The organism is Bartonella sp. MR100HLJHH, assembly GCF_042194215.1.
In the GTDB taxonomy this organism is placed as follows: domain Bacteria; phylum Pseudomonadota; class Alphaproteobacteria; order Rhizobiales; family Rhizobiaceae; genus Bartonella; species Bartonella grahamii.
Window position 1 is genome coordinate 63,760 of record NZ_JBHIMR010000002.1, and the last position, 57,532, is coordinate 121,291.

The 57,532-nt window shown below is 39.6% G+C and carries 48 protein-coding genes and 4 pseudogenes; 32 read left to right on the top strand and 20 right to left on the bottom strand.

Annotated elements, in window-relative coordinates; translation table 11 throughout:
- Nucleotides 1-1,928 precede the first annotated feature (1,928 nt).
- The 3 genes from ACFIJ7_RS01465 to ACFIJ7_RS01475 all read right to left on the bottom strand — a co-directional run bounded on the left by ACFIJ7_RS01465 (nucleotide 1,929) and on the right by ACFIJ7_RS01475 (nucleotide 4,762).
- Nucleotides 1,929-2,513, bottom strand: coding sequence for a CarD family transcriptional regulator (locus tag ACFIJ7_RS01465; RefSeq protein ID WP_375635507.1), 585 nt, complete (start codon nucleotides 2,511-2,513; stop codon nucleotides 1,929-1,931).
- A gap of 305 nt (nucleotides 2,514-2,818) precedes the next feature.
- Nucleotides 2,819-3,160 (bottom strand): ferredoxin FdxA, encoded by a 342-nt coding sequence (gene fdxA / locus ACFIJ7_RS01470; protein WP_375635508.1) that lies wholly within the window; start codon nucleotides 3,158-3,160, stop codon nucleotides 2,819-2,821.
- 21 nt (nucleotides 3,161-3,181) lie between these two features.
- Complete coding sequence (locus ACFIJ7_RS01475) at nucleotides 3,182-4,762, bottom strand: hypothetical protein (protein WP_375644445.1); 1,581 nt, start codon at nucleotides 4,760-4,762, stop codon at nucleotides 3,182-3,184.
- Nucleotides 4,763-5,342: 580 nt separating this feature from the next.
- Here ACFIJ7_RS01475 and ACFIJ7_RS01480 point away from each other — a divergent pair.
- A complete protein-coding gene (locus tag ACFIJ7_RS01480; RefSeq protein ID WP_015856975.1) occupies nucleotides 5,343-6,254 on the top strand; it encodes an RNA polymerase factor sigma-32 in 912 nt (303 codons plus the stop codon).
- Between the two features lie 61 nt (nucleotides 6,255-6,315).
- On the top strand, nucleotides 6,316-6,456 hold the full coding sequence (locus tag ACFIJ7_RS01485; RefSeq protein ID WP_375644446.1) for a hypothetical protein: 141 nt from the start codon (nucleotides 6,316-6,318) through the stop codon (nucleotides 6,454-6,456).
- A 115-nt stretch (nucleotides 6,457-6,571) separates the two neighbouring features.
- On the opposite strand, the gene ACFIJ7_RS01490 is transcribed toward ACFIJ7_RS01485, so the two are convergent.
- Nucleotides 6,572-8,149, bottom strand: a complete 1,578-nt coding sequence (locus ACFIJ7_RS01490; RefSeq protein ID WP_375635510.1) for a M48 family metalloprotease — start codon at nucleotides 8,147-8,149, stop codon at nucleotides 6,572-6,574.
- 147 nt (nucleotides 8,150-8,296) lie between these two features.
- Here ACFIJ7_RS01490 and ACFIJ7_RS01495 point away from each other — a divergent pair, with 147 nt between their 5' ends.
- The 4 genes and pseudogenes from ACFIJ7_RS01495 to rimJ all read left to right on the top strand — a co-directional run bounded on the left by ACFIJ7_RS01495 (nucleotide 8,297) and on the right by rimJ (nucleotide 12,406).
- Nucleotides 8,297-8,932 carry a thiamine diphosphokinase gene (locus tag ACFIJ7_RS01495; protein ID WP_375635511.1) on the top strand — a complete coding sequence of 212 codons (636 nt, stop codon included), beginning with the start codon at nucleotides 8,297-8,299 and terminating at the stop codon, nucleotides 8,930-8,932.
- 103 nt (nucleotides 8,933-9,035) lie between these two features.
- On the top strand, nucleotides 9,036-9,422 hold the full coding sequence (locus ACFIJ7_RS01500; RefSeq protein ID WP_015856972.1) for a hypothetical protein: 387 nt from the start codon (nucleotides 9,036-9,038) through the stop codon (nucleotides 9,420-9,422).
- Nucleotides 9,422-11,284 (top strand): ABC-F family ATP-binding cassette domain-containing protein, encoded by a 1,863-nt coding sequence (locus tag ACFIJ7_RS01505; RefSeq protein ID WP_375644537.1) that lies wholly within the window; start codon nucleotides 9,422-9,424, stop codon nucleotides 11,282-11,284. The genes ACFIJ7_RS01500 and ACFIJ7_RS01505 overlap by 1 nt, the downstream gene beginning before the upstream one ends.
- 558 nt (nucleotides 11,285-11,842) lie before the next feature.
- Nucleotides 11,843-12,406 (top strand): annotated as a pseudogene (gene rimJ, locus ACFIJ7_RS01510) (ribosomal protein S5-alanine N-acetyltransferase).
- Nucleotides 12,407-12,947: 541 nt separating this feature from the next.
- Here rimJ and ACFIJ7_RS01515 read toward each other — a convergent pair.
- Nucleotides 12,948-13,208, bottom strand: coding sequence for a DUF2312 domain-containing protein (locus ACFIJ7_RS01515; RefSeq protein ID WP_005774567.1), 261 nt, complete (start codon nucleotides 13,206-13,208; stop codon nucleotides 12,948-12,950).
- A gap of 263 nt (nucleotides 13,209-13,471) precedes the next feature.
- On the opposite strand from ACFIJ7_RS01515, the gene ACFIJ7_RS01520 reads away from it, so the two are divergent.
- The gene (locus ACFIJ7_RS01520; RefSeq protein WP_375644447.1) at nucleotides 13,472-13,960 is read left to right on the top strand and encodes a DUF1036 domain-containing protein; all 489 of its coding nucleotides are present in this window, start codon (nucleotides 13,472-13,474) and stop codon (nucleotides 13,958-13,960) included.
- Nucleotides 13,957-15,393, top strand: a complete 1,437-nt coding sequence (gene pyk / locus ACFIJ7_RS01525) for a pyruvate kinase (protein ID WP_375635513.1) — start codon at nucleotides 13,957-13,959, stop codon at nucleotides 15,391-15,393. Before ACFIJ7_RS01520 ends, pyk begins: the two co-directional genes overlap by 4 nt.
- A 1,327-nt stretch (nucleotides 15,394-16,720) precedes the next feature.
- Here pyk and ACFIJ7_RS01530 read toward each other — a convergent pair.
- Together ACFIJ7_RS01530 and ACFIJ7_RS01535 are read right to left on the bottom strand one after the other, a co-directional pair.
- A complete protein-coding gene (locus tag ACFIJ7_RS01530; RefSeq protein ID WP_273787673.1) occupies nucleotides 16,721-17,104 on the bottom strand; it encodes a cell division protein ZapA in 384 nt (127 codons plus the stop codon).
- Nucleotides 17,105-17,116: 12 nt separating this feature from the next.
- Entirely contained in the window at nucleotides 17,117-17,392 is a 276-nt protein-coding gene (locus ACFIJ7_RS01535; protein WP_005774573.1) for a DUF4164 domain-containing protein, read from the bottom strand.
- Between the two features lie 332 nt (nucleotides 17,393-17,724).
- Here ACFIJ7_RS01535 and tkt point away from each other — a divergent pair, with 332 nt between their 5' ends.
- From tkt to ACFIJ7_RS01560, 5 genes are all read left to right on the top strand, one after another.
- Nucleotides 17,725-19,731: a transketolase gene (gene tkt, locus ACFIJ7_RS01540; protein ID WP_273787674.1), complete on the top strand. Its 2,007-nt coding sequence runs from the start codon at nucleotides 17,725-17,727 to the stop codon at nucleotides 19,729-19,731.
- A gap of 202 nt (nucleotides 19,732-19,933) precedes the next feature.
- On the top strand, nucleotides 19,934-20,941 hold the full coding sequence (gene gap / locus ACFIJ7_RS01545; RefSeq protein WP_375635516.1) for a type I glyceraldehyde-3-phosphate dehydrogenase: 1,008 nt from the start codon (nucleotides 19,934-19,936) through the stop codon (nucleotides 20,939-20,941).
- 515 nt (nucleotides 20,942-21,456) lie between these two features.
- The gene (locus ACFIJ7_RS01550; protein ID WP_375644538.1) at nucleotides 21,457-22,650 is read left to right on the top strand and encodes a phosphoglycerate kinase; all 1,194 of its coding nucleotides are present in this window, start codon (nucleotides 21,457-21,459) and stop codon (nucleotides 22,648-22,650) included.
- Nucleotides 22,651-22,777: 127 nt separating this feature from the next.
- Nucleotides 22,778-23,809, top strand: coding sequence for a class I fructose-bisphosphate aldolase (locus ACFIJ7_RS01555; RefSeq protein WP_375629372.1), 1,032 nt, complete (start codon nucleotides 22,778-22,780; stop codon nucleotides 23,807-23,809).
- Nucleotides 23,810-24,572: 763 nt separating this feature from the next.
- Complete coding sequence (locus tag ACFIJ7_RS01560; RefSeq protein ID WP_375635518.1) at nucleotides 24,573-24,911, top strand: hypothetical protein; 339 nt, start codon at nucleotides 24,573-24,575, stop codon at nucleotides 24,909-24,911.
- 1,975 nt (nucleotides 24,912-26,886) lie between these two features.
- On the opposite strand, the pseudogene ACFIJ7_RS01565 reads toward ACFIJ7_RS01560, so the two are convergent.
- The 3 genes and pseudogenes from ACFIJ7_RS01565 to rpmE all read right to left on the bottom strand — a co-directional run.
- Nucleotides 26,887-27,138: pseudogene (locus tag ACFIJ7_RS01565) on the bottom strand (ABC transporter); the annotation flags it as partial.
- A 338-nt stretch (nucleotides 27,139-27,476) separates the two neighbouring features.
- Nucleotides 27,477-27,602 carry a hypothetical protein gene (locus ACFIJ7_RS01570; protein ID WP_375635519.1) on the bottom strand — a complete coding sequence of 42 codons (126 nt, stop codon included), beginning with the start codon at nucleotides 27,600-27,602 and terminating at the stop codon, nucleotides 27,477-27,479.
- 243 nt (nucleotides 27,603-27,845) lie between these two features.
- A complete protein-coding gene (gene rpmE / locus ACFIJ7_RS01575; protein WP_015856961.1) occupies nucleotides 27,846-28,067 on the bottom strand; it encodes a 50S ribosomal protein L31 in 222 nt (73 codons plus the stop codon).
- A 187-nt stretch (nucleotides 28,068-28,254) separates the two neighbouring features.
- On the opposite strand from rpmE, the gene ACFIJ7_RS01580 reads away from it, so the two are divergent.
- The 4 genes from ACFIJ7_RS01580 to ACFIJ7_RS01595 all read left to right on the top strand — a co-directional run bounded on the left by ACFIJ7_RS01580 (nucleotide 28,255) and on the right by ACFIJ7_RS01595 (nucleotide 32,211).
- Nucleotides 28,255-30,045: an ABC transporter transmembrane domain-containing protein gene (locus ACFIJ7_RS01580; RefSeq protein ID WP_375644448.1), complete on the top strand. Its 1,791-nt coding sequence runs from the start codon at nucleotides 28,255-28,257 to the stop codon at nucleotides 30,043-30,045.
- Nucleotides 30,046-30,981: 936 nt separating this feature from the next.
- Nucleotides 30,982-31,170, top strand: a complete 189-nt coding sequence (locus tag ACFIJ7_RS01585; protein ID WP_375644449.1) for a hypothetical protein — start codon at nucleotides 30,982-30,984, stop codon at nucleotides 31,168-31,170.
- On the top strand, nucleotides 31,171-31,686 hold the full coding sequence (locus ACFIJ7_RS01590; RefSeq protein ID WP_375635522.1) for a hypothetical protein: 516 nt from the start codon (nucleotides 31,171-31,173) through the stop codon (nucleotides 31,684-31,686).
- Nucleotides 31,687-31,809: 123 nt separating this feature from the next.
- Nucleotides 31,810-32,211 (top strand): hypothetical protein, encoded by a 402-nt coding sequence (locus tag ACFIJ7_RS01595; protein ID WP_375635523.1) that lies wholly within the window; start codon nucleotides 31,810-31,812, stop codon nucleotides 32,209-32,211.
- A gap of 480 nt (nucleotides 32,212-32,691) precedes the next feature.
- Here the strand turns inward: ACFIJ7_RS01595 and ACFIJ7_RS01600 are convergent.
- The 7 genes and pseudogenes from ACFIJ7_RS01600 to ACFIJ7_RS01630 form a co-directional block, all read right to left on the bottom strand.
- A pseudogene (locus ACFIJ7_RS01600) lies at nucleotides 32,692-32,968 on the bottom strand (inositol monophosphatase family protein); the annotation flags it as partial.
- Between the two features lie 92 nt (nucleotides 32,969-33,060).
- A complete protein-coding gene (locus tag ACFIJ7_RS01605; RefSeq protein ID WP_015856959.1) occupies nucleotides 33,061-33,852 on the bottom strand; it encodes an inositol monophosphatase family protein in 792 nt (263 codons plus the stop codon).
- Between the two features lie 11 nt (nucleotides 33,853-33,863).
- Nucleotides 33,864-34,439 (bottom strand): elongation factor P, encoded by a 576-nt coding sequence (gene efp / locus ACFIJ7_RS01610; protein ID WP_273787683.1) that lies wholly within the window; start codon nucleotides 34,437-34,439, stop codon nucleotides 33,864-33,866.
- A 486-nt stretch (nucleotides 34,440-34,925) separates the two neighbouring features.
- The gene (locus ACFIJ7_RS01615) at nucleotides 34,926-35,291 is read right to left on the bottom strand and encodes a helix-turn-helix domain-containing protein (protein WP_375644450.1); all 366 of its coding nucleotides are present in this window, start codon (nucleotides 35,289-35,291) and stop codon (nucleotides 34,926-34,928) included.
- Between the two features lie 603 nt (nucleotides 35,292-35,894).
- Complete coding sequence (locus ACFIJ7_RS01620) at nucleotides 35,895-36,938, bottom strand: tetratricopeptide repeat protein (protein ID WP_375635525.1); 1,044 nt, start codon at nucleotides 36,936-36,938, stop codon at nucleotides 35,895-35,897.
- A gap of 342 nt (nucleotides 36,939-37,280) precedes the next feature.
- Nucleotides 37,281-37,646, bottom strand: a complete 366-nt coding sequence (locus ACFIJ7_RS01625) for a helix-turn-helix domain-containing protein (RefSeq protein WP_273787687.1) — start codon at nucleotides 37,644-37,646, stop codon at nucleotides 37,281-37,283.
- Between the two features lie 367 nt (nucleotides 37,647-38,013).
- Nucleotides 38,014-38,379, bottom strand: a complete 366-nt coding sequence (locus ACFIJ7_RS01630) for a helix-turn-helix domain-containing protein (RefSeq protein ID WP_375644451.1) — start codon at nucleotides 38,377-38,379, stop codon at nucleotides 38,014-38,016.
- A 495-nt stretch (nucleotides 38,380-38,874) separates the two neighbouring features.
- Between ACFIJ7_RS01630 and ACFIJ7_RS01635 the strand changes: the two genes are divergently transcribed.
- Together ACFIJ7_RS01635 and ACFIJ7_RS01640 are read left to right on the top strand one after the other, a co-directional pair.
- Complete coding sequence (locus ACFIJ7_RS01635) at nucleotides 38,875-39,063, top strand: antitoxin (protein ID WP_375619989.1); 189 nt, start codon at nucleotides 38,875-38,877, stop codon at nucleotides 39,061-39,063.
- Nucleotides 39,063-39,326: a type II toxin-antitoxin system RelE/ParE family toxin gene (locus ACFIJ7_RS01640; RefSeq protein ID WP_375644452.1), complete on the top strand. Its 264-nt coding sequence runs from the start codon at nucleotides 39,063-39,065 to the stop codon at nucleotides 39,324-39,326. The genes ACFIJ7_RS01635 and ACFIJ7_RS01640 overlap by 1 nt, the downstream gene beginning before the upstream one ends.
- A gap of 305 nt (nucleotides 39,327-39,631) precedes the next feature.
- Here the strand turns inward: ACFIJ7_RS01640 and ACFIJ7_RS01645 are convergent, their stop codons facing one another.
- Nucleotides 39,632-40,387, bottom strand: coding sequence for a TIR domain-containing protein (locus ACFIJ7_RS01645; protein WP_375644453.1), 756 nt, complete (start codon nucleotides 40,385-40,387; stop codon nucleotides 39,632-39,634).
- A gap of 311 nt (nucleotides 40,388-40,698) precedes the next feature.
- Entirely contained in the window at nucleotides 40,699-41,361 is a 663-nt protein-coding gene (locus ACFIJ7_RS01650) for a thiamine phosphate synthase (protein ID WP_375644454.1), read from the bottom strand.
- Between the two features lie 365 nt (nucleotides 41,362-41,726).
- On the opposite strand from ACFIJ7_RS01650, the gene ACFIJ7_RS01655 reads away from it, so the two are divergent.
- The 10 genes from ACFIJ7_RS01655 (at nucleotide 41,727) to tolB (ending at nucleotide 53,515) form a co-directional block, all read left to right on the top strand.
- Nucleotides 41,727-42,869, top strand: a complete 1,143-nt coding sequence (locus tag ACFIJ7_RS01655) for an OpgC family protein (protein ID WP_375644455.1) — start codon at nucleotides 41,727-41,729, stop codon at nucleotides 42,867-42,869.
- A gap of 181 nt (nucleotides 42,870-43,050) precedes the next feature.
- Nucleotides 43,051-43,569: a DUF1465 family protein gene (locus ACFIJ7_RS01660; protein WP_015856950.1), complete on the top strand. Its 519-nt coding sequence runs from the start codon at nucleotides 43,051-43,053 to the stop codon at nucleotides 43,567-43,569.
- 1,240 nt (nucleotides 43,570-44,809) lie between these two features.
- Nucleotides 44,810-45,325, top strand: coding sequence for a crossover junction endodeoxyribonuclease RuvC (gene ruvC / locus ACFIJ7_RS01665; protein WP_273787693.1), 516 nt, complete (start codon nucleotides 44,810-44,812; stop codon nucleotides 45,323-45,325).
- 13 nt (nucleotides 45,326-45,338) lie between these two features.
- Entirely contained in the window at nucleotides 45,339-45,953 is a 615-nt protein-coding gene (ruvA, locus tag ACFIJ7_RS01670) for a Holliday junction branch migration protein RuvA (RefSeq protein ID WP_375635532.1), read from the top strand.
- Nucleotides 45,954-45,966: 13 nt separating this feature from the next.
- Nucleotides 45,967-47,061, top strand: coding sequence for a Holliday junction branch migration DNA helicase RuvB (gene ruvB, locus ACFIJ7_RS01675; RefSeq protein WP_375635533.1), 1,095 nt, complete (start codon nucleotides 45,967-45,969; stop codon nucleotides 47,059-47,061).
- A gap of 213 nt (nucleotides 47,062-47,274) precedes the next feature.
- Entirely contained in the window at nucleotides 47,275-47,715 is a 441-nt protein-coding gene (gene ybgC, locus ACFIJ7_RS01680) for a tol-pal system-associated acyl-CoA thioesterase (RefSeq protein WP_375635534.1), read from the top strand.
- A gap of 1,730 nt (nucleotides 47,716-49,445) precedes the next feature.
- Nucleotides 49,446-50,159: a protein TolQ gene (gene tolQ, locus ACFIJ7_RS01685; protein ID WP_015856945.1), complete on the top strand. Its 714-nt coding sequence runs from the start codon at nucleotides 49,446-49,448 to the stop codon at nucleotides 50,157-50,159.
- A 15-nt stretch (nucleotides 50,160-50,174) separates the two neighbouring features.
- Complete coding sequence (gene tolR / locus ACFIJ7_RS01690) at nucleotides 50,175-50,627, top strand: protein TolR (RefSeq protein ID WP_273787696.1); 453 nt, start codon at nucleotides 50,175-50,177, stop codon at nucleotides 50,625-50,627.
- A 106-nt stretch (nucleotides 50,628-50,733) separates the two neighbouring features.
- The gene (locus ACFIJ7_RS01695) at nucleotides 50,734-52,146 is read left to right on the top strand and encodes a cell envelope biogenesis protein TolA (RefSeq protein ID WP_375644456.1); all 1,413 of its coding nucleotides are present in this window, start codon (nucleotides 50,734-50,736) and stop codon (nucleotides 52,144-52,146) included.
- Between the two features lie 43 nt (nucleotides 52,147-52,189).
- Nucleotides 52,190-53,515, top strand: a complete 1,326-nt coding sequence (gene tolB / locus ACFIJ7_RS01700) for a Tol-Pal system beta propeller repeat protein TolB (protein ID WP_015856942.1) — start codon at nucleotides 52,190-52,192, stop codon at nucleotides 53,513-53,515.
- Between the two features lie 1,079 nt (nucleotides 53,516-54,594).
- On the opposite strand, the gene ACFIJ7_RS01705 is transcribed toward tolB, so the two are convergent.
- Entirely contained in the window at nucleotides 54,595-55,341 is a 747-nt protein-coding gene (locus tag ACFIJ7_RS01705) for a YebC/PmpR family DNA-binding transcriptional regulator (RefSeq protein WP_005774608.1), read from the bottom strand.
- A gap of 367 nt (nucleotides 55,342-55,708) precedes the next feature.
- On the opposite strand from ACFIJ7_RS01705, the gene ACFIJ7_RS01710 reads away from it, so the two are divergent.
- From ACFIJ7_RS01710 to ACFIJ7_RS01720, 3 genes and pseudogenes are all read left to right on the top strand, one after another.
- Entirely contained in the window at nucleotides 55,709-56,404 is a 696-nt protein-coding gene (locus tag ACFIJ7_RS01710; protein ID WP_375611764.1) for a DUF1013 domain-containing protein, read from the top strand.
- Nucleotides 56,405-56,605: 201 nt separating this feature from the next.
- A complete protein-coding gene (gene pal, locus ACFIJ7_RS01715; protein WP_375644457.1) occupies nucleotides 56,606-57,127 on the top strand; it encodes a peptidoglycan-associated lipoprotein Pal in 522 nt (173 codons plus the stop codon).
- A gap of 52 nt (nucleotides 57,128-57,179) precedes the next feature.
- A pseudogene (locus ACFIJ7_RS01720) lies at nucleotides 57,180-57,532 on the top strand (tol-pal system protein); the annotation flags it as partial.

A 57,532-nucleotide genomic window follows, 5' to 3' on the forward strand; every position in this document is an offset into this window, starting at 1 on the left:
TCCAGTAGTAAACTTCTTTTGATTCATGAGTGAATGCACGTTTGGAGCGTGTATTTTCGCTTTTTCTTGAGAACATGTGTAAGGCTTGGCCATAGAAAAATGATTCTATTGTGGGAGATGATTTTTTTGTTTTTTTGAGAGGCTATAAAGGATTGCTTGTGTCAGTGTCTTTTATGATGATTTCGTTAAGAGCTGGGGTATTGATATAAGTTAGGTCAGTAATGGAATCATTTTGTATCGCACTTAATTTTTATTGACTGTAGAGGGAATCCTATTAAACCGTAAAATATCGTCGTTTAAGGTGGTTGACCCATGTAAGGCTTTAAGCATACCGGTGTTTTTTATGAGAATATTTAAGGCAATGGTTTGTCTATAGGCTTATATTGTGACATGTGATTCCCCATAAAAAAATAGAGATTTACATCACATTGATTTATAAAGATCATTCGTTTTTTTTGCGTCTTGAATGAAAGATCTATCGTAGGATTTTCTCATTTCAAATTTCGCTCATGTTGAATCAATGGCAATCACTTGCTTTTCGGTCATAAGTGGGGCTGGTATGTGGGTAAAAACTCTATAAGAAAGGACAAAATGTCTATAATGAATACTTTCAAATGTAAGGATTTTTGTAATATTGGGGGTTAGTGTATGCTGATTCCAGCGTGTTTTCTTATGAGCAGAAAAGAGAAAACCGTTACAAGACAGAAGGTGTACACATTCAATAATCTTTAGTGCTTTTGATGATAAAGGCACATGAGACTTTTCTATGAATATCACGCTTTCTTTTTATATTTTTGAACTAAGAATTGTCCATATATTTTTTCTTATTTTTGTGAATATAAGGGATTTGTTACGAACAGCTTGTAAAAATAAGTAAACTTAAAACCAGATGTTTTATGTATGGGGTTGAGCGAAGTATTTTATCAAAGCCGGTATGACTCTCCAGTTCATCGCTGGTTTATGAATGGTTTTATGGTGTTGCTTACCTAAGTTTGTGATTTTTTTGTTATCTGTTCATCAATATCTAATCTTTAGCGGTCTGTTTAAAACAGAGGTTAAGACTTTTAAGAGTTCTATGAATCGTTTTAGATTTTGTATGTCCGATTGGAGTAAGAATATTGCGTATATCTCGTAATCTCTGAAATGAGAATATAACCTCATTTTGGAAAAATATGAAGTTGCAAGGGGCAATATCAACGCTCATTTGTATTGTTATTTTTTAAGTTAGCTTTACAGCTTTCAAAAGTATTTGAAATGCCTTTTACAGAATGGATATGATGGTTTAGTTCGTGCTTTTGTTTATCGCGTTCTTTAATGGGGGAACGCCTCTCATGCAAAATAAGCGCCCAAGACAAAATATGCTTATGTTGTACTGTCACGCGTTTTTTTAAAAGAAATATTTGTTGCATCCATTTTATGACGGCGTTTTTGAATGTTATAATGGTTTTGTAGAAGGGTAAATGGTAAAGTTTCGGTGCAGTGTATAAACGGCACTATGATCTTTACGCTTAATGAAAAAGCAAGCCCGCATCCTTACACATCTTGCCAGATTCCAATGTTGGTATATCCTTTGGTGCTTGAGACGGTTCTACTAGCTCTTTTTGTACAGTTTTTACTCACAGATCAGCTCCGCTTGCGACCGAAAAGCAAGTGATTTTGATTGATTCAACATGAGAGAAATTTGAAATGAGAAATCTTACGATACTCAAGATTCTAATTTAATATGAATAATGCTAGATTATGATGATTAATCAATTTGTTATCTATGAAGCAAGCAGATAGGGAGAAGGAATTTGTCGAAAAGTTAGATTGTTTATAGGTTGGCGCAGGTTAAGAAACTTTGTCCTTAAGGGCAGAGAGGATGTTAAAAAAATAAAACCAGCAAAAGCTGGTTTTATCAAAATATCTCATTATGATGAAAGAGTGTGTTATGCAGCGTAGACAGCTTTACTGCTTTCATCTGTTTCTTCTCTCTCAGTTTTAAATTCGCGTTTCGGTTTGTTGGAGAGATGCATCTCTATGAGATTGATAGCTTCTGTTTCAGAAAGACTATTAATAACCGCAATTTCGCGGGCCATTCTTTCAAGAGCAGCTGTATAAAGTTGGCGCTCAGAGTAAGATTGTTCAGGCTGTAGATTAGAGCGGAAAAGATCACGGACCACTTCGGCGATACAAATAAGATCTCCTGAGTTGATTTTAGCATCATATTCTTGCGCACGACGTGACCACATGGTTCGTTTAACGCGTGCTTTTCCACGTAAAACTTTTAAGGCGCGGTCGACAGAATCACTAGCAGATAATTTACGCATTCCAACGGAAAGGGCTTTTGCAATGGGGACTTTGACATCCATCTTATCTTTCGCGAAATGAATGACAAAAAGTTTTAATTTATGTCCTGCAACTTCTTGATCTTCAATCGCTATAATTTGTCCTACTCCATGCGTAGGGTAGACGATATATTCAGAGGTTGCAAATTCTTTGGTCTTGGAAGACGTTCCATGTTGGGATGCCATAATTTTAGTTTACTCCCTTATGATCAACAAATGTATCGGAAAACAGGTTATAAACCTGAGGGTTGAGTTTTCTTTAACCAAGTATATTGTACCAATTAAGCGAGCATAAAAGCCGAGTACTTTTAAATCCAAAAAAAATACATCGCTTTACTATAAAAAGCAAAGAAAAATACTTAGAAAGATGATCATGTTAAAATAACATTAACATCAAACTTCCAAAGAATCAATCATTTCGCTTAAGGATTTTTTTATTTTTACAAGAGAAGTCTTTCAATTGTTGGAGGAGGAGGGTGTACACTGTATCATTACTCTTCGCCGCTTCCTGGATTTTCTGAAAAATACTTTTCTAATTTATTTGGAACGCCATCCATTTCTTTTGCTTGAGGAAGAGGATCTTTTTGGGTGGTTAGATTAGGCCATTTGTCTGCATAATGAAGATTAAGTTCTAACCACTTTTCTAATCCTGGTTCTGTATCAGGTAAAATCGCTTCTGCTGGGCATTCTGGCACACAAACACCACAATCGATGCATTCGTCTGGGTGGATAACAAGCATGTTTTCCCCTTCATAAAAACAATCAACAGGGCAGACTTCAACGCAATCCGTATATTTGCAGTGAATGCAGTTGTCGGTTACTACGTGGGTCAAGATCAAACTCCATTTGTTATTTTAATTCTCTTTAGAGGAAAGTGTGTGCGTGTTTTTATGATTGGTGAGTTGATCGCGTAGTATAGCTAGTTTTGCAAAAGGTGAATCAGGATTAAGGCGCTTTTCTTTTTGAAAAGGCTTATGATTTGCATGTTTGCCTTGGGATTTGTGGAACTTATGAGAGCGTTTTGTTTGTGATAGCGCTTCTTGAGGGGAATTTTCATTTGTGTGTTCCCCTTTTTTTACAGCGCTCTTCGATTTATTTTGCCACTTATTTCCTAATTTATCACGTTTTTTTTGCGCGTGGTGATGAAATTGATGTCTATAATGCCATAGTAAAATAACTTTATCTTCTTCTGTAGGGAGAGGGGTTTTGGCAAAATTCCCAACAGGTTCAGCCGCCGGTAAACGATTGGTTTTATGGGGATGTTTTTCAATACCAGAGGATAAAGTATTTGGGTATGAGGTATTTTTTTCTTCTTGTGTTGTTTCTGAATCGCTTATTGTTTTCCATTGACTGCCAACGCATTCTGCTGCGGGAACATCTTGCATTGTCTCATTGATAGGGGAAGAGGTTTGGTGTGCAAGGAGATTTTGTTCAAAAACAGTATTGCTTATGCTGTACGATTGATAACCAAGTCCTTTGAGGATTTCTTCCATATCGTTTCCATTAGCCCCAAGAATGGACATCATGGCTGGTGTAACAAAAAAACTTTTGCCATCATAGGCGCCATCGGGTTTGGGATCACTTCCTTGTTTCCAATGCAGTGCGGGGCGGATGAGATTGGCGAGACGTTCTAAAATATCAATCCGTACAGCACGTTGTCCTAAGATTCGGTAGCCGGCTAATTGATAAAATTGGCGGTTATAGGTAGGGTCAACAATCAAAGAGGTTCGACCAGCAGATAATGCTGACAAAATTTCACCCAAACCAGCTTGATCTTGTCCCGCATTTTGAAGATTCCACAGGAGAGTAATGGCTTGAACCGGAGCAGGTTTAAGCATTCCGGCAACATAGATGTGAAAAGCGCCAAAACGCACACCTAGACGCCGAAGCACGGCACGTGATTCTTGCGCAAGTTCTTTGACAATGTCTAAGACTTCGCGGCGTGGTAAAATCCCTAAAGAGTTAAAAAGTTGTAAAGCAAGACTGTTTGTTGAATCCGTTAAATTATCAGCATTACGCAAATCAAATAGAGGTTTTAAAGTCGTTTCAAAATGAAAGGTGACAAAGCGTTCTAATCGTTTCACAACGTTATCGCGGGATTCTCCTGTGAGTTGTTCATCTGCTAAAACAATCAGTTTTGGTTTGAAAAAATCTTCTGTTGCTACAAGCTGTCCTACGGGCTGACCAATCCAGCGCACAATTCCATCAGAACCGAGGGTAAAATCTCCATTTGCACAAGCACAAAAACGTGTTGCACGTTTGGAAAAAGCAAGAATCAAATTTTCATTCTCTGTTGAAATTTGCTTCTCAGCTATTTGATCGGTACTGTTTTTGTTGGCATAAAAACGAAAACCTTCAAATTTACCCCTTCCGTGTTTTTCAATGAGAATATCATCTTGAAGAATTTCATCCTGTTGAACAATCTTGCTATCCATGATCATTTTCTTTCTCAGTGCGAAATTGGTCAAAAGCTTTTTGCGACAATTTCATAATGCTTCTTTTTCTTTAACATGTTTGTTGCGTTTGCTTCAATCACTCTTGTCGTTTTTTGCTGTTTCTTTTTGCGCCTTTAAAACTTGGATGATTCTTTTTTTATTCAGTTTTCATTCAGTTTGGATGCTTTATATTTGCAAATTACACTTATTAGTTGTATTGTAAAGATGAAAGCATAAATAAATTCTTCAATTTAAAAGGAAACAGAACCGGTTATTAATAAACAGCTTTTGTTTTACATGATCATTTTATTTTTTTTGCTGTTTTGTCATGAAAAGCGAAGAGAAAGTTTTTTCAAATATTTCATAGGCTAAAAGGCATATTGTAAAGGCATTTTGCAGGTGAAATTGTGTCTTATGACAAGAAATTTTACCATGACAGTAAAAAAAAACAATTGCGATTATAAAAATACACGTTAAAGTAGTGGATACAGAAGTTAACAACTTTTGCGTTCTTTTTAAGCAAAGAACAATGATGTCGTTGCCAAATCAATTTTGATAATTTTAATCGCAAGGGGTTATTATGGGTAATCTTTCAAATGCTGTTTATAAAAGCAGCAAAAATTATAGCGATGCAGACAAAAGCTTAGGACGTAATATGATGCGTTCTGCTATGCAAGCGCCTTATCTTGAACGACAAAAAGAGCATGATTTGGCTCTGCGGTGGAAAGACAAACGTGATGATGATGCCATGCATCAAATTGCAGCAGCTCATATGCGTTTAGTGATTGCTATTGCTAACCGTTTTAAACGTTTCAAAATGCCATTGGGGGATTTGGTACAAGAAGGGTATGTGGGACTATTGGAAGCAGCTGCACGTTTTGAACCTGATCGGGAAGTGCGTTTTTCAACGTATGCAACGTGGTGGATACGCGCTTCTATTCAAGATTATATTTTGCGAAATTGGTCAATCGTTCGAGGGGGAACTAGTTCTTCGCAAAAAGCACTTTTCTTTAATCTTCGGCGTTTGCGTGCAAAGCTGATACAAGATGATAGTGCTTTGTCAAAACAGGATATTTTTCGCACAATCGCTGAAAAGCTTGGCGTTTCCGTGCGCGATGTTGAAACGATGGATTTTCGTTTTTCCAGTTCTGATAATTCCTTGAGTGTTTCTGTTTCTGAGAACAGTGATAATCCCATTGCTAAGATGGATGTTTTGGTGGATGATAGTCCTCTTCCTGATGCTTTAATTGAGCAAGTAATTGATGGTCAACGGCGTACACAATGGCTTTACGACGCGTTACAAATTCTCAATGAACGGGAGTTGGAAATTATTCGCTTTCGTCGCTTAAATGAAGAGGGTGCAACTCTCGAAGTTTTGGGTGAAAAGTTAGGAATATCAAAAGAGCGCGTGCGTCAAATTGAAGCTCGGGCTTTGCAGAAATTGCGTTCTGCTCTTCTTACGGTTCATTCAGAAGATGCTTACGATATATAAGCAGTGAAAGGCTTTGTGGGAGGAAGAGAGAGAACGTATAAGTAAGGGGGTATATGAGAGTATGATGAAGTTGGATTTAGAGGATTGCCAGATTTGTCTAGGGATATGCCTCCTTGGGGATGTGTTTGGTGCTATTGATGAACAGAGGAAGATTGGGGGTGATATTAGTTCGAGGAAGTATGTATCAAACGGAGTCGTATGAAGGTATGATGAAATTGGTTTTTGAAATGTCCCTCTTCATTTGTGAATATGCTTTAAGGGGGAGGGAGTCATACAGATAGAAAAGAATCAAAACTGTAGCAGATGAGAAAAAAGGCTTATTCTGTAATGATTTTCACTTTTGTACCTGCGGATAAAGTTTGTGTTGGTGAGAGGGCGTTGAGGATGCGAAAGAGTTTTTCTTTATCTGGTGTGTGTTGCATTTTATTGGCTAGGTTTGCAACGTTTTCTCCTTGTTTAACGCGGACAACACGGATTTTTAAGGGCTTCAGTTTTTTTAATTGTGAAGATGAAAGAGAATGAAAGCTTTGTAGCGTTTTTTGGGCAACCTCTACAAAATTTTGAGAATTATGTGGGGCGGCTGTCAGAAAACGAAAGATGTGGTTGTTGAATGGAATGACAACTACATCAAATTGCCATTGCTCATTGGTAGCATGGGCTCGTGCTCCAAGTAAACTTTGGCTTTGGAATCCTTGACGCGTAAATTCTTGATGGGGGAGTCCCTGAATTGTGATGGGGCGGATAGATGATTGGTCTAGCCCGATAATCCAGCCGCTTTTCAAATAATCACTCGCAGATATTCCAGCAGGATGCGGAATAGCATCAAAACGAATCGCAATTTTATCTGGTCCACTGGCCCAAACAGTGTGTGCTGAATGTTCTATTGTAAAATTGTTTGGAACAGAGAAAGCTATGCGCAACTGTGGGTGAATAAATTGGTTGCCTCGTACAAAACCTGTATAAAATCCTCCTCCAAAAATCATGCCATCAATGCTTTTGAGAAAAGAATCGCGATCGGTTGTTTTACTATTCCCTTTACTTATTTTACGCGCTTTTTCTATCGCAAGCCGAATGCGTTGAGGGGTGGTTGGGTGAGAGGCTAGAAAATCTAGAGAGGCATTTTGGGTGCCGGAGATATTACGCAAAGCACTATAGGCTTCCATTGTTTGAAGAAAGCGTGGTGAAGCAAATGGATCATATCCTGCTTGTTGGAGCATTTCAAGTGCAAGGGAATCAGCTTCTAGCTCTTGATTGCGGGAAAATTGCGCGAGTTGTTGCTTGTTTTGCGTAGGGTTATGAAGTTTTTTGCCAATAGAAGAAAGAAGATGTGAAGATATGTGATTTGCCATCTTTAATTGGGCTTCTTTTTGCAGGCGTAAAATGCCATGATTGGCTCTAATATGTGCTATCTCATGGGCTAAAATGGCTGCAACTTCTGAAGAATCATTGGCTAATGCCAGCATACCACGAGTGATGTAGATCGCGCCATTGGGGAGCGCAAATGCGTTAATACTTTCTGAGTTTAAAATGGTTACAGAATAGCTTTGATGAGAACTATGGGATGCAACTGTCAGTTTACGGACAATCTTTGCTAAAAGGTGTTCAAGTTTTACATCATAATAAGCGCCGCCATACATTTGCAAAATACGTGGGTGTTGCAGAGCGCTTAATGTGACATAGATATTGTGATTGTTGGTACGTTTGATCGTTTTAGAAGAAGTGGAAGAAAGCCTATCATTTTGAGAGAGGGGCGTATGACAAGCCGAAAGGAGAAACGTTAAACTTATGAAAGTTGCTTTATACAGGCGTGAGCGAAAAAGAAACTTGCGTTGAAAAATGGAGTGCGTTGGATCATGGTGCACATTGTTTCTGCGGAGTAATTTGGCAAATTGCATTTGTATCTTTGTATCGTATGTTTCTTCAAGAGAGTCATCAGGGATAAGGATTCGTTTGGCTATATCACGCTTTTTGTTTATAAAAAATGACTCTCACTGATAAAAGGGTGCGCTATAAAGGAAATTTTGTGAAAGGCAAAGTATGGCATGACAACATTTACGATATTGTTAAATGGAGATGTTTGTATCACTGATCGCTTGCTTAATCAAATTCAAAACAGTCGGGTGATTGCTGCTGATGGTGGTATGCGTCATGCGGCAGCGCTTAATGTGTTGCCTGAGTTGTGGTTAGGCGATTTTGATTCATCGGATGAGAATTTAATACGCGAATATAGTCATGTTCCGCGTGAGATTTTTCCCTCTGATAAAGATATGACAGATAGTGCTCTAGCTTGCGAAAGAGCGCTGCAAAATGGTGCTAAAAAGCTTATTTTGTGCGGTGCTTTGGGAGGTGAAAGAAGTGATCATAGCCTTTCTCATATGACGCAAGCATTGGTGATGGCTGAAAGGGGCATTTCAGTGTTGTTGACAAGCGGTTTGGAAGAAGGCTGGCCGGTTTTGCCAAGACCTTGTTCGTATGATTTGCCTAAGGGATGTTTGTTTAGTATTATCGGTTTTTCTGATTTAAAAGGCTTAACTCTTGCAGGGGTAAAATGGCCAATTTGTGACAAAAATGTGTCATTTGGCTCTTCTTTAACACTTTCTAACCGTATTTTGGGAACCTTTTCTTGCCATTTAGGTTCTGGAAAAGCTATATTGTTAGCGTCTGTGCCTATTCCATAAAGCTCTTCCAATATATTTTGAATAAGGCAGGGGGGGGCCTAGTGATTAAGTGCCGACATAAACGATATATTATGTATTGATCTTGAGAAGGAAAGGTTTTGATATGTTAAAATCAATTTTTAAAGTGGCTGTTGTTTCAGCCATTGGTTTCAGTTCAGTCGCTTGTACCACAAACGATGAACGCGTTGCACGTTACGGCGTAGGAGGAGCAGCAATTGGTGCTTTGGCTGGAACTGCTATTGCTGGAAGTACTCCTGGAGCAGCACTTACCGGTGCAGCATTTGGTGCTTTGGCTGGAACAGTAACAGGTGCGGCTGCAAATCAAAGAAAACAACAAAGACAGGCATCACAATTGTGCACGTATCGTGGTCGTAGAGGGCATGTTTACCAAGCACCTTGTGCACAAAGAGTCCCTGTACGGCAATTGTGTGCTTACCGTGATGCAAGAGGGGTGATGTATAAAGCACCTTGTCCGCACCGCGTTCGTTAATGGCGCCGCCGCTCCTGCGGCTTGACCGCATTTTCTTAAATTTTGGAAAAACGCCTTTGCTCAATCAAGCTTGTTTATCGGTTGAGCAGGGGGCGCGTATCGCGCTGGTTGGCCGTAATGGTTGTGGAAAATCAACCCTATTAAAAATTGCCGCAGGAATATTAGAGCCTCATGGTGGCGAAATTTTTCGCCACCCGCGAGTGACGCTCCGTTATGTCTCACAAAATCCGGATTGTTCAGGATTTGAAGATATTAACGCTTATATGGAAGCGGGGCTGGACGATATATCTGATGTTCAGTGGATCAATACGCTTCGCACAAATTTAGGGTTTTCGGGGGCGGAAAAATTGGAAACGCTTTCGGGAGGCGAAAAGCGGCGTGTTTCATTGTTACAGGCCATTGCTGCAAACCCCGATATTTTGTTCTTAGATGAACCAACCAATCATCTCGATTTACCAACCATTGAATGGCTGGAAGCTGTTTTATCGTCTTTGCGTTCAGCGATTGTGGTGATTTCCCATGATCGGCGATTTTTAGAAAATGTTACGCGGTCAACGGTATGGCTTGATCGTGGCACAACCAAAAGACTGGAAAAGCGTTTTTCAGAATTTGAAAGTTGGCGTGATAAGGCGTTGCAAGAAGAAGCCATTGAGCAGCATAAATTGGGGCGCCAAATTGCCCGTGAAGAACAATGGTTGCGTTATGGCGTGAGTGCACGGCGTAAGCGTAACGTACGGCGTTTAGGCGAATTAAAAAACTTAAGACAGCGTCATCAAACCTATAAAGGGCAGCCTGGAAATGCACTTTTGACAGCAGCGAAAAGTCATGAGTCTGGGCAATTGGTGCTTGAAGCAAAGAAAATTTCAAAATCCTATGGTGATCGCATTATCGTGAAAGATTTTTCTTTGCGTATTCAGCGTGGTGATCGAATCGGGTTGGTAGGACCCAATGGTATCGGAAAGACAACGCTCCTTTCTGCATTAATTGGGCAAGAAGCCGTGGATAGTGGAACGGTGAGGCATGGCTATAACCTTTCTATGGCATTGCTTGATCAGCAACGTATTTTAAATGAAGAAGAAACTTTAGCGCATTATTTAACGGGAGGAAGAGGTGATACTCTTGTGATCAATGGGCTGGAGCGGCATGTAGTTTCTTATATGAAAGACTTTTTATTTTTGCCTGAACAAGCACGCACTCCCCTTAAAGAATTTTCGGGGGGAGAAAGAGCACGCCTCATGCTTGCACGACTTCTTTCACGTCCTGCAAACTTTTTGATACTTGATGAACCGACCAATGATTTGGATATGGAAACTTTGGATTTGTTGCAAGAATTTATTGCTGATTTTGCGGGAACAGTATTGTTGGTCAGCCATGACAGAGACTTTTTAGATCGTACTGTAACGCATATGTTGGCACCTCAAGGTGATGGTCATTGGGTTTTGTATGCGGGCGGCTATAGTGATATGATGGCGCAAAACCAGCATGCTCTGAGTTTACAACGAAAAAAAACAGAATTATCGCAGCGTAAAGCACCTTCAAAATCTCATGTGGGAGAGCTTTCAAAGCAGGACTCATCAACAGATCATAGCTTGATAGTGCGGGAGAAAAAAACACGAGGTAAATTGTCTTATAAGCAGGTTTATGCATTGGAAAGATTGCCTGAAGAAATTGCTGTTTTGCAAAATGAAATCAAAAAAATTGAACAAGAGCTCTCTGATCCAGCTCTTTATCGCAGTGATAAAGAGCGTTTTGAGCGTTTATCAACAGCGTTGGAAAAAAAGAAAAATACTTGCACACAAAAAGAAGAAGAATGGTTAGAACTTGAAATTTTACGCGAAGAAATGGAAGCGTGTTCACGGTAATGTCTAAAACATTTTAAGAGATTTGTATTCATTATCACGTTTTCTTGGATTTGTTACAAGATCTTATGGCTGATTTTGCGAGAACAGTGTTGTTGATGAGTCATGGCAGAAACTTTTTAGATCGCACTGTAACATATAGCATTTCAAGGTGATGGTCATTGGGATTTGTATGCGGGTGCAGTGATATGATAGCGCAAAACAAGCATGCTCTGAGTTTACAAGGCAAAGAAACAAAACTATCTTTGCCGTGAGTTTTTTCAAAATTTCGTATATAGAAGTACGCTAGTTCCATTGCATACTTTGCCAGTCCCCAATGTTGCTACAGCCCCCTTGGAATTTGAGAGCATTCATAAGAAACATTCCCTTATCTTTACCTTATATCCTAAATGCACCAACCCCGCTTCTGACGGAAAAGCAAATGATCTTCATTGATTCTAACGTGAGAAGTGTTGTGATGGGGAAAGCTTACTGTATTCGACGTTATGATTTAAGTTTAAAAATGATGATTTGTTAGGATAAACCAACGTGTTATTGTAACATTTCGAGGAGGAGAAAATGATGGCAATTAAAACAAAGCGAACAATTTCCACATTGATCGGTTTAGAAGATGCAGCTGAACTGTCTTCCTTATTACCTCCGTAATGCGAATCATCTGCGTCCTTTTGAACCTGTTAGATCTGATGGTTACCACAGCCTAACAGCTTGGGAAATACGAGCTAATGCATTTGCTTGTGAAAGTGCACAAGGACAAGCATACCGATATGCCTACGATTAAAAAATGAAAACACAGTCATTGGTGTTGTGAATTTTACAAATGTGGTTCGTGGTGTTTTTCAAGCTTGTCATCTTGGTTTTTCTCTTGATGAAAAACAACAAGGCAAAGGTCTCATGTTTGAGAGTTTATCGGCTCTAATACGGCATATCTTTCATGTTTATCATCTGCATAGAGTGATGGAAAATTATAGACCTGAGAACATAAAAAGTGAACGTTTATTAAAGCGCCTTCATTTTGAAAAAGAAGGCTATGCCAAAGACTATTTGATGATTTCTGGAAAATGGAGAGACCACATTCTAACCTCTCGAATCAATGATCTGTATGAGCCCGTTAATAGATTCGAATAAAGTTTTGTTAAAAGTTCTATCAAGGGGCTTTTTATCAAATGTGTAAATATGCCGAATTTCTGCCTATCCTAAAAGACGAAGATCCTTAACCACCTCTTCTTTTGTAAACAGTTCAGACTCTCATTTAGCGGATTTCAACCGCTAACCACTTTATATGTTTCTTTTCGTAGATAATGAATTGATTTATCATCATCATTCATTTTTTCAATTTGAAGGAAGAGAGTCCTCAATATCGTAAGACTTTCTCATTTCAAATCTATAGATGTTTAATCATAAAAATCACCTCTCTTGCACATCACAAACTGGATTGGCGTACAAGTGAGGGTTTGTGTGGATAAAAATGATTGGAGGACAAGGATAAAAATGCTCTGTATAAATCCTTTTAATATGAGGGCTGTTGCAATATTGTGTATTCTGTGACCGATAGTCTCGTTACAAGTTACACAAACTGCTTATTGTTGGGTGAAATTTTTATACATTCATTTTTTTTTGCATTTTGCGTTTTCTTTTCTTAAGAAAATTTCCAATGGTATCAATGATTTTAATTCATACCAAGCGCATTTTTATAAAGCTCAATGATTGCTTCTTCTTCCATTCGTTCGTGCTCTTCTTTTTTACGCAACCGTATAATGCTTCGAACAGCTTTACTATCAAAACCAGAGCCTTTAAGTTCAGTGTAAACGTCTTTAATATCATCAGAAATGGTTTTTTTCTCTTCTTCTAGTCGTTCAATACGTTCGATAAAAGAGCGTAATTGGTTTACGGATATAGCGTGTGTTTGATCGGTTACTGTATCGTTCATTGTATTTTTCTCCAAGTTATATATTTTAAGTTGTTTTTCGACGACGAATTTATGTTGAAAAAGCTTGAAAAACAAAAAGTAAATCAAGCTACACTGTTTTTTTACAAATTGACTTTAAATATTTTGTAAAATTTTTAAGATATATGCATTGATAAAAGGGCTATAAAAAGAAAAATATAAAAATATACGTTTTAGACTTGAAAAGCTTTTGAAAAAGAAGTGTGTAATTTGTTTTGAGAATTTGACATCATAGAGGAAGTTTTGTGATTTTAAAAAAACGATATTGGGTGTTTCAAAAAGGATTAAAGGTTTTTCTCTTGAGCATTTTGCTCTTGTTTCCCCTTGTTGTTTTTGCAAAAGCTGACTTTAGGGTTTGTAATACAACCCAACAGTCTGTAGGGGTTGCTCTTGGATATCGTACATTTTCAGGGTGGGTGAGCGAAGGCTGGTGGACGGTACCCGTGACGGAGTGTAAAACCTTAATTGAGGGGCCACTTGCTTCACGGTTTTATTATTTTTATGCGGAAGGGGCACAAAAAAAAGGGAACTGGGCAGGCTCTGTAACCATGTGTGTGCAAGATAGCCAATTTACCATTCAAGGGGTTCATGATTGTTTCCCTCGAGGATATCAAAAGGCTGAATTTAAAGAAATCGATACCGGAAATCAAACCAGTTGGATGGTACAGTTGACGGATGAGTCTTTGTTAAACAATTCTGTTGTCCCTTCTCTTTCAGGAAATGCTCCGCCGTGAAACGTGCACGTAAAGTGAAAATTATAGCGACTCTTGGTCCTTCTTCTTTTTCCAGTGAAATGATTGAGAAGCTTTTTAGGGCAGGAGCAGACGTTTTTCGTCTTAATATGAGCCATACTGACCGTGATATGATGGTTGATTTGGTCAAGTCTATACGAGAAGTTGAAAAAACAGTTCGGCGACCCATTGGTATTTTAGTCGATCTTCAAGGGCCAAAACTGCGTGTGGGTCGTTTTACTAAGGGTCAAGAAGATTTGCGTGTTGGGCAAAGCTTTACGTTAGATAATCGCGATGTGTCAGGTGATGCACAGCGTGTTTTTTTCCCTCATGAGGATGTATTTTCGGCAGTTAAACCAGGGGATCGGTTGTTGATTGATGACGGAAAACTGGAACTGCGTGCGCAAGTTTGTGATGGTCATTCTGTACAGTGTCGCGTGGTTGCTGGAACCCGTATTTCTGATCGAAAGGGTGTCAGTTTTCCCGATACAATTTTGCCTTTTGATTCGATGACGTCAAAAGATAAAGAGGATCTTCAGGCTCTTTTACAGCAGCCTGTTGATTGGGTTGCTCTTTCTTTTATTCAACGTCCAGAAGATATTATAGCGGTACGTCGATTGACGAAAAGCAAGGTGTCTTTGATGGCTAAAATCGAAAAGCCTCAAGCCTTGGAGCATATAGAGAAAATTATTGATGTATCCGATGGTATTATGATTGCACGGGGTGATCTTGGAGTGGAAATGCCTTTGGAAAGGGTTCCTGCACTTCAGATGGAGCTCATAAAAGCTTGTCGTTTAGCAGGAAAGCCTGTTGTGGTGGCAACACAAATGCTCGAATCAATGATCTCATCTCCTGTTCCGACACGCGCAGAAGTGTCGGATGTTGCTACAGCAGTTTATGCAGGAACAGATGCGGTGATGTTGTCTGCTGAATCTGCTTCTGGTCGTTATCCTGAAGAAGCCGTGCTTATGATGGATCGAATCGCGCGGCAAATCGAACAAGATCACACTTATGCAGCTCAGGTTGGGGCACAACATCCAGCACCAGAATCAACAGGAACAGATGCGATTTCTCTTGCCGCGCGTCAGATTGCTGAAACACTTGAATTAGCAGCTATTGTTGCCTATACGGCTTCAGGAACAACGGGGGTGCGCGCCTCTCGTGAACGTCCCAATAGACCGATTATTGCTTTATCTCCCATTGTGGAAACAGCACGGCGTTTAGCTTTAGTTTGGGGGCTTCATTGTGTGGTTGCGCAAGATGCACGGAATTTAGAGGATATGGTTGATCGTGCAGCAGCCATTGCATTTCAGGAAGGTTTTTGCAAAGGGGGAGATCGCTTTCTTGTGACAGCTGGTGTTCCCCTTGGAACGCCTGGAGCGACAAATCTCTTGCGTATTGCTTCTGTCTCTCAAGATGGAACGAAAGGGATTTGAGCCGTTTACGCATGGTGTTTTTTCATGCGCCTTTGAACAGGCTTTAAACACAACGCGTGTGCGCTTTTTGTGAATGCTTCCATAGACCTATTATTCTTTTATCTCCCATTGTAAAGATAGCAAGGCGTTGCTTTAGGTTGTCAGGTTTGGGGATGGGAGCAGATGCGGTGATGTTGTCTGTTGATTTTGTTTTAGTTCTGAGGAAGCTGCTTTTACGGTAGGGCATTTAATGGGAGACTCCCTTTTATTTCATTGAGGCAGGCATAGTGGGGATTGCTTTATTGATGTTTATACGAGCGAGATGTTCATTAATAATGAGAGTTCATTCTTTTGCTTTTTGAATGAGAGCCTTGAAATTTTTCTCATTTTAAACTTTTGCAAACAGAATTGAATAAAATTAAAATTATGTGCCTAAAAAGTCATGCTTGTACGTCACAAGTGGGGGGGCTTGTGGGTAAAAACTGTACAAGAAAGGCGCCTCTCTTATGAATCGTTTTAAGAGCCAAGGGGGCTGTTGCAATATTGGGGGCCGGTTATAATGATGGTGCTGGTTTGCTCTTTCTTTTATTAAGCGTGGAGATTTTGAGGACTGGGGAGAGAGATATGGATGGATTGTTTGTTATAAGGATAAAGATGTTGGTAGAGGGTGTTTTCAAGATTTATTATTGTCGTTTATGATGTTTGAAGTTGTCTCAGATTAACATAATCTTCGGGTTTGGCTTTTTTCCTGCTCTAAAGGATGAAAATACTAAAGTTCACGCTGGTTTATAAATGATACGGTTCTTCTAAGGTGGGTTTCATCTGATGGACATTCTAGGTGCAAAGACTCCATGGTGCTTATATTATCAAATGGCGGTGCTTTACGGGATAATAGATACGGTTATTTTTTAAATATATTTTGGATAGATATATTGAATCTGCTTGATCTTATCTAAGGGAAAGGACTTTTGGTATGCATTTATAGGGAACATGAATAGAGTTCTTTTTCTCGAAGGATGCTTTATTTGTTTATTTCTGTTGTCATTTATATGACTTTTTTTACAATGATGTTGGTTTTGTTATCTTGTTGCGCTGTTAAAAGGCATCTCATTTGAAGGATGGTGATATAAGGTTGCCTCCTTGATATAAGAGGTGTTTGTGCAGGGGTGAAATATTCAGAGTCGGGTTTTTTTGTTGAGTTTTAAGTTAATCCCATAAGTGGTGAGTAGCTGGAATCCTCTCTATAAAAAACCGGACCATTTACAGACTGGTGTGGGTTTAAGAGTTTTTATCCTGTGAGGTGTGGCGGACAAGTCAAATTACTGGTTTGTTACGCGCTGATGGACTTTTAGAAATCTTCCTGTTCTTGTTCTTGAAAGCTTGTGCTGTTTTGATCATCTTTGAGCAATTGGTTGGTGAGATTTTCAATGCGTTGTGTGGTGTCACGCATAATTTTCCCCATGGTGCGGTCTCTTTCGTTGTGGAGTCGTAAAAGAGCATTGTAGTCTTCTTGTAGTTTTTTATTTTCTCGTTTTATTTCTTCCATTTCATCGATAATCATTATGCCAGCCATAACCGATAAACGATGGTCGCCAATTTCACCAAAATTGTTCTTTAAATGTGTGATATATTGATCCAATTGAGCAGCAAGCGCGATAAGACGACGTTCTTGTCCTTTATCACAAGCCATGCGATAAATTTTACCATCAATGGTAACGGAAACAGTTTCCATACATTCAAACCTTTATCTATCAATGACAACACGAATTGTTTCCATTGCTTTAATAAGACGTTTGGAAACTTCTTTGTTTACGGACTCTAAGCGTTCAATTTGGGCTTCAGCTTTGTCAAGCGCTTGGGCAAGATGGCTGCGGTCAGCATTCATTCGTTGAATTTCTTCTTCCCATTCGTTATTTTTATCAATAACGGCATTGCGGTTTATTATGGTGATCTCTAAAGTTCTAAGTGCTTTTTCTAGGTGCTCTAGAGCATCTTGTAGAACCGTCGTTTCTTGGTTCATTGCTTTTATCCTTTGGGTAATTTTATCCTTTATCAATGTGTTATGCAAAAACGAATCACTTTCAATCTTGTATTGTGTGCGTTTTATTTTTAAGTATGTAGGATATTTTAGCAAGCAAAGCAGGGGATGGATATAAATTAAAAGCTGGATTTTTTGCGCGTATTGGCATAAATGACATGGATATACAGGACGCGTGAGGGGAATGTTGTTAATGTTATTAAAGTGGTGGCAAAAAGTCTCACGCTAATGGTTAAAATAGTATTTCTTGAGAGTTTTAAGAGAATACGGAAAAAGCAACAGAATAACGTATTTAACGAAATGGTCAATTATTCATGACAAATACCCACCAACAGAATCAGATGGCCAATGCTATCCGTTTTCTTGCTATTGATGCGATTGAAAAAGCAAATTCTGGTCATCCGGGCTTGCCAATGGGGGCAGCCGATATTGCTACGGTTCTTTATACACAGTTCCTTGCTCATGATCCTAAAAATCCTCGCTGGCCTAACCGTGATCGTTTTGTGTTATCGGCGGGGCATGGGTCTATGTTGCTTTATGCTCTCTTGTATCTTTCTGGTTATGAGGATCTCTCTCTTGAGGATCTCAAAAATTTTCGCCAATTAGGGGCAAAGCTTGCTGGGCATCCAGAATATGGGCATGTGGCGGGAATCGAAACAACCACTGGACCACTTGGACAAGGGTTGGCAAATGCCGTGGGAATGGCTCTTGGGGAGCGTTTGCAAAACGCCCGTTTTGGTGATCTCATCAATCATTACACTTACGCGTTGGTGGGCGATGGATGCCTTATGGAAGGAATATCTCAAGAAGCGATTTCCCTTGCTGGTCATTTGAAACTCAATAAGCTTATTGTGTTGTGGGATGATAATAATATTTCCATTGATGGAGAGATTTCACTTGCTGATAGTACTGATCAGATTGCGCGTTTTAAAGCTTCTGGTTGGGAGACACATAAAATCAATGGGCATGATCAAGCAGCAATTGCACGGGCTATTGAGGCGGCACAAAATTCCGATAAACCAACTTTGATTGCTTGTAAAACAACAATTGGTTTTGGAGCGCCAAATAAAGCGGGGACTAATAAAGTTCATGGAGCCCCTTTGGGCGCACGAGAAATCACTGAAACCCGTATCGCTTTAGGGTGGGAGGCTGAGCCTTTCGTTATTCCAGCCGATATTCTCGATAGTTGGCGCTTGGCTAGTCTCAATGCTGCTAAAAAACGTCAAAAGTGGGAAGCAAAATTTGCTGATCTTCCTGTCTCAGAGCGTGTGGAGTTCGAAAGATTGATGCGAGGCGATCTCGTGGGTGGATTTGATGGCGCTATTGATACTTATAAACAAAAACTGGTTGAAGAGCGCCCCGTTGTTGCTACGCGTAAAGCCTCGGAAATGGCTCTTGAAGTGATCAATGAAGTCGTTGTTGAGACCATTGGTGGTTCGGCTGATCTAACCGGATCTAATAATACAAAAAGCAGCCAGATGAAAAGTATCTCTGCTGAAGATTTTTCAGGGCGCTATCTGCATTATGGAATTCGCGAACATGCAATGGGAGCCGTGATGAATGGTCTTGCCCTTTATGGCGGCTTTATTCCTTATGGGGGAACCTTTTTATGCTTTTCTGACTATATGCGTCCCGCTATGCGGCTCTCTTCTTTGATGGGATTGCGGGTGATTTATGTCATGACTCATGATTCCATTGGTCTTGGTGAGGATGGTCCTACCCATCAACCCGTGGAGCATTTGGCTTGCCTGCGCGCAATGCCTAATCATCTTGTGTTCCGCCCTGCTGATGCTATGGAGACAGTTGAGTGTTGGCAATTGGCTTTGAAAGCACGCAAAACGCCTTCTACCTTGGCTTTGAGTCGACAAAATCTACCGCTTTTGCGTCAAGAGTATGAAGAAGAAAATCTCTGTATGCTCGGTGCTTATGAATTCCTAACAGCTAGCGATGATGCACAAGTGACGCTGTTTGCTTCTGGTTCAGAATTGCAAATTGCGGTGGAGGCACATGCGGTGTTAGAAGAAAAAGGCATTCCAACGCGTGTGGTTTCTGTGCCTTGTTTTGAACTCTTTTCTCAACAATCTCTCTCCTATCAGCGTGCTCTCATTGGAGATGCGCCGATTAAAATTGCCATTGAAGCTGCTGTCGCCCAAGGATGGGACCGTTTTATTGGCTGTGATGGTGTGTTTATTGGTATGGAGGGCTTTGGGGCAAGTGGAACAATTGATGCCCTTTATGCGCATTTCGGTATTACTTGTGAGAATGTGGTCGCCACTGTTGAAAAAGAGCTTGGAAAGATCAAAGAGGAAAAGACAAAATGACAGCTTGTGTTGTCATGAATGGGGTGGTTTTAGGGCATCATATTCTGTGCAGTGTTCTGGATGATCTTGTGCATTATTGTGGATAAGTGAGTGAGTGATCAAGATATTGACATTGTGGGAATTAATGATTTGGGATTGGTGAAATACCCATTTATTGTATTTTAAATGTTGTGCTTAAAAAATTGATGAGGAAACATGTGAAATGACAGTTCGTGTTGCAATTAATGGGTTTGGTCGTATTGGTCGCAATATTTTACGTGCACTTGTGGAAAGTGAACGGAAAGATATTGAAGTGGTCGCAATTAATGATTTGGGATCGGTGGAAACAAATGCCCATTTGTTGCGCTATGATTCAGTTCATGGGCGTTTCCCTGGGACCGTTAAGGTGGTAGGGGATGCCATTGATGTGGGGAGTGGTTTAATAAAGGTATGCGCAGAGCGTGATCCTGCTCAATTGCCTTGGAAAGATTTGGATATTGATATTGCTTTAGAATGTACGGGCATTTTTACTGCGCGTGATAAAGCAAGTGCTCATTTGGATGCGGGGGCAAAGCGTGTTCTTGTTTCTGCGCCTTCTGAAGGAGCAGATCTTACGGTCGTCTATGGGGTTAATCATCAATCTTTAAGCAGCGAGCATCGCGTTGTTTCAAATGCTTCTTGTACAACCAATTGTTTGGCGCCTGTTGCACAAGTCTTGCACAACACGGTGGGCATTGAAAAGGGCTTTATGACAACAATCCATTCTTATACGGGTGATCAACCTGTGTTGGATACAATGCATCGTGACCTTTATCGTGCACGTGCGGCAGCTCTTTCTATGATTCCTACCTCAACAGGAGCGGCAAAAGCTGTGGGATTGGTCTTGCCAGAATTAAAGGGATTGCTTGATGGTGTATCGATTCGTGTTCCGACCCCTAATGTTTCTGTGGTTGATTTGACATTTACCGCTAAGCGTTCCACAACAATTGAAGAAATTAATACAGCCATTGCTATTGCTGCACAAGGTCCTTTGAAGGGCGTTTTGGATTATACAGAAGAAAAACTCGTGAGTTGTGATTTTAATCATAATCCTCATTCAGCTATTTTCCACAATGATCAAACAAAAGTGATTGATGGTAAGCTCTGTCGCGTTTTGGTTTGGTATGATAATGAATGGGGCTTTTCTAACCGTATGAGTGATACGGCTGTGGCTTTTGCTAAGACAATATAAGAGGACCTCAGGGTCCTCCTTTTTATAGGAAAAAGTCTCATTTTTGTACAATTTTGAGAACAACAGATAGAGGCTGTTGTTCTCATGCGCTAGAGAGAAGAAACTATTGAAAAATTGATGGTGTGTTTTGTTTTAATACTGGGTCAATACGTGCTTTTAAAAGCTGCATGAAAGAGTAAACTTTGAAAAAGTAAGATCTGAACGAGACACTCTTTGAGAAAACGTCAGAAAATTAGGAGATGTAAATTCTTTTGCCTAGAAGTAAAAGGAAGCTTTAATAGAGATCAAGTTGAGCCAATGCATTTGTTTGCCACAATGGGATATGAAGATTAAGAGCAATGGTGGGCTTTTGTACATTTGATGATGAAAGCTTTGGCTTTTCAGAAGCAGAGGGTGAGAGATGGGCTGTCGTGGATCTCTTGTAAAAGCAAAGAGGGGATAAGTGGAAAGAAAAGTGGGCAGGGTTGTTGGATGCGTTTTTATTTGAAACAATGGAAAGTGAAGAGGAAGCAGTGATGGGGTTTCGTACACTTGATGATGTTGATGTCACTGGAAAACGTGTTCTTGTGCGGGTGGATTTTAATGTGCCAATGGCGCAGGGCAAGGTCTGTGATACGACACGCTTAGAGCGACATAAAGAGACACTCGTTGAGCTACAAAAGCGGGGTGCTAAACTTATTCTGCTTTCTCATTGTGGTCGCCCCAAAGGAAAGGTAGAGCCAGAGTTTTCACTCCGTCCTGTTGTGCAAGTGCTGGAAAAGATCATTAATCAGCCTGTTTCTTTTGTTCCTGACTGTATCGGTTCGGTGGTGCAGGTTGCGGTTGAGTCATTACAAAATGGGGGTGTTTTACTGCTTGAAAATGTTCGTTTTTATGCTGGTGAAGAAAAGAATGATTGTTCTTTTGCGGAAGCTTTGGCTCATAATGGGGATCTCTATGTCAATGATGCTTTTTCAGTTTCTCATCGTGCCCATGCTTCGGTGGAGGGAATAACGCATTTGTTGCCTTCTTATGCAGGGCGCTCTTTGCAAGGTGAGATGCAGGCGTTAGAAAAAGGACTTGGCAATCCAACACACCCTGTGGTTGCCATTGTGGGAGGAGCGAAAGTTTCCAGCAAGCTTTTTGTGCTCAATCATTTGGTGGAAAAGGTTGATCATCTCGTGATTGGTGGGGGCATGGCTAACAGTTTTTTAGCAGCGCAAGGTGTGTCTGTTGGTAAGTCACTGTGTGAACATGCGCTGATGGACACGATAAAAAAAATCATCAAAAAAGCGCAAGAGTGTCAATGTACCCTTCTGCTTCCTCAGGATGCTGTCGTTGGATTTCGCTTTGAAAAAGATGCACCGCATCGTCTTTATGACATTGAAGATATTCCACAAGATGGCATGATATTGGATATTGGGACACGCTCTATTGCGCATATCAATACTGTGATAGATAAAGCTGCTACTCTTGTGTGGAATGGACCCCTTGGTGTTTTTGAAATGTCTCCTTTTGATAAGGGGACCATTGCAGTTGCACGCCATGCAGCAGAACGTAGTTTGACGGGAAAGTTGGTTTCAATTGCGGGAGGGGGCGATACAGTTTTTGCTCTTAATCATGCTGGTGTTGCCAATGATTTTACTTATCTCTCGACTGCTGGAGGGGCTTTTTTAGAATGGATGGAAGGTAAGGTTCTGCCTGGAATTCTTGCCCTTATGCAGGTTTAGAGGGCTTCTTTGAAGAAGAAGGTTAAAGAAAAACTATACGGTCGTTTAAGGGTGTTTAACGTGTTGCGCACTTTTGGAAGTTTTAAGACAAAATGAAATTTTAAGACAAAGTAAAGAGGAATTTTTTATGAATGAACGGCTTGAAGATATTGCACTTGCTTTGGTGCATGCGGGTAAAGGTATTTTGGCGGCAGATGAAAGTACGGCGACCATTGGAAAGCGATTTGAAAGCATTGGTGTTGAATCCAATGAAGATAGACGCCGTGCTTATCGTGAAATGCTTTTTAGTACAAAAGAAGCAATGGAAAGCGCCATCTCTGGGGTTATTTTATTTGATGAAACCATTCGGCAAAAAGCATCAACTGGGAAAATGTTGACGGATCTTATTCGGGATGCAGGCGCTTTGCCAGGGATTAAAGTTGATACCGGTGCAAAACCTTTGGCCGCTTTTCCACAAGAGACAATTACCGAAGGGTTGGATGGTCTTCGTGAGCGGCTAAAAGACTATTATGCTTTGGGAGCACGTTTTGCTAAATGGCGTGCGGTAATTGCTATTGATGAACACACTTTGCCAACAAGAGGCGCAATAAGACAAAACGCACAAGCTCTTGCACGCTATGCTGCTTTGTGTCAGGAGTTCAAGATTGTGCCGATTGTTGAGCCCGAAGTGTTGATGGATGGACCATCGTGTGGGCATTCCATTACACGCTGCTTTGAGGTGACAAAAGCTGTCTTACAGACCGTTTTTAAAGAATTGTTTGAAGCTCGTGTTCTTTTGGAGGGGATGATTTTAAAACCCAATATGGTGATTGATGGAAAGGATGCCCGCAACGCTTCTGTTGAAGAAGTTGCTGAAAAGACCGTCCAGGTGCTTAAACAGACTGTTCCTGCCGCTGTTCCAGGAATTGCTTTTCTTTCTGGAGGACAGTCTGATCAGGAAGCAACGGCGCATTTATCTGCCATGAATTCTTTGGGCGCATTGCCTTGGAAATTGACTTTTTCTTATGGACGAGCATTGCAAGCAGCTGCTTTAAAAGCATGGGCTGGAAAAGATGAGAATATTGCTGTTGCACAGAAGGCATTTAGTCATCGGGCTTTGATGAATCATCTTGCGGCTTTGGGACAATGGACAACAGAACAAGAAAAAGCGTGCGCTTGAAGCACAAGCCCTATACCTAAATGCGGAGAGATTTTACATGTTTCTGCGTGATTTTGGGTGCCCTCATCATGATAAAAATGGCGGGGGCGTTTTAGGCTTGAAAGCTTTCTCAGAGGGTTTTCTCCTTGGACCTTTTAAAAGTCTCTAATGGGTACTATCGAGAGATAATATTGCGCAAGAGGTGCGATTGCGGGAAGGGGGAGATGGTGCTTTAAAGGAAATTTGTGAATGCGCAGCATCTTAGTATGGTGTCGTTCATGGGTGGGCACTTGCTTTTTGAATGAAAATTATAAAACTAAGACTGTATTGAAGAGTTTGATATTGTGATATTTTTTCTTTTTCATGTTATCATTACTTGTCATCAGCAGAATTCATTTGATTGCAGTTTCAAAGGTGGATTAAGCGGGTAGATTAGAGAGTTGCGATGTCTGAGTGGATTTTAATATACAGCTTATGAAGTTTTTGTGCGTCAAGATAGCTTCCTCTGCAATGGGGGTAGTCTTTCTATTGACGAACGAATTGAATAACTCTTGCTAATAAAATAGATTTGCACCTCAATAAAACACCTATTTTTTCGTTAAAATGAATAAATTTTTCTTGTATTTTGTGATGATATAATTAAAAGTAACTAACTTCATAGCATCTTGGCTTAAAATGGGGGGGAGTTGTGGACAGCATATCTTCCAAGAATAACAGTATATCTTCTAAGAATACAAGCATCAAAAGAAAAAATCGATACGCAGAACAGAGCTTTTCTGCAATTATGATGCGAAAATTGTGCAATATGGTGCGTGGGGTATTCGAAGGGATCTTTACAGTATTTACTTTCATAATTTTTATTATCTTGCTCAGCATACGTGGACCGGTTCATACCGCATTAAAAGTCTTTGGGTCGGTGAGTGGAATAGGGTGCTTTTTGTTTTTTTTCGGATATCTCATAGAACGCCGTGAAGCAGCAGATGAAGCCGCTATATCGTACGCATTATTCTTAACAATTCTTGAAGGCGTTTCTTCTATTTGCTGCCTGTCTGCTGCGTGGGGTTACGACGCTCTCTTATTCCGTTTAGCACCTCCTGGGTATGTTCTTATTCTCCCTGAATAAATAGAGTGCAATTTGTTTGCATACAAATCAAGATGAGAGGCTGTCTGTCTCTCAAATTCTTAATAATCGCTCTCCAAAATCGTAACATTAGACCCGCGTTTAATGAGAGGACTAACAAGCCTTGGTCCTTAAGCTCAAGGCAATCCTTTAAAGGTTGCGCCTAACGGCATCCTTGACCTAAGACACCCAAACGGCTTATTTTGTTTTTCTCATGCGGCTCTGAAATCATGATATAAGGGGAAAGCTTCTCATGGTGCCTAAATGGTATCTTATCGTGTGTTAAATGGAAAAATCAGAAAAAGCATTTTTATGCAATATAATCCAATTATGATTTTTTTATTTAAACATAAAGGACTTAAAGTCTTCTACAAGCTGATACGATAAAAGGGGGAAGGTCGCCTATACTGAGCAACTAAGGCGTATTTTAGGTGCTTTTGATATAGCTATATCTCCAGATGACTTTGAATGACTTATCCTTTTAGCTCTATTCACTACAAGGTCATTTTGAGGGCTATTGGTTAATGATTGTAAAGGAAAATTAGCACGTAATATTTCGCTTTGCTGGTATAGATGCTGAATGAGTTAATTATCCAGAGGATCACTGAAGAGGGAGTGCTAAAAAATGATGGAAAATCCTCTGTACCTCGGTGAACTCGTGGTTGAAGATATAATTGTAGAACTTGGCTTATCTGTTACTAAAACAGCTGAACGGTTTGAAAGGGTTAGGGTGTCAGTTCTGCATATGCTTGGCTAGCTATACAAAAAAATTATGATTTAGTGCAAGCTTTAAAACATAAACACCTTAAAGATATATCCTTTTTGTACATGTTTTTATCATCGTTAACGTGCCTTCTTAAAGCACGACAAGGGGGGGCTATAAAGTTGAGGGCTGCAAATATAAATGATGGCGTTGGTGGTGGTGTGGGAAGATGGTGTCCAATTAAAGTACGCTATCCTTATTTTTATAGGCTATGACTGGAAGAAAGAGCTGGAGAGACAATTTGTGAGCAAAGAGAAAGTGTTTTGAGGATGCGTGTCTGCAAGAGCAAAACAGTGGTTGTGGTGATATTTACAAACAATAAATTTGATAAAATTTTACGATTTTTCCAACAGCTGGTTTATTATAAAAGCTGTTGCTTATACGCGCTCACAAAAGTTATAAGAAGCCCAAAAGCGCTAAAAGAGTCTTTGCTCTTTTTCAATAGTACGGATCTGCAAACAATGTTCAAAAAGTGTTCGTTTTTTTGAAAGAGAATAAAAGGATACTCTTGCAGATGAGAAAAGCCTATTTGTGAATTACAATTTGTCATGATTTTCGGTAAACACTATTGTTTAGGGCGGTGATAGAGGGCATGAAAAATTTTTCATATTCAGTTTTTTTAAGAGTGTGATCAGTCTTTAGGGTAGAGCTTGTATCCAGCCTATCAAGTGGGCCGCATAAGGGCTTCCTCGGTAAGGCGAGCACCATTATACTCTTTGCCAGTCGTATACTCTTTCCAGCGCCCCAATGTTGTGACAGCCCTTGGTATTTAAAGGGATAAGAGAGGCATTTTGTTCTTTTTGTACAGCTTCACTCCACACACTAACTCTGCTTGTGATGTGCAAGCCAAGAGATTTTGTTTGATTCACTATGAGGGTTTGACATGAGAAAATCCTATGGTATTCATGATCTCTCATGAAAAACAATGAATTACTCTTATAAATCAACGTAACAGTGCTGTTATGAAGAGAACTCCTTGCACATCTTAATAGTTCATAAAGATTAACTGGGATCATTTTATATTTTGTACACAGATGAAGTATTTTTATAAAAATGCTCCATCTCACGCAGAAAAAAACAGCCCGTTAAGACTTTAAAAAGAAAAACACCTCAATGCTTGCCCTCTTTTTCCATGAGAGATTCAAATTGATAAGCCTGTCTGAAAAGAGTACTGTTTATGTGCCCTTAAAGATACTGCTCTTGTATCAAGATCACTTACTCAGGTGAAAATTGGAGTTTTGCGAGGTAAGCATAGACGCCATTTTTTGCCACAAGTTCTGCATGGGTTCCTTCTTCCACAAGAGCGCCTTTATCCATCACGAGAATACGATCAGCTTTTAAAATTGTTGCTAAACGATGTGCAATTACCAAGGTTGTACGATTTTGCATTAATCCTTCTAAGGCATTTTGCACCAACTTTTTACTGTTTGCATCTAAAGCAGATGTTGCTTCATCAAGCAGCAACACTTTGATTTATAATAATAGTTCACTGTTTTGTATGTTGAATGGGGATCCCGAATATTACAGGATTTTCTCATTTCAAACCTGTTCCATGTTGAATCAACAAAAACCATGTCTCTTGTACGTTACAAGTGGGGAGAGACCGCGTGAATAAAAAAATATTAAGGAAGGACTTAAAATGTTTATAATAAATCGTCTCAAGTGCCAAGGGCTGTAGCAATACCCATGAGCTGGCAAATATAATGATGGTGCCGGCTTGCAGCAACAGGGGTGCATTTCTTAGAATTGCACGTGCAATATCAATGTGTTGTTTTGTCCCCCAGAAAGCATGGTACCACGTTCTCCTATTCACGTATCAAGCTATCTGGTAAAGCTTGAATCAGTTCAAGCGCATTAGCCGCTTTAGCGGCGACAAGAATACTCTCTTCACGGGTATTTTTCAGTTCCAAAAAAAGAAGAATGGTTTGCAATTATTTTATTTCAGGTCGTTATACTCTACGAGGAAGGATTTATGCTCGTATTTCAAACTGATTTTTAAATTTAAAAAACGCAGCCACCAAGATTTATTAGTGCCTAAGATCCCATCTATTTATGTTGGATGCGTTTTTGAATTAATATTTAAAGTGCACTCTTTACAGCATAAAAAAACCAATCACTTACAATAGAGCAATCATTTTTTAAAACTTGTGCTCTTTATAATCAGGAATAGGCTTTTACATGCCAATATTACCAAAACGATTTTTGAATTTAGAAAGACGACCGCCACGGTCTACGAGTGTTTGGGAGCCACCTGTCCATGCTGGATGCGTTCTTGGGTCAATATCTAGATTAAGAGTATCGCCTTCTTTTCCCCAAGTAGAGCGCGTTTTATATTGGGTTCCATCCGTCATAACAACGGTAATTGTGTGATAGTTGGGATGAATATTCGCTTTCATGCGTAAAAACCTTTTGCGTTTACAGAATGAAACAGCACTTGCTCGATTTTTTAAGTGCGCTTCCTTTGTCTTTTTGATACATTGATTAAAGTATTTATTCCTATAGCTGAGCATGCATAAAAAAACAAGTGTTCAAGATGCATCATTGTATCAAGTGTTATAAATTCAATATAGTGAGCGAAACCTTATGAATCTCTTCAATCATTCAGAAAAATCTACAAAGTCTTCCCCTAAAAAATCTTCATTCTCTTCGCTTGCAATTTTTTTTCCTTATCTTTTGCGCTATCGTTGGTTGTTTATCTTTGCCTTTCTAGCGTTATCTGTTGCTGCTCTTGTCACATTAGCTTTGCCTGTGGCTATCCGCCAAATGTTTGATCATGGGTTTTCTACTTCAAGCCATGGACATATCAATTTTTACTTCGGAATTTTGTTTATCTTAGCCTTGCTTCTCGCATTTGCTTCTGCTGGCCGTTATTATTGTGTTATCACATTGGGAGAGCGGATTGTTGCCGATTTACGGCGTGATGTGTTTATTCATATTATGAAACTTTCTCCTGCTTTTTTTGATCGGTCGCATTCAGGAGAGATTGTTTCAAGGCTTCTAACAGATACCACACAAATAAAATTAGCTGTGGGTTCTACCGCTTCTACTGCTTTGCGTCAGTTGATTATAGTGATCGGAGCCGTCGTGATGATGGTGATTACCAATGCTAAATTGTCTTTGTTGGTTTTGGTTGCTATTCCTGTTGTGGCCATTCCCTTGGTGGTTTTTGGGCGGAAAGTTCGCTCTCGTACGCGTGCGGCGCAAGATCGTCTGGCAGATGCCAATGCTGTTGCTACAGAACAGGTAAGTGCTATTCGCACTGTGCAAGCTTTTACCGCAGAAAAACTCGTTGCAACACGTTTTTCACAATTGATAGAACGGGCTTTTCAAACAGCACGTGCTTCTGTGATCCTGCGCTCCTTTTTTACGGGTTTTGCAATTTTTTTGGTTTTTAGCAGTGTGGTTGCTGTTTTATGGATTGGGTCGCGCGATGTTTTGAATGGAACGATGACAGGTGGGACATTAGGGCAATTTGTCCTTTATGCGGTTTTTGGAGCTTCTACTTTTGCGCAATTATCGGAACTGGGGGCAGAGTTAATCCAAGCAGCAGGCGCTGCTGAGCGGCTTTCCGAATTGCTACAAGAACAACCTACTATTGTAGCTCCTAAAAATCCTTTATCATTGGAACAACCTGTTCGAGGCGAACTTGTTTTTGATCAGGTTGATTTTATTTATCCTTCTAGACCACAAGAGAAGATTTTACGCTCGCTTTCGTTTTCTGTGAAGGCAGGCGAAACGGTTGCTTTTGTTGGGGCTTCAGGAGCAGGAAAAAGCACCATTTTTTCTTTGATCCTTCGTTTTTATGACCCGATAAGTGGAACAATTCGGTTGGATGGCATGGAAATTAATCGCCTTTCTTTAGAAGATTTACGCAGCGCAATTTCCTATGTTCCACAGGATGTCGCCATTTTTGATGGAACATTGCGTGATAATATTATTTTTGGAACTGAAAATACTCATGAAGAGGAAATCCTTTCTGCCGCTAAGGCGGCTAATGCACTTGAATTTATTCAAGCTTTACCAGATGGCTTGGATACGCAAGTAGGAGAACGTGGTACCATGCTTTCTGGGGGGCAAAAACAACGCATTGGTATTGCACGGGCAATTCTAAGAAATGCACCCCTGTTGCTACTTGATGAAGCAACATCTGCTTTAGATGCAAACAGTGAAAAGTTGGTGCAAGACGCCTTAGAAGGATTGATGCAAAATCGTACAACCTTGGTAATTGCACATCGTTTGGCAACAATTTTAAAAGCTGATCGTATTCTCGTGATGGATAAAGGCGCTCTTGTGGAAGAAGGAACCCATGCAGAACTTGTGGCAAAAAATGGCGTCTATGCTTACCTCGCAAAACTCCAATTTTCACCGGAGTAAGTGATCTTGATACAAGAGCAGTATCTTTAAGGACATAACCAGCACTCCTTTCAGACAGGCTTATCAATTTGAATCTCTCATGGAAAAAGAGGGGCAAGCATTGAGAGGTTTTTCTTTTTAAAGTCTTAACGGGCTGTCCTTTTTTCTGCGTGAGACGGAGCATTTTTATAAAAATACTTCATCTGTGTACAGAATATAAAATGACACCCAGTTAATCTCTATGAACTATTAAGATGTGCAAGGAGTTCTCTTCATAACAGCACTGTTACGTTGATTTATAAGGATAATTCATTGTTTTTTATGAGAGATTATTAATACTATAGGATTTTCTCATGTCAAATTTAGTTATATTAAATCAATCAAAACCATGTCTCTTGTATGTGGCAAGCAGAGAGAGCCCGCGTGAATAAAACACTTTAGAAAGAATAAGTCCTCTTCATGAATCGTCACAAGTTTTAGGGACTGTCACAACGGGGGGCGCTGGCATAAGAGTATGATGGTGCTGGGCTACTTAAAGAAGAACTGATAAATAGGCAGAGAGGCGCTTTTTATCGATGTTATAAAACAGTGCGAACAAAGCACGCAGTTTGTTTTGCTGTTTGGTTGAGTTAAGGTTTTTATTACTTTGAAAATCAATATTTCATGGATCATGCATTTTGAGGGCTTATAAGGCTTTTCTTTAAAGTACATAAATCACTAAAACAGCATTATTAAATACAAATTGTTCTATTTTACCAACAAAAATATCTATATTTTGTGTATTGTTTTTATTAAAATATAATATGTAGTGACTTTCAAATCAGATGTACACACAATGATACAATATCGAGAAAAGAACTGCGTTAAATGTTGGTGAGGTTAGAAGAGAGCAAGAATGGAAGAAGACATAAAATGGGCAATAGCTTTCATAATAGCTATAATTAAGGTCATTTGGAAATGAGGGAAAGAATGTGGGAGCAGAAGATTCGGCGTTATAATTTTCTGCATCATTTGGCAATTTATCAAAACAAGCATTTAACTAAACAACTTGAGCCAAAAGAGCAAGATTGCGTTGGATATCAAGATATTATTGCAGAAGGGGAACAGAGACTTTTGGCAAAAACTCAAAAAGTATCGCAGGAATAGTTGAAACAATGGGATGAGGGAGTAAGGCTATGGGAAAGAGACGTACTGGGGATAAAAAATCCTAGGGAAGATATGAAATTCAGTGGAGATCGGCTTCCATTGGTAAAGGATATTTGTGTTCGAGGTGAGCACAAAGTGCGTTTATTGTACAAGCAAGCACTTGGAAAAAAACTTACTTATGAACATTACAAAAAAATATGTAGTGTCTTGGATAACTCGTATTTTAAGAAATTTTGTGTAAAAGCAGTGCGATTGATGAGAAAGAATGGAATAACTCTGCAAAAGTTTGTAGATCCTCTTACGAACAAAAAACGGAGTCAACCTACGATGTTATTACTTCATTGGTGGTTATATGTTCTTGATGATATGATTACAGCTGAATGTAAACAGCACCAAAAGGAAAACTCTACAGGGGAGTATAAAAAGAAAAAGTTTACAGATACTTTGTGGGACAGCATCTCTATAAGTACAGAACATGAAGAGATAGAGGAAATACTAACGCTTTCGAAATCTTGATCTGGTGAGTGTACTTTATTATTATATTGTAAAAAGAATGTGTTGTTGTTGTTGTGTGATATTTCCAGTGATTATAAGGCGGCAAGAGAAACTTTCATTTACTATAAGAAGCTTATTAAAACAGTGAAAAAGGGCTATGTTGCCTTTGATAATGGTTGCCATTCTGTCACAGTTAGAGATGTAATCAATACTTGTAAAGAGAATGACACAAATAGAGCAAAAAACCTTTCCATTGTTGAAGGGAATCCAACATTTGAAGAAATTTATAAATTAGGCGTTAAAGAGTGGATGAAATCATCAAATGAGAAATGCGATAACCGATTGATCTTTTGGGAGAAGCTTGTTGAGGAAAAAAAGTTAAAAGAAAAATTAAAAATTATCTTCTGTAATGAGAAGGTAAAGGTGCTGGAAGAGGCTATTGAAAAAGATAAAGAGCAGCTTGCAAGTGAAATGCAGAAAGCAATTTTGGAAAACAAAGATTTTCATTATTATAAATGTCGTCGGCATTTGATAAACTATTTGTAAAACGGTTGAATAAAGGGGTAGAGAACAGTCCTATAAATCAGTGGATTTTCGGAAATCTCTGCTATTATGCAGTGGTGGAAAAGACGTGAAAACTCTTGGGCATATGCGGCAGCTTTTATGAGAGAGGAGAGTTTTTTGATCAATGGATAGCGCACTATAAAGAGCATATATTGAGGAGGAAATGGATTGTGTTTTTGTTTTGGGTTCGATAATTGCTTTTTGTAGCTTTTTGTTATGATGTTTTTTTGTTTATTGCCTTTTTTAGCTTTTTTGGAGGGGGATTTGAATAACAGAAACGTTAATAAGGTAAGCTAGAGGATTGCTTTTGTGGGGGGTATAGCGAGTATATTTTTTATTTGTGATGATGTTTTTGTCACTATCTGATCAGTTATTTCCTATCGTTTTATGTAAAGAAAATTTAAAACTCTCTCTCCATGTGGTTTTTTAAGGTTCTAAGGTTTTTGTAAAAAACTGTAAGAGTTAAATACTTTTTTTGAGGGTTTTTTCTAGTTTGATGCGAATGTGTTCATTGCCAGCAATGATATTTTTTTGCGGGATATATTGTTGCCTTCTTTATCGGTGATAAAACCGCCGGTTTTGCGAACCATCAGTATGCCGGTAGTTCTATCAAAAATTTGTAGGTTATCTTCCAAAAAGCCATCGGTTTTTCCTGCGGCGACATAAGCTAAATCAAGAGCAGCAGCGCTAAGACGGCGAAATCCAGCAACTTTCATCATTACTTGCGCAATTCAATAAGAGATAAGGTTGCGTGATGAGAGATATCTCTATGGGGATGTTGCAAAGTTGCACTTTTAGCATTGCCTTTTAAAATGACACTACTTCTGAGGTCTAAATGCCTTTTTTGAGGGTTTTTTCTAGTTTGATGCGAATGTGTTCATTGCCAGCAATGATATTTTTTTTGCGGAATATATCGCTGCCGCCTTCTTTATCGGTGACAAAACCACCGGCTTCGCGAACCATCAATATTCCAGCAGCCATATCCCAAATTTGCAGGTTATCTTCCCAAAAGCCATCGGTTCGGCCAGAAGCAACATAAGCTAAATCAAGAGCAGCAGCGCCAAAACGGCGAAGTCCGGCAACTTCCGCCATCACATTGCGTAATTCAATAAGATAGGTTCCATGATTTGGGCGACCAAAATGCGGCATACCTGTGGCAATGACACAATCTTCTAGTCTGCGTCGAGCAGAAACGCGACAGCGCCGGTCATTGAAAAAAGCACCACAACCGCGTTCTGCGGTAAATAGTTCATCACTTACGGGATTGTAAATGACACCAGCAACGATTTTCCCTTGACTTTCTAAGGCAATGGAAACAGCAAAAAAAGGAATGCCATGAAGAAAATTTGTGGTGCCATCTAGAGGGTCAATAATGAAACGATGTTGGGAATCTTCGCCAATGATTTCTTCAGATTCTTCCATTAGAAAACCAAATTTGGGGCGCGCTTTGCTTAATTCATTGAAAATGATTTTTTCTGCTTTGCGATCTGCTTGGCTGACATAATCTGCTGGTCCTTTCAAAGATACTTGCAAATTTTGCACTTCACCGTAATCACGCACCAACGAGCGTCCTGCTTTCATTGCAGCTTGCACCATGACATTCATGACTGCAGAATGGGCCATTTTTTATTCCTTTATTTATCTTTTTCATTTGCGCGACGCAAATAAATCAACTCATTGGTGTCTACAATAATACGTTCACCAGCATTCATAAAGGGGGGAACAAGAATACGAATCCCGTTTTCAAGAATGGCGGGTTTATAAGAGGAGGTAACCGTTTGTCCTTTGATGGCAGGATCGGCTTCCACAATCGTGACAGCAACTTGATCAGGAAGTGAGATGCCAATAGGCTTTTCTTGATAAAGTTCAACTGTGACAGTCATCCCATCTTGGAGAAACGCAGCACGTTCACCAACAAAATCTTTTTGAAGTTCAAGTTGTTCATAAGATTCTGAATCCATAAAGACCAAAGCATCCCCTTGTTGATAAAGAAATGTGAAATCTTTTTGTTCAAGGCGCACGCGTTCAACCGTTTCAGCAGCACGAAATCGTTCATTAAGTTTTGTACCATCAATTAAATTTTTCATTTCAACTTGGTTAAATGCACCACCTTTTCCTGGTTTTACAGCGTTGCATTTAACAGCAACCCATAAGCTTCCTTGATGTTCGATCACATTACCAGGGCGAATTTCATTGCCATTAATTTTCATCGTTTCTATCCAATTCTATTCTTGCAAAAAGAACTCTTTTGTTGTCGTTATGGCGCTTTTCTTTGCTGCCTTTAACGGTGAGCTCTTTTGTTATTTTCGGGCTCAAATTCCTTTGATTAGCCTTGTGGCTCTCTCATGGTCCTGTGTGCTCCATAGGTTTTCTCATGTTTTTTGCAAAGAGAAAAGCTTAAGTAAAAAAGGACCTTGATGTATTTTTGCTTTTCAGTTCTTTGCAAGACCATAAAAAGCGCTCAGACGCAAGCTTTTTAAAAAATTGCACAAAAATTTTTTAGAATTTTTAGGGGAATTTATCCCGTTGTGTCGTAAAATATCATCATTGATGGCAATGATATAATTGATGGCAATGATATAAGTTCCGTAAAACCATGAGGTGTTTTTAATTGAGAATATGTGATGAATATTTGAATACGGAGTTTATTATAGTGTCTCATGGGATAGAGTGTGGTGTGTGCTATCCGTATGATGTTAGCTTGCATTCTCATCAGAGATCAGCTGTAAAATGGCTTTCTTTTTTACAGTGGTTAGAACTCTAAATCTTTTTAAAAGCAGGTATTCCTCTGTGCTTGATGCGATTTCATCATGGTGGTATGGGGGCTGTTGTTTTGTGACGATATCAGCATAGAAAAAGGAAACCGGAACATTTAGGATATCGGAAATCTCTTTTAAACGCCCTGCACTGACACGATTTAAGCCGTTTTCATATTTCTGGATTTGTTGGAAAGTAACACCTAAATGTTGACCTAAAGTTGTTTGAGACATTTTTAGCATTTTTCGTCTCAAACGAATTTTTTTGCCTACAAAAAGATCAATATGAGGATTTTTAGCTCGCATTTTAAAGCCCCCGCCGGTTGCGAGCGCCCTCGCGTTGGTATTCCGGGAGCTTGAAAATACTGAACTCAAATCAGCCTTTTTGCTTTTAGTGCTTAAAGCACCTGGACATAGCAAAAACTCCCGGAATTCCGGGATACCCACAAAGTGGGGTAAATTCATGTTTGAGTTTTCGGGTTTTCAAGGCCCTATTGGTCGTTGCGTATGCGACCAAAACATCTTTTAATTCATAAAGTAATTTTAGGGAATTTACAATAAAAAATAGTTTTTTTATAAGAGACGGCGTGTTTTTCATCCAAGCAAAAAGAATGAAAAAATAGAGCTTTTGGAATTTGCGTGATAGCCTAGTTCTTTTGCTTATTGGATATTGTTTGCTTAAGCAAATGACATCAGTGCGTTTTCTTTACCAATGGAAATGTCGTTATAAAGATCTTTGGTTTGCATTTCCCTCCGACGGGGTGCAAGCGCCCTCGCGTTGGTATTCCGGGAGTCTAAAAACACTGACCTCAAATCAGCATTTTGCTTTTAGGGCTTATCGCCCCTAGACAGTGCAAAATCTTCCGGAATTTCTATAAATTTTATCTTTTTGAAGCAGAGAGGAGTATTTTAAAAAACAGGAAGGAGCTTTATTGCTTCTTTGTGCGCTTTTTCTAGTTGTGTTTTGTCCATGCCTTGGAGCATCATTTCAAGATCAGGGGCTTGCATTTTTGCTTCCTTTGCGAGCATATACCATGCCGCTGCCATTATTATATCGCCTTTTGTTCCTGTGCCATCTCGATAAAGCCTAGCAAGAGAAATCTGTGCTGGTGCTATCATGTTGATAGCATTTCTTTGAAGTAAATGAAAAGCACGGGGAAAATCTGTTTCTCCTCCACGCCCCTGTATAAGCCATTGTGCTAAATGAAGTTGAGCTTTTAAGTGGTTGTTTTGAGCCGCTACCTCCATGAGTTTGCGGGCATTGCGATCATCCTTGGGTCGTGTTAACGTACCTAAGGCAAGAATTTTTGCAGCAGAAAAAGCAGCTTCAGCATCCCCAAGAGCAGCACCTTTTAAGTACAATTTTAAGGCTTGCTCGATTGCTTCATTTTCACGACTTTGGGAAGAAACACCGGGGAGAGCTTGTTTTTCCTGTGAGGCTTTATAAAGAAGCAGTTGTCCATAATAAAAATAGGCTTCCTTGACGCCTGCATTGACAGCTTTTTGAATGAATTGTTCACCAAGTTCTTGATTTTGTTTTATAAAGTGACCATCAAACAACATAAGTCCATAGCGTAGTTGTGCTTGGGGTTCCCCCTGTTTTGCGGCGCGTTCAAACCATAAAGCAGCACGCGCACCGTCAATAGGGACAGCACATCCCTCCATATAAATTCTGGCAAGAAGAGTTTGTGCAAAAGGATCATTTTTTTCAGCACGTCGGAGTGCTTCACGAAAAGCTTTTAAATAATAACCTTGGATGTAATAGTCATAGGCTTGATCATAGTCTCCTGCTTTTAAGGGCTGAAAAGGTTCTTGAGTGTTTGAAGCTTCTTGAATCGTATTGAAAGAGCCTTCAGAACTTGAGAATTCTTCAGTGTTTCCAGCTGAATTGACAGCAGAACTTGCAAGTCCAATCACGCCTAAGATAAGCAGCTTCACGCTTCTCTTGATCATGGTGTTTTCTCCTCATTACCGATCAGAATTTTCACATTTTTCTTTCATCATTACAAGCCGTATAAGAATCTCATTTCTATATTACTTTTTATTTCTCAGTTTTTCGTCTTAAGTTAGGGTAGGGGTGGGTAAGTTAAAAAAATAGCATAAATGTCGACGAGAGCCAGACTGTTTAAAACAATCCTGTTAAAAATAATAATAATGAAGGGGTGTCGTGTGTAAAAATGCTTATCTTCTATTATATTAAGGGCATCTCCTCCTAAAATGAAAAAATGCTTACAATGGGGGCTGCTTTTTAAAATACGTATGAATGCTTATGAATAGTGCGCTATCCGTGTGATGTTAGCTTGCATTCTCATCAGCGATGAGCTGTAAAAAGGCTTTCTTTTTTACCGTTGTGAGAGTTCTAAATCTTTTGAGCAGCAGGTATTCCTCTGTGCTCGATGCGATTTCATCATGATGATATGGGGGCTGTTGTTTTGTTAAGATATCCGCGTAAAAAAAGGAAAGTGGAACATTCAAAATATCAGAAATTTCCATTAAACGCCCTGCGCTGACACGATTTAAGCCTTTTTCATATTTCTGGATTTGTTGGAAAGTGACGCCTAGATGTTGACCTAATGTTTTTTGAGACATCTTCAACATTTTTCGTCTCAAACGAATTTTTTTGCCAACAAAAAGATCAATATTAAGATTTTGAGATTGCATCTTTCCCCGCCGGTTGCGAGCGCCCTCGCATTAGTATTCCGGGAGTCTAAAACTGAACTCAAATCAGCATCTTGCTTTTAGTGCTAATAAGCACCTGGACATAGCAAAAACTCCCGGAATTCCGGGATACCCACAAAGTGGGGTAAATTCATGTTTGAGTTTTCGGGCTTTCAAGACCCTCTTGGTCGTTGCGTATGCGACCAAAACATCTTTTAATTCATAAAGTAATTTCAGAAAATTTACAATAAAAATTAAAATAGTGTCTCTTACCGTGTCGTTTCTTAAAATGGAGGGGTGGCATGTTTTGCATTCAAGCAATAAAGCGTTCACAAAGGGGACTTTGAATAGCACACACTATCGCGTTATGTTAGCTTGCATTCTCATCAGAGATGAGCTGTAAAAAGGCTTTCTTTTTTACCGTGGTGAGAGTTCTAAATCTTTTGAGCAGCAGATATTCCTCTGTGCTCGATGCGATTTCATCATGATGATATGGGGGCTGTTGTTTTGTTAAGATATCCGCGTAAAAAAAGGAAAGTGGAACATTCAAAATATCAGAAATTTCCATTAAACGCCCTGCGCTGACACGATTTAAGCCTTTTTCATATTTTTGAATTTGTTGGAAAGTGACACCTAAATGTTGACCTAATGTTTTTTGAGACATCTTCAACATTTTTCGTTTTAAGCGAATTTTTTTGCCAACAAAAAGATCAATATGAGGATTTTTACTTTGCATCTTTCCCCGCCGGTTGCGAGCGCCCTCGCATGAGTATTCCGGGAGCTTGAAAGTACTGAAATCTAATCAGCTTTTTTTGCTTTTAGTGCTTAAAGCACCTGGACATAGCAAAAACTCCCGGAATTCCGGGATACCCACAAAGTGGGATAAATTCATGTTTAGATTTTCGGGCTTTCAAGACCCTCTTGGTCGTTGCGTATGCGACCAAAACATCTTTTAATTCATAAAGTAATTTCAGGAAATTTACAATAAAAATAGTTTTTTACTTACAAAATTTGTTTTTTAATGAGAGGCTATTCGCCTCTTAAACCTCTCTGGAACGATTACCAAAATCATGATATCAGATCCGTGTTTTTTGAGAGGGTTAAAAAGCCTTAAGTTTTAAGATCAAAAGAACTTTGGACGCTTAAAAGTTAAACATTTTCAATTCTCTAGTATTGACAACATAGCCAAGAGTAATTATTTTCAATATTCAGGAATAGAAAGGACATACATATGAAGACCACCCTTTCTCCGCTAATTTCAGAGTTCGAAACCGTTGAACAGGAAAGCAGCTACACTGCATGGCTGCGCGATAAGGTAGCGAGAAGTCTTGCAAATCCATATCCTCCTATTCCGCATGATGAGGTTATGGCTGAAATGGAAGTTATAATCAGTCAGCTTGAAGCTGAACAGGAAAAGTGATGCTTCCGATTGTTTGGTTGTCTTCGGCGCGCGACGATTTGCGTCAGATTTTAACGTACATTGCTCGCGAAAATCCATCCGCTGCGCGCCGAATGAAAAGGTTTTTGGAAGCATCCGTACTGCCATTGGCAGAACATCCATATTTATACAGACAGAGCGAGAAGGTATTAGGATTACGAGAAATTGTAGCGCATCCAAATTACCTTATATTGTATCGAGTAGCTGCAAATCAAATCGAAATTGTAGCTGTAGTACATGCCTGACGTGAATTTCCTATTTTTCTTTAATCTAATCAGAGGCTATCTGCCTCTTAAACCTTTCTGGAACAATTACCAAAATTATGACAACAGCCCCGCGTTTATCAAAGAGACTAAAATGATTTCTTCTACGGTAGTGAATTCACACGCAGTCTCTTCATTTAAATTTGCACAATTGCTTGCTGTTTGAGGAAGGGTGGGGGGTGATCGTTTCTTTGAGCCTATAGGATGTGTGTGTCTGTGGAATGTGGTAGGGTGCCTTGTGGTTTTGGGCGTGCGCTTTAAAAAATAAACATAAGCATTATTCAAATTTAATTTAATGCACGAGTAACTTTCTTTTCATCTAATTTCTTTGCATCTAAATTGAAGCCGGCTTCACATAGTCGATGAGAAAGATCTTTAAGTGTTTCTTTTACGTGTTCTTTAAAAGGAAGGTATATAATTCCATTAATATCTGAAGGGAGTTCAAGGTCTTGTTTTTTTAGAATAGCGACATTTTTGCGAGAAAGCGTAGACATTAACATGCCCATTTCGAAAATAACGTTTTGTCGCGCACGGGGTTGTGCTGCTTTTTTGCCGGCAGATTTGGCATAGCCTATATCATCGGGAGTAAGCAGCACAATACCAAATTTTATGAAATCGCTACAGATTCCTTTTTCTAAAGCTTCAATGATGGTTAAGCCATTTCCGCCAGTATTTTGTAAAATGTATGGTTCAAGATTAAAATCATTAAGAATAGATGTAAGTTGCTTTAGGGCAGTACGATCATGACCATGAACGATAAAAATTTTTTTATTTGAAGGATTGGAAGCAGTTTTTGAGGAAGGAATTGTTGATGTTTCTTGTATGTGTTTAACCAAAGCTTTTTCTAGATTTGTCACAGCGGATTCTTTGCCTTGAACGTTGATTGTTCCTGTGCTTTCATACCAATTAATAACGCCTCCTTCGGAGGTTTTGATTTGATATCCTTTAGAAGAATTAAGTGATAGAGACTTAATTTCTATGATTTTATATCCAGCTGTTTTAACTATATCTTTAAGGTCTTCGAAGGTTCCGCTATATTTCACTGTTTATATTCTTTCAATATTGCTGGCTATTAATATAAAATGTTGGTTTATTTTTATAACTATTTGAATTTAAATAGCTTTATGATTTCATATTCTTATACGATGCACAAAAAGAAACGGTCACCTTCCATTCAATTGATTGAAACGTGGGAAAACTTGACTAAATGATGGGAAATTTTACTGCGTGATGAAGCGATCTGATTGAATTGTGAATGAACGAAACGAATTTTTCTCCTATTTATATATGCCGTTATGTGCTCTATATAAGAAGCACGAAAGTTAACGCTTTATTTATAAATTCTCCTCCTATATTACAAGGGGGTGTTTTCACATTTTTCTTGCATTGTTTTAAGCAGTATTAAGGGGTTGTCGTTTCCCAAAATCACTTCTTCTACAGCAATGAATTCACATCCAGTTTTTAAGGCTTCATCAAAGGTTGAAAAATCGCTTCCTGCTTGGATAATGGCGGGGGTTTGCATAATTTCTGCCCACCATGTTGCTAACTGGAGATTGCGGGGGTGCGCATGGGGTTTTTTATCAGCCCCTAATTTGCCAAAAAATAGATAATCAACACCTGTTTCCGCTGCAAGCATAGCACTATGGCGATTGCGTAGATTGCCAAAGCCTATGATTTTTTGTTCCTTTTGCTGATTTTTGAAGCTTTCAAGAGCGTTAAGATCATCTTCTATGTGCAATCCATCAGCCTTTATGCGCCCAGCAATGCGGCTGTCATCAGCGATGAGAAGGGCTGCGTTATGATGTTGAATATCTTCTGCGTAAGTTTGCGCTTGTTGTTGTAAAAAAGAGCTATCATCTTTCAACTTTTCAGAATCATAGAGGATGACGCATGCAAAAGACTTTGTTTGCAAAATTTGCTGCAAAAATGTGTGTGGGGTGTTGCGCCGAACATCGAGTGTTAAAATCAACTGAGGGAAAAGAGGTGGATCAATTGGTTTATTTTTTTGTTCTGTCATGTCAAATCCCTGTTTCTTAGAGAAAAATAATGCTTAAAATTAAAGTTTCATTCTATTATGCTTATTTGCGATGAAAGTGACCACCATTTTCACGTAATTTAAAGGATTTGTGGGTGTGTGGGAGCCTGCTTATGAGAAATGAGAGTGTTTTTAAGCATAATATGTCGCCTTTTTGCTGTGATACATGTATGGATTCTTTTCGTTCTTTTACCTTTAAAAAAATTTTGCCTTTTAAAAAATAAACGCTTAAAATGAAACTTGACTCTTAAAAATTAAAATTTCATCCTGTTTATGCTTGTTGGCAATAAGGGTAACCACCATTTTTATGGGACTTCAAGGGGTTTGTGGCGTGTGGGAGTCCACTGATGAAATACCAAGGTGTTCTTGAGCATAAAACTCAACCTTTTCGCCGTGATACGCGTATTGACGTTTTTCGTTCTTTAGCCTTATTGACGATTTTCATCAACCATATTCCCAGAACGATCTATGAGTCTTTTACCCATAGAAATTTCGGTTTTTCTGATTGTGCAGAAGTGTTTGTTTTGCTTTCAGGGATTGCTCTTGGGTTAAGTTTTCATGGACGGTTACAGCAAAAATCCTTTGCTTTTATCATCCGAAAACTGTGGTACAGAGCTTTGCAGCTCTATGGCGCATATCTTTTTACTACTTTTGTCACGTTAAGTCTTTTTTTTGCTGCCTTTTTATTATGGAAAACAGAAAAACTTTTATCAATGAACAATGTGGGACTCTTTTTTAAAGAGCCTGGTATCGCATTTTTGAGTACCTTAAGCTTTGGGCATCAATTGGGATATAATAATATTCTTCCACTTTATATCGTTTTGATGTTTTTTGCGCCTTTTATCCTTTATTTGAGTTGTAAACAGACAAAGTGGCTGCTTTTGGGCTCGTTTACGCTGTATCTTATCTGCGGATTTTATAAAATTGCTCCTCCTTCTTATCCTTTAGAAGGAAAGTGGTTTTTAAACCCTTTGTCTTGGCAATTCTTATTTGTCATAGGATTGACCAGTACTTTAGCGCTTAAACAAGGAAAAACAATCGCTTTTCAGTCTTTTTGGATTGTTTGTGCGGCAGCTTATCTCTTGTTGGCACTGTTATGGGTTCGCTTAAACTGGTGGGGTATTTTGGGGTGGCTTGGCTGGTCTTCCCCATTGTTGAACTTTAATAAAACCTTTTTAAGCTTGCCACGTTTACTCCATGTTCTTGCATTAGCCTTTTTTATTCTTTCTTTGCCCTGCATCAATAAATGGTTTTATGTCTCTCAGAAACATCCTTTAGCAATCTTAGGAAAACATAGTTTACCGGTCTTTGTAACGGGAACCATTTTTGCGATGTTTGGACAAATTATAAAAACAGTGATGACAGGAACGTTTTTTTCCGATACCCTCTTAATAATAACGGGTATTGCTCTGCAATTTGGAGTCGCCTATTATTGTGAAAGACGGCGATCTTGGCAGTGGTCCTTTTCAAGGAAACTGATCCGTTTATAAGAAAAACGCTCCTGTAGTGTTTGTTGGGTGCGTTAACCTTAGTATAAAAAGCGCGTTGCGCAAAAAAATTAAAAGAGGTAGCAGTTTAAAAAAAAGCGTTCTACACAGCAACAAAAGAAACTTTTTAATACTCTATTCGTTGAGTGGTGTAATTTTGTGCTGATACTTGGAGTATAAAAGCGTGAGTGTACATAAACGTCCATATGATGAACCTATTATCATGATTGAGCATAATGCTTTTGAAAATGCTTTTAATCGTCTCTATGAAGAAACAATGGCGCTGATTGAAAAAACCGCAGCGTATATTGATTCAGAAGGGAAATTAGTGGCACGTTCCCTTTCGGCAGAAGTTTCTGCAATCTATGCGAAAGAAGCTATGTATTTAAGTACACGACTGATGCAAATTGCTTCTCAACTCCTTCTTCTTCGGGCAGAGCGCGAAGGGGAAATGTCATCAGAACAAATAAAAAAAGAAATTGTAAAAGTATCACTTCATACACCGACATTGGAACTTGAAACCCCTCATTGGCATGAATTGCCAGAAATTTTCCGCCAATTTGTTTCTCATTCATTGCGTTTAGAAGCGCGCATACAGTATATGCGTGCTGGGTGGGAAACTGCAGCCTCTTGTGCCTTAGAAGATGATAATCCAGTAGGAAAACAAATCGAATTGCTCAAAACTGCCTTTGGGCGTTCTTAGAGGTATTCCCTTGCTTTGCGCGAAGGGGAAATGTCATCAGAACAAATAAAAAAGCAATTGTAAAAGTGTCACTTCATACACCAATATTGGAATTTTTCCCTTTCATTGGCATGAATTGCCAGAAATTTTCCGCCAATTTGTTTCTCATTCATTGCGTTTAGAAGCGCGCATTTTTTTCGTTTAGATATGCGGCTGTAGTTTAAGCGCTCTGGTAAATAAGGGGAGGCTGTAGTTTAAGCGATGATAATCCAGTGGGAAAACAAATCGAATTACTGAAAACAGCTTTTGGGGGTGTTTTGAGAAGAATAGCGCCTTGCTTCTTTCTTGCGATATTTAGAGCAATCTACCCATTTTTTACAACCAAAATGTCACAACTAAAACCAATCTAGAGTGCTTTTTTCTGCCTAATTTCTATTTGAGCGTAGGAAATATCTTGAGCTTATAGCTGAGAGGTATTGATTTCGAATTATGGCATGGGATGGGGTATGGTTGGTCTTGTGGAAATCGGCTTTGGTTGATTGCAGCTGGAACACTTTCTGTTGATCTGTCGTGTGATTTTGTTTTGGCTATGATAATGATCGGGCGCTAGATAGAGCTAGGGATTGTATATCAATTTATTTATGCTCTATAACTTATGCCTATAAAGTTGCTGTAGAGCGTGTGTTAATGAGGATGATACACATTGTGTCAGTTTTTGGGCTTCTCTTGTTTTGAATGGAAGTTATTTTCTTCGCGTAAAATAAAACATCCAAAATAAAGTGCCATATAATGAATGCCTCAGGGGTTCTCTGTGCCCCCATGCAATGTCCCCTCTCTATGCAATGACATTGTGGTGTAATGGGCATATTCAAAAACACCTCTCAGTTCTTGTTCACATCCATTGAGCTCCCTCATCTTAACGCTTGCAACGGAGCAAGCCGGCACCATCATCATATTTGCCAGTCCCCAGTGTTGCGACAAGTTCTTGGCTCTTGAGATGGTTCATTAGAGGCATGTTTAGTCCTTTCTTGTACAGTTTCACTCCATACGGAAATCCCACGTGTGATGTGCAGATAAAAGATTTTGATTGATTTTAGTTATGCTTCATAAAGTATGTTCCATAAAGATGCTGTTCGTTGCGTTTTATAATTGTATAAATTGGGGGGCATGACCATCTTTTGACTGGTTTTGTCTTGTGCTGTTGTTTTCTTTGTGGTCTTGTCTTTATTCACAAGGGGGAAAAGTGTATAGACTGTAGTTTATGGCAGAGACGATTCGTATTATAGGCATTGATCCCGGATTACGGCGTACAGGGTGGGGCGTTATCGATGTTGCTGGTAATCGTCTTCAGTTTATTGCAGCAGGGACGGTTTCTTCTGATGTAAAGTGTGAGCTGGCTTCCAGATTATGTCAGATCCACAAAGGTCTTTCAGAGGTTGTGCATCAATTTATGCCCCATGAAGCCGCTGTAGAACATGTGTTTGTTAACAAAGATGCTACAGCAACTTTAAAACTTGGGCAAGCACGTGCAATTGCATTGCTGGTTCCTGCGCAAGCAACTCTTCCTGTTTTTGAATATGCGCCCAACAAAGTGAAAAAATCAGTTATTGGTGTTGGACACGGTGCTAAAGAACAAATCCATATGATGGTAAAAGTTCTCCTCCCACGGGCTGAATTTGATAGCAGTGATGCGGCTGATGCTCTTGCTCTTGCTCTTTGTCATAGTATGCATCGTAAGAGTATTGACCGATCTTATCAGGCAAGGATGGCGATATGAGTGGGGTGGCAACATGATTGGCAAATTAAAGGGCACCCTTGAACATATCTTTGATGATCATATCCTTCTTGATGTGCACGGTGTGGGGTATGTTGTTTTTGTGTCAAATCGGCTGCGTCCTTCTTTGCCTTCTGTTGGGGAGGCGTTAAGCCTTTTTATTGAAACGCATGTTCGGGAAGACGCAATCCGCCTTTTTGGTTTTGCTACAAGAGCTGAACAGGAGTGGTTTTGTCTTCTACAAAATGTTCCTGGAGTAGGGGCGAAGGTTGCTTTGGCAATCTTGGGTACTTTATCGCCAGATGAACTCGCACAAGCTATTGCCTTAAACGATGTTGCGATGATTAGTCGAGCGCCGGGCGTTGGTAAAAAAGTCAGTGAAAGAATTGTGGGTGAACTGAAAAGTAAAACACTCCCCTTTGAACAAGCGCTCAAGACTGTTTCGGTTCCTCAGCGTGAGATGACCAATCAACCTGCGCATGACGCGCTTTCCGCGTTGATGAAGCTAGGGTTTGAACGGGAGCAAGCATCCCGTGCTCTTGCTCTTGCGATGAACGCTCTTGAGGAGGAAACTGTTTCTTCTGCCCTGCTGATCCGCCATAGTCTCAAATTGCTTTCTTCTCCTACTTAAAATCAAGGTAACAATGCATAAAGATGAAGATAAACGCCTTCTGGGTCCCGCTCCCCTTCCTAACGATCCAGATCGTTCCTTAAGACCACAAGTTCTCGATGATTTTATTGGTCAAGAAGCGGCACGGGCTAATTTAAAAATATTTATTGAAGCAGCAAAAACGCGGCAAGAAGCGCTGGATCATGTTTTGTTTGTAGGACCTCCGGGGTTAGGAAAAACAACGCTTTCACAGATTATGGCAAAAGAATTAGGCGTTAATTTTCGCTCTACTTCAGGACCTGTCATCGCTAAAGCAGGAGATTTAGCCGCTCTCTTGACCAATCTCGAAGAACGTGATGTCTTGTTTATTGATGAAATTCATCGCTTAAATCCGGCGATTGAGGAAATTCTTTATCCAGCTATGGAAGATTATCAACTTGATTTGATTATTGGGGAGGGGCCGGCGGCACGTTCGGTGAAAATTGATCTGGCTAAATTTACTTTGGTAGCGGCAACTACACGTTTGGGGCTTTTGACCACACCGCTGAGAGACCGTTTTGGCATCCCAATTCGTCTAAATTTTTATACTATAGAAGAATTGGAATATATTGTGCAGCGTAATGCACGGCTTTTTGCCGTCAAGATCAGTGATGATGGTGCTCATGAAATTGCACGCCGAGCACGGGGCACTCCTCGTATTGCTGGGCGGCTTTTACGGCGCGTTTGTGATTTTGCTTTGGTTAAACAGGCAAAACAAATTGACCAAAAAATCGCCGATGAAGCGCTTTCGCGCCTTGAGGTCGATCATCTTGGGCTTGATCCGCTTGACCGCCGCTACTTGCTCCTGATTGCGGAAACTTTTTTAGGGGGACCGGTGGGGATTGAAACAATTGCTGCTGCTTTATCAGAACCACGCGATGCCATTGAAGATATTGTTGAACCGTATTTGCTCCAACAAGGTTTTATTCAAAGAACCGCTCGTGGACGCATTCTAACTGAAAAGGCTTGGAGCCATTTAGGGCTTTCTGCTCCTGCCTCTACAACGTCTATACAAAGGCGTTCTCAACTTTCTGATGCTCAAGACAATTCATCACTTCAGACGTCTTTATGGGATGGGGAAGATGACTAAGATATTCTCTTTATTAAAAGAAACTATGTGAATATTTTATAGCAAGGTCATAAAATACAAGAGACGTGCTTCTTTTAGTATATTCTGACCAAAAAGGTCTTGCACGATTAAGGGGGGGCTTTTTCTTTTCACAACTTCAACACAAAAATGTGTTCAATCTTTTGATTGATAAATAATTTGCTATATTAGATGATTTTATGGGACATGAAGCCAATGACAGAAATAACTCCTTTTAAGAGCAATCATACAAATGCTTTTCATAATTTTCAGGTCCGCGTTTATGTTGCGGATACAGATTTTTCCGGAGTGGTTTATCATGCGCGTTATCTTGAGTTTTTTGAACGAGGACGTTCAGAGTTTTTACGGGATACCGGTTTTAATAATAAGATGTTAGCAGCAGGGGTTGAGGGGGAAAAACTGTTTTTTGTTGTGCGTCATATGGAAATTAATTTTTCAAGACCAGCTAAAATTGATAATCTTTTAGTTGTTAAAACACGTGTTACTCATATCCAAGGGGCACGCTTTTTTATGGAGCAATCTATTTTGCATGAGGCGACCACGTTGGTAACAGCTAAAGTTGAAATTGCTCTGATTAATGAGGAGGCAAAACCGCGACGTTTACCCAAAGAACTTTTTGCAAAAATGCTTGGTTAAAAGTGTTATTCATTGAGCGAGCAGCTTCAGGAGAGATCAGGGGATGTAAAGTAACCTACAATCTAAGACCATACATTTATCATAGCCTAAATGTTTCCCAACAAGGTCACATGATACATCAAAAGAAAGCACCTCTGCTACAATAACTACACTAAATTGAAGATGATATCCCACAAAATTAAACACGCCTCATCCATGTTATGATTCAAAATCAATGTTTCATCATCCATTTTCTGCTATAAACTCAAGATATTTTCTTTCTTTTGAAGAAAGGTTCGTTGGCATAAGAAAACAGCAGAAAAGTACAAAACAAAAAAGAAATAAAAAATGGATTAAGATTTATTTTTATAAAAATGCACATACCCAGCACAATATTGCAATAAAGTGATAATAAGATATTAGGTCAAAAATTTTCTCAAAACACCCAAAGAGTATTTTAAGCAATTTGATTTGTTTTTTACTGGATTGTCATTTGGCATCACAAGAGCGCATGTCCCATCCATTTTCATCCATAATGCATGACTTTATCTGCGCTCCTAAACGCAGTGAATGAGTGAGAGATTAATGTATACAAAGCAGAAATGTATTCTGGATTTAAAGTTTCAAAAGCATATTATTTTATATAATAGATTGACTTAGAAAGATAAATTATCACTTCTCACGGGTACAAACCCCAATAGAGTCATAGAGTAAAATACTTTCATTTCAAATCTGTTCATGTTGAAACAATTAAAATCATTTGATTATACATCATAAGATGAGCAATATAAATCGTTGAAAAAATTGTAAAAATGTTTCTTATGGATCATTCTCAATGCAATAACGATCAAATATCACAAGTGCGCAAAGAGAACGAAGAAGCCAGTTTTCATGAAGTAAAGATGTGAAAAGGCTTTTTTCACGTCACAGAAGCTTTTACGTTATACCATGGTGTCAGAGAGATGATGGGCATTGAAAGGGGCGAATTCACAACACAATGAGATTACATGAGACTTACACTAGATTATATGGGACTTACAATAGGGGTGCATGGGTGAGGCACATTGTTGTGAGGCATTTTATGGTGGTTTATTGTCGTTTTTGTGCCCGATGGTATCCCCGTATTAAATTCGATGAAAAATGAGAGAAACAATAGTCTGAGGCAAAGCGTAATCTTTCATGATTATAACATATTTATTTATAATGATAATTCATTGCGTTGTCACTTTTGGATAATTCTGAAACTTGTAAGATGTTTTCTTTTCAAGCCCTATTGCTGTGAATTAATCAAAAACATTTTCTTACATGTCACAAGCGGGGTTGGTGAGTGGATACAGAAACACTTGAGAAAGGAATAAAAATGCCTCTTATGAATCTTTTCAAGTGCTAAGATTTATCGCTGCATTTTGAGCTTAAAACGTGTATGATGTTTTAGTTTTTTTTCATGAGCGTAAAGGTGGTGGTGCATAATAGATTTGATATCATGCATTTTTATATCTTTTGTTTTTATAGCATTTATGGGGAAGGCTTTATCGTTATATTTTTCATAAATGCTGTTGTGAAATGAGGGGGGGGCGTGTGTTGAGGGATGTCTCTCGTCATCACTTTTTAAAGAAATTTAAGAAACAAGTCTTGTTTTAGCACATGAATTTATGTGAAACTAAGGTTTTTTACTTAAATTTAGAAACTATAAAATAATCTGTTTTATAGAATTTTAAAAAATACACCTTTTATTTAGAGGGACAAAAATTATGCCGCATGGTGAACTAACGAATCCGGAAACAATTGGAATGTTGCATTTGTTTATGCAAGCGAGTTGGATCGTGAAAGGTGTTATGATCGGGTTGCTGCTCGCTTCCATTTGGAGTTGGGCAATTATTTTTGATAAAATTTTTACGTATCGGAGAATACGGCGTGAAATAAAGCAGTTCGAACGTACATTTTGGTCAGGCAAAGCGCTAGAAGATCTTTATGCATCATGTAAAAGTCAACACACCAATAGTATATCCGCCGTTTTTATGGCGGCGATGATTGAATGGAAAAAATCTCTTGAAAAAGGGACCCATACATCGAAAAGTTTGCAGAGCAGAATTGATAAGGCTATGGATTTGACGCTGGGACGTGAAAGTGAAAAAATAGAATCAAAATTAAGTTTTCTTGCGACACTGGGATCTGCGGGGCCCTTTATCGGACTTTTTGGAACAGTTATTGGTATTATGGAGTCTTTTCTTTCTATTTCAGCTTCTCAAAATACATCACTTGCCATTGTCGCGCCAGGGATTGCAGAAGCGCTTTTAGCAACCGCTATTGGTTTGTTTGCAGCAATTCCAGCCGTTATTGCTTATAACAAGTTGACTCATGAAAGTGCGCGCATCATTGCACAAATAGAAAATTTTGCCGATGAATTTTCAACAATTGTATCGCGGCGTATTGATGAAACACGCACAGCACCTTCCTCATTATAAAAAGGAGCTTATCCCATGGGAATTTCTGTTGCTTCTTCTTCTCGAAAAAATACACGCAGGCGCTATCATTCACGAAGCCAACTGATGAGTGAGATCAATGTCACTCCTTTTGTGGATGTCATGCTGGTCTTGTTGATTATTTTTATGGTCTCTGCCCCCCTTTTAGTGAATGGTGTTCCTCTAGATTTGCCTCATAGTCAAGCGGGTCCCGTACGAGCTCAAAAAACGCCCCTTACGGTTTCACTTGACGCGCAAGGGCGCTTTGCCATTAATCAAGATTATTATGAAACGTCACAAGCACTGATTGCACACCTTAAAACTCTTCTGGAAGAAGATGCTACACAAAAAGATCAACGGGTTTTTGTGCGGGTTGCTAAAACTGTTGAATATCAGCAAGTATTAAAACTGCTGGCGGATATTCAAAAAGCGGGGTTTTCTCAAGTTGCGTTAGCAAGTCTAGCACAATAAATAATAAGTAATAAAATTTTCGCATAACCCGTTGTTTTTAAAGTGTTTAATAGAGCGAAGAGTGATTAAAAATGAAAAAATATAAGTCATAAATAAGGCATAAAGAATGAACAAAGACTCCTATCATAGCATGAAACGAGGCTTGGCTTTATCCCTTGTGGTCCATGTCATTTTTCTCAGTTGGGGAGCCGTTCAGTTTACAAGCTCTGTCTCTTTACCACAACCATTGGAAGCAATTCCCATCACTCTTGCTCCTTTAGTGGACGAGTTGTCCTCTCAACAAGGATCCGTGAAGGCTCCCATCCGTGCAATCCCTGCCGTTAAACCAACTATGCAACCACAAGAGAAAGAAGATGCACGCCATATTGGAGAGGGACAAATAGATAGTCTAGCACCTTTTCAACCAAAGGAAAAACTGCGTCCTGTTGAAACAGCATCGCTACCACCAAGCAAGAACACGTCAGAAACATTTGCACCCGAACTTACAAAACCAGAATTATTAGAAGCAAAAACAGAGGATGCACCCAAGGTTGCGCCTGAGATGCCTTTGAGCGCGCCGGAGGATACCCCCAAGGTTGCACCTGAGATGCCTTTGAGCGCGCCGGAGGATACCCCCAAGGTTGCGCCTGAGATGCCTTTGAGCGCGCCGGAGGATACCCCCAAGGTTGCACCTGAGATGCCTTTGAGCGCGCCGCCGGAGGATACCCCCAAGGTTGCGTCTGAGATGCCTTTGAGCGCGCCGCCGGAGGATACCCCCAAGGTTGCGCCTGAGATGCCTTTGAGCGCGCCGGAGGATACCCCCAAGGTTGCACCTGAGATGCCTTTTAAGGCGCCGGAAGATGCGCTCAAGCCTGCGCACAAAAATGAAGAGATGATATCGCCAAAAGAATTGGCTCCAACGGTACAGAAGGTACCAGCAGAACAGATTGTTCATCAAGCGCCCAAAATTACACTTCCAGAAAAATCTCTTCTTCCACAGTTTAAACCAAAATTTGACGAAGAATTTCCAAGGAAGAATGCGGCTGCATTGAATCAAAAGACACCAAAGCTTAACAAGAAAAACCAAGAAAAACAGACTATTGAAGATATTTTAGCACTGGAGGAAAATAATTTGCTCAATCGTGCGCGGTCACAAGGAGGGGGAGCAAAACGTTCTCATACACCAGAAGCTTTGGGCGCAAGAAAAAACATTGATGATACCACAAAAATGGCACAAACATTGGTCAATATTGCGGGGGCATGTATTCAACAGAAGCTTAAACTTGTGGCGCTTGGTGGCGATTTAAAAAACCGTCCGGTTGTGCGGTTGCGATTTTATTTAGATCGTGAAGGGATGGTTGTGGGCGATCCTATCATTGATCCCGTAAGCGGTCTTGAGAGTCAACAAGCTATTATGATAAGGCAGGTGTACGCCGCTGTCTTTTCATGCCAACCTTATGCAGATCTCCCACGTGATCAATATGATCTATGGGGGCAAGGTTTTGACTTTAATGTTGATCCCCTCCAAGAAATCAGATGATAAATGAGAAAAAATAAATTGGCTTAACGAAAGGACACATTCCATGATGACTATAACGAGACATAAAGTTTTTGCTTGGTTTATTGTCACTTGTGGGTTGTGGCTTTCAAGTATTTCATCGGGCTATGCGCAATTGAAAGGGACTATTTCGAGCGCTGATTTTAATCCCATTCCCATTGCAATTACAGACTTTATTTCCAATGATTCGATTGGGTTGAAAATATCTGCTGTGGTGACAGCCGATCTTGAGCGGTCGGGGCTTTTTTTACCGCTTAATAAAGAAAATTTTCTTGAAAATATTTCTAATCCTAATAAACAACCGCATTTTGCGTCTTGGCAGAAAATAAAAGCGCAAGGTTTAGTTACGGGGCAAGTCATGAGAGAAATCGATGGACGTTTGAGGGTCGATTTTCGTTTATGGGATGTTTTTGGACAAAGACAATTGAAAGGACGGCGTTTTTATACCGCGACAGAACGTTGGCGGCGTGTGGCACATATGATCGCAGATGAGATCTATAGTGAGATGACAGGAGAAAGTGGTTATTTTGATACACGAATTGTTTTTATCGATGAAACAGGCCCCCAAAATGCACGCATTAAACGCTTAGCAATGATGGATCAAGATGGCGCAAATTTGATTTATATGTCTGATGGAAGTGAATTGGTGCTTACACCACGTTTTTCCCCAAAAAGACAAGAAATGACCTATATGGCTTATGAGGACAATCAAGTACCTCATGTTTATCTTCAACAAATTGAAATGGGACAAAGAGAGTTGATCGGAACGTTTAATAACATGACAATTGCTCCGCGTTTTTCTTCTGATGGACAAAAGGTCATTATGAGTTTGTTACAAAATGATGGCAGTGCAAATCTTTACACCATGGATTTACGAACCCGTACGATGACGCGACTTACAACAACTTCTGCTATTGATACTTCTGCTTCTTATTCACCGGATGGAAAACAAATCGTCTTTTCCTCAGATCGTAGTGGAAAGCCGCAAATCTATAAAATGAATGCGGATGGGAGTGATATTCAGCGTATTTCTTCAAACGAGGGGAGTTATTCGACACCTATTTGGTCTCCACGGGGTGACTATATCGCCTTTACAAAACAATTAAGCGGACAATTTTCTATCGGTGTTATGCGCCCTGATGGACAAGGAGAACGAATTTTAACCACAGGGTTTCACAATGAAGGACCAACTTGGGCACCCAATGGTCGTGTGCTGATGTTCTTTCGCAAAAATCCCGGTATGGGACCAAAAATCTATACGATTGACATTACAGGACGCAATGAACGTCAATTACCCACCCCCAATGATGCTTCGGATCCAGCATGGTCGCCATTGCTCAATATACAGTAAAACAAAATGCTTAAAAACAGAACATAGAAGGAATATAGTCTATACAGTTTCAAGTTTACACAATCTCAATTGTCTTTAATTATTTAAAAGAAGGAATCGATTATAGTGGGCATGGGGAGTTATGTAGATTTCATCTATCATCTACGGTTGTTTATCGACAATAGAATTTCCTTGGGGGAAAATGCTTAAAAAATTCAAAAACAACATCTTGAAAAAATATAGTCGAAAATTCTGAGGTCTCTAGATTTCAACTTTTTATTCAAAGTGTCTCTCTATATTTTTTTGACTTCCTCTTTGATTTGGTTTGCGAAGAGTCCAGACTCTTGTCAAGGGTGTTTTTCTGCTGCTCTCTGATGTGTTTTATTCAAGTACGCTGTTGTTTTAGGTCAGAATATTGATTGATCGGTAATAGCAAAAGGACAGATTTTTAAGATAAATGACATTATTTTATGAAACATACGATGCCATAAAGTTAATGCTATAAAGTCAAAAATTTATCCGCAACGGATTAGAGAGATATACCGGCTTTTTGGATAATACTTTGCTAAACAATCAGCTCTGGCTTTCCATTTGCTTATTTTTATTCTGTGATGTTGTAAAAACACTGTCATTTGAGGTGTGGCGATATAAGGCATATAAACTTCCTTGAGATATTTAAGTGTTTTTTAAGTGCATGGCGAATATTTAGGGGAGTGTGTATTTTTTGAGCCTTAAGTTTCAAATGAATTCCATGAGTGATTCGTTATAGGAATACGTCAAGAAAATCCGAATTGTTTACAGACCAGATCATCTTCATTACTTGAGGGTGGGGAGGTTAATCTTAAAGAACAAAAAGATTAAATAGAGAGGGGTTATAGGGATAATCTTTGGGGCATGTAAGAAAGGCGTGAGGCTACAGAGTTTTTTATGCTTTCTTTTTTGGGTTATGTTTTCTGGAATTAATGGCGGTTTTCTTGTTGCACCAATGGTTAGTCCCCGCTATTGACGCGGGGCTTTTATATGTGCGGATAAAGAGGCGAGGTGACAGATGCTTTTGAAGCCCTCATGAATGAAGAGAGGGCTTGTGCAAATGATAGGAATTATACAGATAATTTTGCCAAAATCTCATCGCTGACATCAAAATTGGCATAAACATTTTGTACATCATCATCTTCTTCTAATGTTGAAATCAGTCGTAAAACGGACAAAGCTTTTTCTTCATCTATTGGTGCAAGGGTGGTGGCTTTCCAAATCGTTTTAATCGATTCTGCTTCACCAAGTTTTGCTTCAAGTGTTTTGGAAACTTCACCAATATCTTCAAATGCGCAGGTAATATGATGTCCGGTTTCTTCTGATTGCACATCTTCAGCACCGGCTTCAATTGCTGCATCCATGATGTTATCGGCTGTCCCTGCTTCTGGCTTATAGATTATTTCACCAATCCGATTAAACATGAAACTGACCGATCCTGTTTCTCCTAGGGCTCCTCCTGATTTTGTGAAGGCGGCGCGCACATTTGAAGCGGTGCGGTTGCGGTTATCAGTTAAAGCTTCAACAATGACGGCAACGCCACCTGGTCCATAGCCCTCATAGCGTACTTCATCATAATTTTCGACATCGGTACCTGAAGCTTTTTTAATCGCGCGTTCAATATTATCTTTCGGCATCGATTGTGCTTTGGCATTTTGAACAGCCAGCCTTAAACGTGGATTCATGGCTGGATCAGGAGCACCTTGTTTTGCTGCTACGGTAATTTCCCGCGCAAGTTTAGAAAATATTTTCGAGCGCATTGCATCTTGACGCCCTTTACGGTGCATAATATTTTTAAATTGTGAATGGCCAGCCATAGTTTTCCTTCCTATTTTAGGGCTTTCTTTCCAGTTGGATACTCTTTAGAATTTAAGGCGACAAAACACGCATCCCACCAGAATAAATGTGCCACAGCATGAGGTGAAGTAATCGAATAAACCCTTTATAAGAAAATTCATCTTAAAGGTAAAGACACCTTAGTTGAGGATCATTACAAGAGAGATCTCTTGTCGTTGAGCAAAAATAACGCTATAACAGAATGTAATCTCATGGCAAAATGGTTTATTCCATGCCTCGCTTTGTTTTAGGAGTGGTTGGAGAGACCTAACATATAAAAAGTTCTAGTGCTCTTGAGTGGGCGGTAACCGGCCTCATAGAAGAGGCGCAGAAGAGGATTTATAAAAAATGGCAACGCAACTTTTGATGCCCAAAGCAACAGCTGTTTGGTTGGTTGATAATACAGCTCTTTCTTTTGATCAGATTGCAGAATTTTGTAAATTGCATGTTTTGGAAGTAAAAGCTATTGCCGATGGTGATGCGGCTTATGGTATTAAAGGTTTAGATCCGATTAGTTCTGGGCAATTGACGCGCAGTGAAATTGCACGGGTGGAGGCTGATCAAAACGCACGCTTGAAAATTTCTCAATCTAGGGTGCATATTCCTGAAAAAAAACGCAAAGGGGCGCGCTATATCCCTCTTTCTCGACGCCAAGATCGTCCCAATGGTATCCTATGGTTGGTTACGAACCATCCTGAGTTGAAAGATGCACAAATTGCACGGTTGATTGGGACAACAAAAGCGACAATTGAACAAATCCGCCTTAGAACCCATTGGAATAGTGCAAATTTGGTTCCTCTTGATCCTGTAGGACTTGGTTTGTGTTCGCAAATCGATTTAGATTTTGAGCTCCAGCGTGCGGCGAAAAATCGCCCTGTTGCTGCAGAAGAAGATAGGTCGTTGCTTCCCGCTTCTGTGACGGAAAACGCTGCCCTAGAGGAAAATGAGAGTGAAGAAAATCTGCATAAGACTTTTGATGCTGATAAAGTTTTTGCAAAGCTGAACGCGCTGCAAAAAAATCGTCAAGATCAAGATGATGCATAAAAAGCTATGACGTATAAGGGAAACATTTCTTATGGAAATGTTAGAGGAATGGCTGGAGAGAAGAAAAATTGGCAGAGACTCAAAAATAAAAATGATGACCAAAAAACAGAAAAATTTCGTCTTCATTAGGAATTAACGGTTATTCTTGAAAATATTTTTAAGAATTTACCCTTCTTTACGACACTCAAGGAGAAACGGACTATGCGCTCTACCCAAAAAAACCTCTCTTATTCCTTAGCTGTCCTCTTTTTTTTCGCACTATGCTTGGCTGGGTGTGGCAAAAAAAATGTCGGTGCACTTAACGGTATGAATGGCGCTTATATGAATGATGCTGGTTTGAATCAGGTGCCACCAGGCTCAGGACAAGAATTTACGGTTAATGTGGGTGATCGCGTGTTTTTTAGTCTCGATTCTTCTTCACTTGATGCTGATGCTGAACGTATTTTAACGCGCCAAGCGGAATGGTTGCTTCATTATCCTTATTATTCTATTATGATCGAAGGTCATGCTGATGAGAGGGGAACACGTGAATATAACTTGGCACTTGGACAGCGCCGTGCTGTTGCTGTGCGAAACTATTTGGTGTCTCTAGGTGTGTCTGAACAACGGATTCAAACAATTTCTTACGGAAAAGAAAGACCTGTAGCGGTCTGTGATGATATTTCCTGTTGGAATCAAAATCGACGTGCTGTGACAACGTTGAGTGACATGAATAGTCATTAAAAAGAAGATTGTTTGTTTCAACTATTCAATAAGCTCTTAAGGGGAAAAAGGAATGTATCGTAAAATCAATTGGAAAACACTCTTTTATATGGCGGTTTTCATAGCTTGTTCTACTTCACTTGTTCAAAGTGCGGCACGAAGGGCTTCCGAATATCCTGCACATGATACGGATAAAGTTGATGAAGTTGATAAGGCATCTAGCGCGGAGGAAAAAGCCACTGACACTGTTAATAAGGCTATTGATGCTGTGAAGAAAGCACCTGAAGCAGCTGATAAAGCAGCATCTAGCGCGGAGGAAAAAGCCACTGACACTGCTGATAAGGCTATTGATGCAGTGAAGAAAGCACCTGAAGCAGCTGATAAAGCAGCATCTGATGTGGTGGAAAAAGCCACTGACACTGTTAA

Coding starts and splice junctions, on each gene's coding strand:
- efp (WP_273787683.1), bottom strand. CDS start 34,439: ATGAAAATTAATGGCAATGAAATTCGCCCTGGTAATGTGATCGAACAT.
- ACFIJ7_RS01530 (WP_273787673.1), bottom strand. CDS start 17,104: ATGGAAACTGTTTCCGTTACCATTGATGGTAAAATTTATCGCATGGCT.
- tolB (WP_015856942.1), top strand. CDS start 52,190: ATGATGACTATAACGAGACATAAAGTTTTTGCTTGGTTTATTGTCACT.
- rpmE (WP_015856961.1), bottom strand. CDS start 28,067: ATGAAAGCGAATATTCATCCCAACTATCACACAATTACCGTTGTTATG.
- tolR (WP_273787696.1), top strand. CDS start 50,175: ATGGGAATTTCTGTTGCTTCTTCTTCTCGAAAAAATACACGCAGGCGC.
- ACFIJ7_RS01705 (WP_005774608.1), bottom strand. CDS start 55,341: ATGGCTGGCCATTCACAATTTAAAAATATTATGCACCGTAAAGGGCGT.
- ACFIJ7_RS01640 (WP_375644452.1), top strand. CDS start 39,063: ATGCTTCCGATTGTTTGGTTGTCTTCGGCGCGCGACGATTTGCGTCAG.
- ACFIJ7_RS01490 (WP_375635510.1), bottom strand. CDS start 8,149: ATGCAATTTGCCAAATTACTCCGCAGAAACAATGTGCACCATGATCCA.
- ACFIJ7_RS01615 (WP_375644450.1), bottom strand. CDS start 35,291: ATGCGAGCTAAAAATCCTCATATTGATCTTTTTGTAGGCAAAAAAATT.
- ACFIJ7_RS01635 (WP_375619989.1), top strand. CDS start 38,875: ATGAAGACCACCCTTTCTCCGCTAATTTCAGAGTTCGAAACCGTTGAA.
- ACFIJ7_RS01580 (WP_375644448.1), top strand. CDS start 28,255: ATGAATCTCTTCAATCATTCAGAAAAATCTACAAAGTCTTCCCCTAAA.
- ACFIJ7_RS01480 (WP_015856975.1), top strand. CDS start 5,343: ATGGGTAATCTTTCAAATGCTGTTTATAAAAGCAGCAAAAATTATAGC.
- ACFIJ7_RS01535 (WP_005774573.1), bottom strand. CDS start 17,392: ATGAACCAAGAAACGACGGTTCTACAAGATGCTCTAGAGCACCTAGAA.
- ACFIJ7_RS01505 (WP_375644537.1), top strand. CDS start 9,422: ATGGCGCCGCCGCTCCTGCGGCTTGACCGCATTTTCTTAAATTTTGGA.
- tolQ (WP_015856945.1), top strand. CDS start 49,446: ATGCCGCATGGTGAACTAACGAATCCGGAAACAATTGGAATGTTGCAT.
- ACFIJ7_RS01465 (WP_375635507.1), bottom strand. CDS start 2,513: ATGGCATCCCAACATGGAACGTCTTCCAAGACCAAAGAATTTGCAACC.
- ACFIJ7_RS01500 (WP_015856972.1), top strand. CDS start 9,036: ATGTTAAAATCAATTTTTAAAGTGGCTGTTGTTTCAGCCATTGGTTTC.
- ACFIJ7_RS01550 (WP_375644538.1), top strand. CDS start 21,457: ATGGGGTTTCGTACACTTGATGATGTTGATGTCACTGGAAAACGTGTT.
- gap (WP_375635516.1), top strand. CDS start 19,934: ATGACAGTTCGTGTTGCAATTAATGGGTTTGGTCGTATTGGTCGCAAT.
- ACFIJ7_RS01475 (WP_375644445.1), bottom strand. CDS start 4,762: ATGGATAGCAAGATTGTTCAACAGGATGAAATTCTTCAAGATGATATT.
- ACFIJ7_RS01585 (WP_375644449.1), top strand. CDS start 30,982: ATGAGGGAAAGAATGTGGGAGCAGAAGATTCGGCGTTATAATTTTCTG.
- ACFIJ7_RS01625 (WP_273787687.1), bottom strand. CDS start 37,646: ATGCAATCTCAAAATCTTAATATTGATCTTTTTGTTGGCAAAAAAATT.
- tkt (WP_273787674.1), top strand. CDS start 17,725: ATGACAAATACCCACCAACAGAATCAGATGGCCAATGCTATCCGTTTT.
- ruvA (WP_375635532.1), top strand. CDS start 45,339: ATGATTGGCAAATTAAAGGGCACCCTTGAACATATCTTTGATGATCAT.
- ACFIJ7_RS01630 (WP_375644451.1), bottom strand. CDS start 38,379: ATGCAAAGTAAAAATCCTCATATTGATCTTTTTGTTGGCAAAAAAATT.
- ybgC (WP_375635534.1), top strand. CDS start 47,275: ATGACAGAAATAACTCCTTTTAAGAGCAATCATACAAATGCTTTTCAT.
- ACFIJ7_RS01555 (WP_375629372.1), top strand. CDS start 22,778: ATGAATGAACGGCTTGAAGATATTGCACTTGCTTTGGTGCATGCGGGT.
- pal (WP_375644457.1), top strand. CDS start 56,606: ATGCGCTCTACCCAAAAAAACCTCTCTTATTCCTTAGCTGTCCTCTTT.
- ACFIJ7_RS01485 (WP_375644446.1), top strand. CDS start 6,316: ATGATGAAGTTGGATTTAGAGGATTGCCAGATTTGTCTAGGGATATGC.
- ACFIJ7_RS01655 (WP_375644455.1), top strand. CDS start 41,727: ATGAAATACCAAGGTGTTCTTGAGCATAAAACTCAACCTTTTCGCCGT.
- ruvC (WP_273787693.1), top strand. CDS start 44,810: ATGGCAGAGACGATTCGTATTATAGGCATTGATCCCGGATTACGGCGT.
- ruvB (WP_375635533.1), top strand. CDS start 45,967: ATGCATAAAGATGAAGATAAACGCCTTCTGGGTCCCGCTCCCCTTCCT.
- ACFIJ7_RS01650 (WP_375644454.1), bottom strand. CDS start 41,361: ATGACAGAACAAAAAAATAAACCAATTGATCCACCTCTTTTCCCTCAG.
- ACFIJ7_RS01710 (WP_375611764.1), top strand. CDS start 55,709: ATGGCAACGCAACTTTTGATGCCCAAAGCAACAGCTGTTTGGTTGGTT.
- ACFIJ7_RS01560 (WP_375635518.1), top strand. CDS start 24,573: ATGATGCGAAAATTGTGCAATATGGTGCGTGGGGTATTCGAAGGGATC.
- ACFIJ7_RS01495 (WP_375635511.1), top strand. CDS start 8,297: ATGACAACATTTACGATATTGTTAAATGGAGATGTTTGTATCACTGAT.
- ACFIJ7_RS01620 (WP_375635525.1), bottom strand. CDS start 36,938: ATGATCAAGAGAAGCGTGAAGCTGCTTATCTTAGGCGTGATTGGACTT.
- ACFIJ7_RS01515 (WP_005774567.1), bottom strand. CDS start 13,208: ATGAACGATACAGTAACCGATCAAACACACGCTATATCCGTAAACCAA.
- ACFIJ7_RS01605 (WP_015856959.1), bottom strand. CDS start 33,852: ATGGCCCATTCTGCAGTCATGAATGTCATGGTGCAAGCTGCAATGAAA.
- ACFIJ7_RS01695 (WP_375644456.1), top strand. CDS start 50,734: ATGAACAAAGACTCCTATCATAGCATGAAACGAGGCTTGGCTTTATCC.